Annotated in this window: 53 protein-coding genes and 1 pseudogene (1 of these 54 running past the window's edge); 19 read left to right on the top strand and 35 right to left on the bottom strand. The window is 70.7% G+C overall.

Annotation, left to right across the window (positions count from 1 at the left end):
• The 8 genes from AB0F70_RS11325 to AB0F70_RS11290 form a co-directional block, all read right to left on the bottom strand.
• A protein-coding gene (locus AB0F70_RS11325; RefSeq protein WP_357447757.1) for a branched-chain amino acid ABC transporter permease crosses the window boundary here: on the bottom strand, positions 1–339 show its 5' portion. The gene continues 759 nt to the left of window position 1, outside the view; 339 of the gene's 1098 nt are visible here — the first part of the coding sequence; the start codon lies at positions 337–339; the stop codon falls past the left edge of the window.
• On the bottom strand, positions 336–1214 hold the full coding sequence (locus tag AB0F70_RS11320) for a branched-chain amino acid ABC transporter permease (RefSeq protein ID WP_357447754.1): 879 nt from the start codon (positions 1212–1214) through the stop codon (positions 336–338). Before AB0F70_RS11320 ends, AB0F70_RS11325 begins: the two co-directional genes overlap by 4 nt.
• Positions 1215–1260: 46 nt before the next feature.
• Positions 1261–1992: an ABC transporter ATP-binding protein gene (locus tag AB0F70_RS11315; RefSeq protein ID WP_357447751.1), complete on the bottom strand. Its 732-nt coding sequence runs from the start codon at positions 1990–1992 to the stop codon at positions 1261–1263.
• Positions 1989–2783 (bottom strand): ABC transporter ATP-binding protein, encoded by a 795-nt coding sequence (locus AB0F70_RS11310; protein WP_357447748.1) that lies wholly within the window; start codon positions 2781–2783, stop codon positions 1989–1991. Before AB0F70_RS11310 ends, AB0F70_RS11315 begins: the two co-directional genes overlap by 4 nt.
• A gap of 107 nt (positions 2784–2890) precedes the next feature.
• Positions 2891–3649: a glucose 1-dehydrogenase gene (locus AB0F70_RS11305; protein WP_357447745.1), complete on the bottom strand. Its 759-nt coding sequence runs from the start codon at positions 3647–3649 to the stop codon at positions 2891–2893.
• A complete protein-coding gene (locus AB0F70_RS11300; RefSeq protein ID WP_357447742.1) occupies positions 3646–4665 on the bottom strand; it encodes an NADPH:quinone oxidoreductase family protein in 1020 nt (339 codons plus the stop codon). Before AB0F70_RS11300 ends, AB0F70_RS11305 begins: the two co-directional genes overlap by 4 nt.
• A 3-nt stretch (positions 4666–4668) precedes the next feature.
• Entirely contained in the window at positions 4669–5283 is a 615-nt protein-coding gene (locus AB0F70_RS11295) for a TetR/AcrR family transcriptional regulator (RefSeq protein ID WP_357447739.1), read from the bottom strand.
• Positions 5284–5324: 41 nt separating this feature from the next.
• Positions 5325–6122, bottom strand: a complete 798-nt coding sequence (locus tag AB0F70_RS11290; protein ID WP_357447736.1) for an SDR family oxidoreductase — start codon at positions 6120–6122, stop codon at positions 5325–5327.
• A gap of 150 nt (positions 6123–6272) precedes the next feature.
• Between AB0F70_RS11290 and AB0F70_RS11285 the strand changes: the two genes are divergently transcribed.
• Complete coding sequence (locus AB0F70_RS11285; protein WP_357447733.1) at positions 6273–6896, top strand: QsdR family transcriptional regulator; 624 nt, start codon at positions 6273–6275, stop codon at positions 6894–6896.
• 176 nt (positions 6897–7072) lie between these two features.
• Here the strand turns inward: AB0F70_RS11285 and AB0F70_RS11280 are convergent, their stop codons facing one another.
• Positions 7073–7819 carry a GNAT family N-acetyltransferase gene (locus tag AB0F70_RS11280; RefSeq protein WP_357447730.1) on the bottom strand — a complete coding sequence of 249 codons (747 nt, stop codon included), beginning with the start codon at positions 7817–7819 and terminating at the stop codon, positions 7073–7075.
• A 97-nt stretch (positions 7820–7916) separates the two neighbouring features.
• On the opposite strand from AB0F70_RS11280, the gene AB0F70_RS11275 reads away from it, so the two are divergent.
• Positions 7917–8453: a YbhB/YbcL family Raf kinase inhibitor-like protein gene (locus tag AB0F70_RS11275; RefSeq protein ID WP_357447727.1), complete on the top strand. Its 537-nt coding sequence runs from the start codon at positions 7917–7919 to the stop codon at positions 8451–8453.
• 11 nt (positions 8454–8464) lie between these two features.
• Entirely contained in the window at positions 8465–9043 is a 579-nt protein-coding gene (locus AB0F70_RS11270) for a YbaK/EbsC family protein (protein WP_357447724.1), read from the top strand.
• Positions 9044–9063: 20 nt separating this feature from the next.
• On the opposite strand, the gene AB0F70_RS11265 is transcribed toward AB0F70_RS11270, so the two are convergent.
• From AB0F70_RS11265 to AB0F70_RS11255, 3 genes are all read right to left on the bottom strand, one after another.
• The gene (locus tag AB0F70_RS11265; protein ID WP_357447721.1) at positions 9064–10587 is read right to left on the bottom strand and encodes an extracellular solute-binding protein; all 1524 of its coding nucleotides are present in this window, start codon (positions 10585–10587) and stop codon (positions 9064–9066) included.
• Position 10588: 1 nt separating this feature from the next.
• Positions 10589–12571 (bottom strand): VWA domain-containing protein, encoded by a 1983-nt coding sequence (locus AB0F70_RS11260; protein ID WP_357447718.1) that lies wholly within the window; start codon positions 12569–12571, stop codon positions 10589–10591.
• 97 nt (positions 12572–12668) lie between these two features.
• A complete protein-coding gene (locus AB0F70_RS11255; protein WP_357447715.1) occupies positions 12669–13646 on the bottom strand; it encodes a siderophore-interacting protein in 978 nt (325 codons plus the stop codon).
• Between the two features lie 307 nt (positions 13647–13953).
• On the opposite strand from AB0F70_RS11255, the gene AB0F70_RS11250 reads away from it, so the two are divergent.
• Together AB0F70_RS11250 and AB0F70_RS11245 are read left to right on the top strand one after the other, a co-directional pair.
• Positions 13954–14775, top strand: coding sequence for an MHYT domain-containing protein (locus AB0F70_RS11250; protein ID WP_357447712.1), 822 nt, complete (start codon positions 13954–13956; stop codon positions 14773–14775).
• A gap of 58 nt (positions 14776–14833) precedes the next feature.
• Positions 14834–15361: a DUF2199 domain-containing protein gene (locus AB0F70_RS11245; RefSeq protein ID WP_357447709.1), complete on the top strand. Its 528-nt coding sequence runs from the start codon at positions 14834–14836 to the stop codon at positions 15359–15361.
• Positions 15362–15411: 50 nt separating this feature from the next.
• Here AB0F70_RS11245 and AB0F70_RS11240 read toward each other — a convergent pair whose 3' ends face one another.
• On the bottom strand, positions 15412–15942 hold the full coding sequence (locus AB0F70_RS11240; protein ID WP_357447706.1) for an AAA family ATPase: 531 nt from the start codon (positions 15940–15942) through the stop codon (positions 15412–15414).
• Between the two features lie 13 nt (positions 15943–15955).
• Here AB0F70_RS11240 and AB0F70_RS11235 point away from each other — a divergent pair, with 13 nt between their 5' ends.
• Both AB0F70_RS11235 and AB0F70_RS11230 read left to right on the top strand, forming a co-directional pair.
• On the top strand, positions 15956–19150 hold the full coding sequence (locus AB0F70_RS11235; protein WP_357447702.1) for an orotidine 5'-phosphate decarboxylase / HUMPS family protein: 3195 nt from the start codon (positions 15956–15958) through the stop codon (positions 19148–19150).
• The gene (locus AB0F70_RS11230; RefSeq protein ID WP_357447699.1) at positions 19147–19629 is read left to right on the top strand and encodes a GNAT family N-acetyltransferase; all 483 of its coding nucleotides are present in this window, start codon (positions 19147–19149) and stop codon (positions 19627–19629) included. The genes AB0F70_RS11235 and AB0F70_RS11230 overlap by 4 nt, the downstream gene beginning before the upstream one ends.
• On the opposite strand, the gene AB0F70_RS11225 is transcribed toward AB0F70_RS11230, so the two are convergent.
• The 7 genes from AB0F70_RS11225 to fxlM form a co-directional block, all read right to left on the bottom strand.
• Positions 19608–20183, bottom strand: a complete 576-nt coding sequence (locus AB0F70_RS11225) for a hypothetical protein (RefSeq protein ID WP_357447696.1) — start codon at positions 20181–20183, stop codon at positions 19608–19610. The genes AB0F70_RS11230 and AB0F70_RS11225 overlap by 22 nt on opposite strands.
• Before the next feature lie 52 nt (positions 20184–20235).
• Positions 20236–21096 (bottom strand): phosphotransferase, encoded by an 861-nt coding sequence (locus AB0F70_RS11220; RefSeq protein ID WP_357447693.1) that lies wholly within the window; start codon positions 21094–21096, stop codon positions 20236–20238.
• A complete protein-coding gene (locus AB0F70_RS11215; protein WP_357447690.1) occupies positions 21093–22037 on the bottom strand; it encodes a thiopeptide-type bacteriocin biosynthesis protein in 945 nt (314 codons plus the stop codon). The genes AB0F70_RS11220 and AB0F70_RS11215 overlap by 4 nt, the downstream gene beginning before the upstream one ends.
• Before the next feature lie 12 nt (positions 22038–22049).
• Complete coding sequence (locus tag AB0F70_RS11210) at positions 22050–23159, bottom strand: lanthionine synthetase C family protein (protein WP_357447687.1); 1110 nt, start codon at positions 23157–23159, stop codon at positions 22050–22052.
• A complete protein-coding gene (locus tag AB0F70_RS11205; protein ID WP_357447684.1) occupies positions 23156–26104 on the bottom strand; it encodes a lantibiotic dehydratase in 2949 nt (982 codons plus the stop codon). Before AB0F70_RS11205 ends, AB0F70_RS11210 begins: the two co-directional genes overlap by 4 nt.
• 83 nt (positions 26105–26187) lie before the next feature.
• The gene (locus AB0F70_RS11200; RefSeq protein WP_357447681.1) at positions 26188–26346 is read right to left on the bottom strand and encodes an FxLD family lanthipeptide; all 159 of its coding nucleotides are present in this window, start codon (positions 26344–26346) and stop codon (positions 26188–26190) included.
• A gap of 52 nt (positions 26347–26398) precedes the next feature.
• Positions 26399–27712 (bottom strand): methyltransferase, FxLD system, encoded by a 1314-nt coding sequence (gene fxlM, locus AB0F70_RS11195; protein WP_357447677.1) that lies wholly within the window; start codon positions 27710–27712, stop codon positions 26399–26401.
• A 478-nt stretch (positions 27713–28190) separates the two neighbouring features.
• Here fxlM and AB0F70_RS11190 point away from each other — a divergent pair, with 478 nt between their 5' ends.
• Both AB0F70_RS11190 and AB0F70_RS11185 read left to right on the top strand, forming a co-directional pair.
• A complete protein-coding gene (locus AB0F70_RS11190; RefSeq protein ID WP_357447674.1) occupies positions 28191–29060 on the top strand; it encodes a hypothetical protein in 870 nt (289 codons plus the stop codon).
• A gap of 9 nt (positions 29061–29069) precedes the next feature.
• A complete protein-coding gene (locus AB0F70_RS11185; protein ID WP_357447671.1) occupies positions 29070–29972 on the top strand; it encodes an S-4TM family putative pore-forming effector in 903 nt (300 codons plus the stop codon).
• Positions 29973–30124: 152 nt separating this feature from the next.
• Here the strand turns inward: AB0F70_RS11185 and AB0F70_RS11180 are convergent, their stop codons facing one another.
• From AB0F70_RS11180 to AB0F70_RS11170, 3 genes are all read right to left on the bottom strand, one after another.
• Positions 30125–30526, bottom strand: a complete 402-nt coding sequence (locus AB0F70_RS11180) for an NUDIX hydrolase (protein ID WP_357447668.1) — start codon at positions 30524–30526, stop codon at positions 30125–30127.
• Positions 30527–30749: 223 nt separating this feature from the next.
• Positions 30750–31592 carry an RNA methyltransferase gene (locus tag AB0F70_RS11175; protein WP_357447665.1) on the bottom strand — a complete coding sequence of 281 codons (843 nt, stop codon included), beginning with the start codon at positions 31590–31592 and terminating at the stop codon, positions 30750–30752.
• Between the two features lie 67 nt (positions 31593–31659).
• Complete coding sequence (locus tag AB0F70_RS11170) at positions 31660–32742, bottom strand: DNA polymerase IV (protein WP_357447662.1); 1083 nt, start codon at positions 32740–32742, stop codon at positions 31660–31662.
• Between the two features lie 337 nt (positions 32743–33079).
• Here AB0F70_RS11170 and AB0F70_RS11165 point away from each other — a divergent pair, with 337 nt between their 5' ends.
• The gene (locus AB0F70_RS11165) at positions 33080–33709 is read left to right on the top strand and encodes a sigma-70 family RNA polymerase sigma factor (protein WP_357447659.1); all 630 of its coding nucleotides are present in this window, start codon (positions 33080–33082) and stop codon (positions 33707–33709) included.
• Here AB0F70_RS11165 and AB0F70_RS11160 read toward each other — a convergent pair.
• Positions 33684–36587, bottom strand: a complete 2904-nt coding sequence (locus tag AB0F70_RS11160) for a hypothetical protein (RefSeq protein ID WP_357447656.1) — start codon at positions 36585–36587, stop codon at positions 33684–33686. The two genes, AB0F70_RS11165 and AB0F70_RS11160, sit on opposite strands and share 26 nt — an antisense overlap.
• 290 nt (positions 36588–36877) lie before the next feature.
• Here AB0F70_RS11160 and AB0F70_RS11155 point away from each other — a divergent pair, with 290 nt between their 5' ends.
• Entirely contained in the window at positions 36878–38320 is a 1443-nt protein-coding gene (locus tag AB0F70_RS11155; protein ID WP_357447653.1) for an RICIN domain-containing protein, read from the top strand.
• Positions 38321–38411: 91 nt separating this feature from the next.
• On the opposite strand, the gene AB0F70_RS11150 is transcribed toward AB0F70_RS11155, so the two are convergent.
• Positions 38412–39275, bottom strand: coding sequence for a hypothetical protein (locus AB0F70_RS11150; RefSeq protein WP_357447651.1), 864 nt, complete (start codon positions 39273–39275; stop codon positions 38412–38414).
• A gap of 187 nt (positions 39276–39462) precedes the next feature.
• Between AB0F70_RS11150 and AB0F70_RS11145 the strand changes: the two genes are divergently transcribed.
• Both AB0F70_RS11145 and AB0F70_RS11140 read left to right on the top strand, forming a co-directional pair.
• The gene (locus AB0F70_RS11145) at positions 39463–40686 is read left to right on the top strand and encodes a histidine kinase (protein ID WP_357447648.1); all 1224 of its coding nucleotides are present in this window, start codon (positions 39463–39465) and stop codon (positions 40684–40686) included.
• Complete coding sequence (locus AB0F70_RS11140; protein ID WP_357447645.1) at positions 40683–41294, top strand: response regulator transcription factor; 612 nt, start codon at positions 40683–40685, stop codon at positions 41292–41294. The genes AB0F70_RS11145 and AB0F70_RS11140 overlap by 4 nt, the downstream gene beginning before the upstream one ends.
• A gap of 49 nt (positions 41295–41343) precedes the next feature.
• On the opposite strand, the gene AB0F70_RS11135 is transcribed toward AB0F70_RS11140, so the two are convergent.
• Positions 41344–41781, bottom strand: a complete 438-nt coding sequence (locus AB0F70_RS11135; protein ID WP_357447642.1) for a YchJ family protein — start codon at positions 41779–41781, stop codon at positions 41344–41346.
• A gap of 44 nt (positions 41782–41825) precedes the next feature.
• On the opposite strand from AB0F70_RS11135, the gene AB0F70_RS11130 reads away from it, so the two are divergent.
• Together AB0F70_RS11130 and AB0F70_RS11125 are read left to right on the top strand one after the other, a co-directional pair.
• Complete coding sequence (locus AB0F70_RS11130) at positions 41826–42311, top strand: MarR family transcriptional regulator (protein WP_357447639.1); 486 nt, start codon at positions 41826–41828, stop codon at positions 42309–42311.
• Positions 42304–43167, top strand: a complete 864-nt coding sequence (locus AB0F70_RS11125) for a haloalkane dehalogenase (RefSeq protein ID WP_357447636.1) — start codon at positions 42304–42306, stop codon at positions 43165–43167. The genes AB0F70_RS11130 and AB0F70_RS11125 overlap by 8 nt, the downstream gene beginning before the upstream one ends.
• A 7-nt stretch (positions 43168–43174) precedes the next feature.
• Here AB0F70_RS11125 and AB0F70_RS11120 read toward each other — a convergent pair whose 3' ends face one another.
• On the bottom strand, positions 43175–44008 hold the full coding sequence (locus AB0F70_RS11120) for a helix-turn-helix transcriptional regulator (RefSeq protein WP_357447633.1): 834 nt from the start codon (positions 44006–44008) through the stop codon (positions 43175–43177).
• A gap of 101 nt (positions 44009–44109) precedes the next feature.
• Here AB0F70_RS11120 and AB0F70_RS11115 point away from each other — a divergent pair, with 101 nt between their 5' ends.
• Complete coding sequence (locus tag AB0F70_RS11115; protein ID WP_357447630.1) at positions 44110–44940, top strand: SDR family NAD(P)-dependent oxidoreductase; 831 nt, start codon at positions 44110–44112, stop codon at positions 44938–44940.
• Between the two features lie 95 nt (positions 44941–45035).
• On the opposite strand, the pseudogene AB0F70_RS11110 reads toward AB0F70_RS11115, so the two are convergent.
• From AB0F70_RS11110 to AB0F70_RS11080, 7 genes and pseudogenes are all read right to left on the bottom strand, one after another.
• A pseudogene (locus tag AB0F70_RS11110) lies at positions 45036–45265 on the bottom strand (helix-turn-helix domain-containing protein).
• Positions 45266–45571: 306 nt separating this feature from the next.
• Entirely contained in the window at positions 45572–47482 is a 1911-nt protein-coding gene (locus AB0F70_RS11105) for an ABC transporter ATP-binding protein (protein ID WP_357448043.1), read from the bottom strand.
• A 125-nt stretch (positions 47483–47607) separates the two neighbouring features.
• Positions 47608–49404 carry an ABC transporter ATP-binding protein gene (locus AB0F70_RS11100; protein ID WP_357447626.1) on the bottom strand — a complete coding sequence of 599 codons (1797 nt, stop codon included), beginning with the start codon at positions 49402–49404 and terminating at the stop codon, positions 47608–47610.
• Positions 49404–50168, bottom strand: a complete 765-nt coding sequence (locus AB0F70_RS11095; RefSeq protein WP_357447623.1) for a TetR/AcrR family transcriptional regulator — start codon at positions 50166–50168, stop codon at positions 49404–49406. Before AB0F70_RS11095 ends, AB0F70_RS11100 begins: the two co-directional genes overlap by 1 nt.
• A 149-nt stretch (positions 50169–50317) precedes the next feature.
• Positions 50318–51472, bottom strand: a complete 1155-nt coding sequence (locus AB0F70_RS11090) for an SPFH domain-containing protein (RefSeq protein ID WP_357447620.1) — start codon at positions 51470–51472, stop codon at positions 50318–50320.
• A 112-nt stretch (positions 51473–51584) separates the two neighbouring features.
• On the bottom strand, positions 51585–51959 hold the full coding sequence (locus AB0F70_RS11085; RefSeq protein ID WP_357447617.1) for an NfeD family protein: 375 nt from the start codon (positions 51957–51959) through the stop codon (positions 51585–51587).
• Positions 51960–52284: 325 nt separating this feature from the next.
• Positions 52285–53070: an ABC transporter ATP-binding protein gene (locus tag AB0F70_RS11080; RefSeq protein WP_357447615.1), complete on the bottom strand. Its 786-nt coding sequence runs from the start codon at positions 53068–53070 to the stop codon at positions 52285–52287.
• 43 nt (positions 53071–53113) lie between these two features.
• Between AB0F70_RS11080 and AB0F70_RS11075 the strand changes: the two genes are divergently transcribed.
• Positions 53114–53875 carry a hypothetical protein gene (locus AB0F70_RS11075; RefSeq protein ID WP_357447612.1) on the top strand — a complete coding sequence of 254 codons (762 nt, stop codon included), beginning with the start codon at positions 53114–53116 and terminating at the stop codon, positions 53873–53875.
• Positions 53876–53887: 12 nt separating this feature from the next.
• Here AB0F70_RS11075 and glgA read toward each other — a convergent pair whose 3' ends face one another.
• Complete coding sequence (glgA, locus tag AB0F70_RS11070; RefSeq protein WP_357447609.1) at positions 53888–55198, bottom strand: glycogen synthase; 1311 nt, start codon at positions 55196–55198, stop codon at positions 53888–53890.
• Positions 55199–55273: 75 nt separating this feature from the next.
• Between glgA and glgC the strand changes: the two genes are divergently transcribed.
• Complete coding sequence (glgC, locus tag AB0F70_RS11065) at positions 55274–56515, top strand: glucose-1-phosphate adenylyltransferase (RefSeq protein ID WP_357447606.1); 1242 nt, start codon at positions 55274–55276, stop codon at positions 56513–56515.
• 186 nt (positions 56516–56701) lie between these two features.
• On the top strand, positions 56702–57322 hold the full coding sequence (gene serB, locus AB0F70_RS11060; RefSeq protein WP_357447604.1) for a phosphoserine phosphatase SerB: 621 nt from the start codon (positions 56702–56704) through the stop codon (positions 57320–57322).
• Positions 57323–57443: the final 121 nt, after the last annotated feature.

Genomic DNA, 57443 nt, shown 5'->3' with positions numbered 1-57443 from the left:
CGCGCCGACCACCCCGGCGAGCAGGGGCAGCAGCCAGCCGACGACGCCGTCGGCCACCTCTCCCCCGGCCCCGGCCAGCGCGTCCGCCACCCAGGTCGCGGTCAGGGCGTACCCGTACCCGCCGGCGGCCATCAGCACCGCGTGCCCGAGGGAGAGCTGGCCGGTCAGTCCGACCAGGAGAGTGAGGCCGGCGACGGCCGCGAACACCCCGGCGGAGGTCGCGAGCTGGTAGTTGCGGTAGGGGTCGAGCAGGAAGGTGGCGCCAAGGGCCAGCAGGGTGAGCAGGCCGGCGCGCAGCAGGAGCTTCGCGCCCCCGGACCTCAGGTCAAGGGTCCTCATGCCGTCCGCGCCTCCCTCGCGGCGAAGAGTCCGTGCGGTCGCACGAGCAGCACGACCGTGAGCAGGGCGAGCACCGCCAGCGGCGCCGTCGCGGCCGACGCGTACCCGGTCACGAGGCTCGCGAGCACGCCCACCACCAGCCCCGCGACCAGCGCCCCGACCGGCGAGTCCAGCCCGCCGATGACGGCGGCGGCGAAGGCGTTGACGAACAGCACGTCGGCGGCGTGCGGGTCGAGGCCGAGCCCCGTGGGCACCAGCAGGAGGGCCGCGAGCGCCGCGGTGGCGATGGAGAGCATCCAGCCGAGGGTGACCATGCGGGGCACGCGGACTCCGAGCAGCCGGGAGGTCTCGGGGGCGAACGCGGCGGCGCGCAGCTGGAGGCCGATGGAGGTGCGGTTGAACAGGATCGCGAACCCGCCCATGACGACGGCGGCCACGATCAGCACGAACAGGTCGTAGGGGCTGAGCACGCTGACCCCGCCGACGTCGAAGGGCCGCTGCGAGAAGGGTGCGTGCACCGGCCGGTGGTCGGGTCCGAAGGCGATGGCGAGCCCGGCCTGGAGCACCATGACCAAGCCGATGGCCACGATGATGCCGGGCAGCGGGTTGTCCTGGGGCACCAGGCGCAGGAGCCATCGTTCGACGACTGCGCCGAGCAGCGCGCCGACGACCAGCGCGGAGGCCAGGCCGAGCCAGTAGGAGCCGCTCGCCGACGTCACGGCGAACGCCACGTACACGGGCACTATCGCCATGGCGGCCTGGGCGAAGTTCACCGCCCGCGCGGCCCGGTAGACGATCACGAGCGACAGCGCGAAGAGCGCGAGGACGGCGCCGCGCGCCAGCCCGGTCGACATCAGGAACACGAGTCTTTCCACGGCGGGATCCATCTCAGTCATGTCGGAAGCCAGCTCAAGAGCCATGTCAGAAGCCCAGGTAGGCGTGGCGGAGGGCGGGGTCGGCGGCCAGCTCGGCGGCCGGACGGTCGGCGACGACCTCGCCGAGGGAGAGGACGACGCCGCGGTCGGCGACCGACAGCGCGCCCGTGACGTTCTGCTCGGCCAGGAGCACGGTGAGGCCGGTGGCCTCCGCCTGGTCGCGGAGCACGCCGAGCAGCTGGGCGACCACGAGCGGCGCCAGCCCGAGGGACGGCTCGTCGAGCAGGAGCACGTCCGGCTCACCGACCAGGGCCCGCGCGAGCGCGAGCATCTGCCGCTCGCCGCCGGACAGGGTGTGGCCGGCCGCGTCGCGGCGCCGCGCCAATGGCTCGAACAGCTCGTACATCTGCCCGACGGCGGCCTCCCGTGCCGGGCCGCTGTGCTTCCGCCCCGCGTACCGCCACAGTGCGCCGAGCCGCAGGTTCTCCGCGACGGTCAGCTCGACCACCACGCTGCGTCCCTCGGGGACCAGGGCCAGGCCGCGCCGCACCCGGTCCTCGGTACTCAGGCGCGTCAGGTCCGCGCCGTTGAGCAGCACGCGCCCGCTGCGCGCGGGCACCAGTCCCAGCAGGGCGCGTAGCAGCGTCGTCTTGCCGGCGCCGTTGGCCCCGAGCAGCGCGACGACGCCGCCGTCGGGCACCTCGAGCTCCAGGCCGTCCAGCACGGGGGCGCCGTCGCCGTAGCCGACGGTGAGCTTCTCGATCGTCAGGGTGCTCACGCGCTCTGCTCCGGCCCGGTCTCGACAGGCGCGACCCGCGCGCTGCCCACCGGCACTCCCAGGTACGCCACCTCGACCGCAGAGTCCCGCCGTACCTCGTCCGGCGTCCCGCACGCGATGACGTGCCCGAAGTCGAGCACCACCACGCGGTCGGCCACGTCCATCACGAAGTCGACGTGGTGCTCCACGAGCAGCACGGCGCACCCACCGTCCGACACCGTGCGCACGGTCCGCGCGAGCTGGTCGATGTCGGCGGCCCCGAGCCCGCCCGCGGGCTCGTCCAGCAGCAGGAGCCGCGGCCGGGTGACCAGAGCGCGGGCCAGGGCCACGCGCTTGCGTTCGGGGTAGGGCAGTGTGCCGGCGGGAACGGCGACCAGGCCTGCCAGGCCGAGGGCGCCCAGCACCTCCTGGACTGCGTCCGCGCTCGTGCCGCCGTCCGGCCGGACGCTCGTGAGCGGCACGCGCAGGTTCTCCAGCACGGTGAGGTGGTCGAACAGTCCAAGGCCCTGCAGGGTCCGGGAGACCCCGGCCCCCAGCAGCCCGGTCGCCGACGACGGCGCGGGCGCGCCACCCACGCGGATCTTGCCGCGCCGGGGGCGCACCAGGCCGCACACCGCGTTGAACACGGTGGTCTTGCCTGCGCCGTTGGGGCCGATCAGGGCGACGGTCTCGCCGTCGGCCACCGTGAAGGACACGTCGTCCAGCGCGATGAGGCCGCCGAACGTCACGGTGAGCCCCGAGACCTCCAGCCGGGGCGGGCTGTCTTCTGTGCTGCTCGACGTCGTTGTCATCGGCACCTCCTCGTCTCGTCATCGCTGATAAACCGACCAGCCGGTATGTCACCGGCGTGGATCACCCGGGCCCCCGGCCCCGTGCCTACCTGTCGCTCATCCGCCCGTCACCGGTGCGGGATCCCGCTCGTCATACCGCCGTCCACCACGATCTCCTGGCCGGAGATCCACGCCGACGCGTCGCTCGCGAGGAACAGGATCGTCCCGGTGAGGTCGTCGGGCACGCCCGGCCGGCCGAGCGGGATCACCAGGGCGTCGGGGTCGATCCTCGCGCTCATCTCGGTGAGGATCAGGCCGGGATGCACCGAGTTCACGCGGATCCCGTCCTTGCCGAGCTCGACGGCGAGCGACTTGGTCAGCCCGCGCACCGCAAACTTGGAGGCCGTGTACCCATGCAGGCTCCAGCTCCCGCGCAGCCCCTCGACCGAGGAGATGTTGATGATCGAGCCGCGGCCGGCGGCCTTCATCGTGGGCACCACCGCCCGGCAGCCCAGGAACACGCCGGTCGCGTTGACCGCCATCACGGCGTTCCACTTGGCGAGCGTGAAGTGCTCGATCGGCGCGGCGTTCGCGATGCCCGCGTTGTTGATCAGCACGTCCACCCCGCCGAGCTCGTCGACCACCTGGCCGACCACCCGGTCCCACGCCTCCTCGTCGGTCACGTCCAGGTGCACGAACCGCACCCGCTCCCCCAGCGCGTCGGCCAGCGCCTGCCCCTCGGCGTCCAGGATGTCGGTAATCACGACGCTCGCCCCGGCGTCGTGCAGGATGCGCACGTACGCCTCGCCGATACCGCGAGCGCCGCCCGTCACGAGCGCCACCCGCCCGGTCAGGTCGTGCATCGCGGCGACGCTCGGCCCGGTCATGCGGCCACCTCCCCGGTCACCGCGTCGTCCGCCACCCGGACCACGAGCCGGCCCGTCGTCGCGCCGCCGGCCAGCCGCGCCACCGCTGCGGGCGCCTGGTCGAACCCGACGACGTCACTGAGCACCGGGCGCACCACGCCGGAGGCGGCGAGCTTGTCCAGCTCGGCGTGCGCGGCGTCCACGAGGTCGGGGCAGCGCTGCTGGTACAGCGCCCAGTGCAGGCCGAGCACGCCGTAGTTCTTTACGAGCGCGAGGTCGGCCCGGACCTTCGGCGTCTGCCCGCTCGCGAACCCGACCACGACGATCCGGCCCTCGAAGGCGATACAGCGGGTCGAGCGCTCGAACGAGTCGCCGCCCACCGGGTCGAACACCACGTCGACGCCGGGCTTGCGCAGCTCGGCGACCCAGTCGTCGCCGCGCAGGAACACCTGGTCGGCGCCCGCGGCGCGGGCCGCCGCCACCTTGGCCGCGCTGCCCACCACGCCGACCACGCGCGCCCCTGCCGCCTTGCCGAGCTGGCACGCGGCGGTGCCGACGCCGCCCGCGGCGGCATGCACGAGCAGCGTCTGGCCGGCCTGCAGCCCGCCCCGCTGGTGCAGCCCGAACCACGCGGTCTGGTACGCGATCGTCAGCGCGGCGGCCTGCGCGTCGTCCAGGGCCGACGGCGCGGCGTGGACCGCCTGAACCGGCACCGTCGCGTACTGCGCGAGCACCCCGATCTTCGAGCCGACGACGCGGTCGCCGACCCGCACCCGCTCGCCCTCGGTCACGCCGGGACCCAGCGCGACGACGTCGCCGCACAGCTCGATCCCCGGCACGAACGGCAGCTCCGGCCGCTCCTGGTACTCGCCGCGCGCCAGCAGGACGTCGGGGAAGTTCACCGCGACGGCCCGCACACGCAGCAGCACCTCGCCAGGCCCCGGCTCGGGGACCGGGACGTCGTGCAGCTCCATGACCTGCTCGGGCTCCCCGTGGGAGACCACCCGCCACGCCTTCATCGCCGTGGGTACGCTCACGTGTCAGCCCTTTCCTGTTGCTCTGATGCCTGTCGCTCTGAGGCCGCGCAGGAACAGCTCGGTGAGCTGCTCCGCCACCTGGCTCGCCGTCAGCGGCCCCGCGGGCGAGTACCACTGGGAGAGGTAGTGCACGTCGGAGAAGAAGTGCGCGATGAGCATCGCCGTGGGCACGTCGTCGCGGAACGCCCCCTTCTGGATGCCGCGCAGGAGCAGCGCCTCGAACTCCTCGTGGTACTCGCGACGGCGCCGCTTGACCTCCGCCTGGCGGTCCGGCATGAGCATGTGCTGGCTGCGCGTGAAGACCGTGCCCTCGGGCAGGAACTCGATGGACGTCGAGATCACGTCCACGCAGACCGCCCGCAGCACGTCCTCGACGCCGTCGCCCCGCTCGGCGCCCGCCGCGACGATCTCGTCGAGGCGTGCCTTCTGCAGCGACAGCAGCCGGTCGTAGATCGCGAACAGCAGGTCGTCCTTGGAGGCGAAGTAGTGGTACATCGCCCCCTTGGTGACGCCGGCCGCCGCGACGATCTCCTGGACGCTCGTGGTCGCGTAGCCCCGCGTGGAGAAGAGGTCGAGAGCCGCTCGCAGGACCTGGTCCTGGACGTTCATGGTGCGCATGGGCTCATCCTTCACCGTCCCCACCACATCCACCGGCCGGCTCACAGGGCGGTCCGCACGCTCGCGCCGCCGTCGACCAGGAGCGTCTGGCCGGTGACCCATGCGGCGTCGTCGGACAGGAGGAAGGCGGCCGGACCGGCGACGTCGTCCGGGACGCCGAGCCGGCGCAGCGGGTAGGCGGCTGCCGCCTCCTCCTCGCGGCCCTCGTAGAGGGCGCGGGCCAGCCGCGTCTTGACCACCGCGGGCGCGAGCGCGTTGACGCGGGTGGTCGGGGCGAGCTCGTCGGCGAGCTGGATCGTCAGGTTGATGAGGGCCGCCTTGGAGACTCCGTAGAAGGCGATGTTGGGGCCCGACGCCGTTCCTGCTACCGACGCCATGTTGACTATCGAGCGGAGGGGGCCGTCGATGGCCGCGGCCGCGGCGACCGCCTCCCTGATCCACTCCAGGGCCGCGATCACGTTCACCTCGAGGATCTTGCGGGCCACGCCCGTGTCGAGCTCCGCGAGCGGCCCGTAGGCGGGGTTGATCCCGGCGTTGTTCACGAGATGGTCGAGGCGCCCGAAGCGTTCGATCGTCCGGCCGATGGCGTCCGCCCGGTGCCCGGCGTCGTCCGCCTTGCCCGCGACGCCCAGGGCGCGGTCCGGGCCGAGCTCGGCGACCGCCTCCTGGAGGGTCTCGGCGCGGCGGCCGGTGATCACCACCCGGCCACCCTCGGCCACGATGCGGTGGGCGATCGCGAGACCTATGCCCCGGCTGCCACCCGTGACCAGGGCGACCCTGCCCTCGAACCTTTGCCCCGGGCCGTTCTCTGCCCCACCGGCGACGACGTTGTCAGCCACACATTCCTCCGTACCGTCTGGTCGGTTTGCGAACTGCACCGTAGCACGCCCTCGCTCAGCGGGATAGAGTGCGTGTTTTCCACCAATGTCCCGTATGCATCGTTCTGCATATTGTTGCAACGGCGCCTCGGTAGCGGTTGGATAGCCGCCATGACAACGACGTCGATCGCGACGGTCGGACTGGAAGCAGCGCCGAGCACCCTCTCCGCTCGGCTGGCCACGCGCCCCGAGGCGCAGCGGGTGCTGGACCTCGCGCGCGACACCTTCATCGAGGGCTACCGCATCGACATGGGTCCGCTGGCCGCGCAGCTCGGCGTCGACCGCACGTCGGTGTTCCGCTGGGTAGGCAACCGGGACGCGCTGCTCAGCGAGGTGCTGTGGTCGCTCGCCGTGCCGACGCTGGTGCAGGCCGAGCGCGCGAACGAGCACCTGACGGGCGCCGAACGCCTGGCGGGGATGCTGACCACCTTCGCGCACGACCTCATCGTCGCCGACTACTTCCGCGCGTTCCTGCGCAGGGAGCCTGCCCGCTCGCTGCGGCTGCTCACGACTGCCGACAGCCCCATCCAGCAGCGGTTCGTCGCGACCGTCGAGTGGCTGGTGGTGCGCGACCTCGGCGAGAAGCCGTTCGGCGGCACCATCACCCCCGAGGAGCTGGCCTACCTGCTGGTGCGGGTCTCGGAGTCGCTCACGTACGCGGACCTGATCACGGGCGACGAGCCGAGCCCGGTGCGTGCGCGGACGGCGTTCCGGCACCTGCTGCGGGTGGACTGACCGGGCCCGGACGGCTGCGGGGCCGCAGGCCCGGTGAGATCGGTCCGTTGCTCTGGCCGCTCGCTGACTTCGGTCATTTGCTCTGAGATCGGTCGGTTGATTGACCGATCTCAGAGCAACTGACCGAAGTCAGTGAGTTCGGTCAATTGCCCGGCCGGACCTACCGGCCGACGCCGTCACTCGCCCAGCAGACGCTTCACGTAGCGGCGCACTGGAACCGGCACCGGGCCCGCCGCGGTCTCCGCCTGGTAGTCGAGCGGTCCGGCGTCCGACCAGCCCTGGCGTTCGTAGAACCGGCGCGCCCGCCCGTTGCCCGCCACGACCGCGAGCCAGGCCTCTGCGTGCCCCGCTGCGGCGACCCGGTCCTCGCCGTCGGACAGGAGGTGCACGGCGAGGCCGGAGCCACGGTGCGTCGCCGAGACGAACACCTGCTCGACCTCGTCGTCGTGGACCGTGACGAACCCGGCGACACCGCCGTCGGCCACGGCCACCGTCGTGCGTGGCACCCGGCTCGCCGCCCGGGGCCCGAACGACTCGCGCGTGCGGACCGCCTCGAGCGCCGGCGGAACGAGGCCGCGGTGCCCGTCGCCCCAGGCGGCGTGCCAGACGTCGGCGATGCCGGGAGTGTCGTCCGGCACGGCCTGCCGGAGCTCGACGTGCCGTACGCGCAGCGGCGCGACCAGGTAACGGTCCTCGTCCTCCAGCACCACCGGCTCGGTACGCCAGCCCGGGCCGGCGTACCCGACGAGCGCCGCGGCGTCCCGCCACCGGCTCACGTAGGTCAGGGTGTCCGGTCCGACGACGATCTCGTCGCCCAGAAAACCGTCGAGCGTGGTGAACTCCGCGATCCCGGCCTCGATGAAGGCGCGGAACTCGTCGAGCATGCCCGGCCGGACCAGCGCGGTGGAGGATCTGATGATCATGCGCCCGATCATGCTGCATCGATCCTGGCCCGGGCCAGGATCACCGGCTCGGCCGCAGTCGCTGGCAACCGGCTCGGCGATTCGGCAGAGTGGGGGCATGGACTTCACTCGCCCCTACCCGCCGGACCCCTACACGCTGCTGCCCGCTCCCGCGGCCTTCTCGCTGACGAGCAGCAACCTGACCGACGGCGAGCGCATGCCGGACGCGCACGCAGCGCACGACCAGAACATCTCCCCCGCACTCGAGTGGAGCGGTTTTCCGGAGGGCACCAAGTCGTTCGTCGTGACCTGCTACGACCCCGACGCGCCGACGCCGATGGGCTACCACCACTGGACCGTCGTGGACCTCCCGGCCTCCGTGACGTCCCTCGACACGGGAGCCGGTACTCCCGACGGCTCGGGCCTGCCCGCCGGGGCGTTCCATACGTACAGCGACGGCCACACCCCGGGCTTCGAGGGCGCGGGCCCGCCGCCCGGCGACCACCCGCACCGGTACATCTTCGCCGTGCACGCGCTGGACGTCGAGCCGGGCGAGCTGGGGCTGGGCCCGGACAACAGCAACGCGCAGGTGGCGTTCAACGTGTACTTCCACCTGCTGGGGCGCGCCACGCTCACGGCGACGTACAGCCGGTGAGGGGGCGACCGATGAGCGAGAACGCCACCCTGCCCACCCTGGGCGACCTCGTCTGGGCGCCCGCGCTGGAGCACCCCGAGCTGCTCGCCGAGCCGGTGCTCGCAGCCCTGACCGCCTGGGCCGACGCCGACCCCCGGGTCGCGAGCCTGGTCGCCGTCACCGAGATCGATCCAGAGCACGCCGAGACGGCGACGCTCAACGAGCTGCACGACCTGCCGCCCGAGGCGTCCGCCAACTGCGTGCTCGTGGCCGGCAAGCGGGGCGAGGACGAGCGCGTCGCCGCCTGCGTCGTCCCCGCCAGCACCTTCGCCGACGTCAACAAGCGGGTGCGCAAGCTGCTCGACGTGCGCAAGGCGTCGTTCCTGCCGATGGACCGCGCGGTGGCCGACTCCGGCATGGAGTACGGCGGCATCACGCCCGTCGGGCTGCCCGCGGGCTACCGCGTGCTGGTCGACTCCCGGTTCACCGAGGAGGGCACCATGGCGCTCATGGGCTCCGGCGTCCGCCGGTCCAAGCTGCTCATGCCGGGCGCCCTCCTGTGCGCGATGCCGGGCATCGAGGTGATCGAGGACCTCGGCATCACCCGCTGACCGGACTTTGGCCGTGGACATCAGGCCGGCGTGATCTTGCCGTCCATCGCGGCGTCCATCCGCTCGGCGAACTCGGCGCCGTTGAACGGGGCGCCACCGCCCGGCGCCAGGGCCGCCCGGACGTACCGGCGGAACTCCTCGCTGAGCTCGACGTAGTGCTGCAGGCGCGGCCGGGGCGACGCCCCCTCGAGCGCCAGCCGCAGCGCGTCGTTGGCCTTGCGCTCCGGGTCGTTCGTGCCCTCGACGCCCTTCCCGGTCGCGTAGTCCACGAGGGAGGCGGCGAGCCCGTCCGTCGTCGGCTCGCGCGCCCACGGCGCCTCAGGGTCGCGGTACGGCGCCTCGCGGCTCGCGGCGAACCCGCCGCGCTCGAAGATGAGCTGATGGCTGCGCTCGTCGGTGAGGAACTCGACGAGGCGCCGGGCCGCCACCGGATATCGCGACGCCGCCGCGACGGCGAGGCTCTGCCCGCCGAGCACGCCGCCGCCGGGCACGGGCATGAACCCGACCCGGAACGGCGCCGCGTCGCTGCCGCGCAGCAGGCGCAGCGCCCGTGGCCAGTGCCGCAGGAAGACCGCGCGGCCAGCGGCGAACGCGGCCAGCGAGCCCTGCTCGTCGAACGTGAGCGAAGCCGCCGTGCCGCTCGGTCCGTCCGTGGACGTGCGCAGCCGCTGCGCCAGGGCGTCGACGGCCTGACCGATCCTGTCGACGTCCTCGAAGACCGGTCGCCCGGTCGTGTCCACCGAGACGGCGCCCGACCCCAGCAGGATCTCCCACAGGTTGACCGTGAACCCCTCGTAGTCGGCGAGCTGCAGGGCGATCGCCGTGTCGACGGGCGGCCGGCTCAGCCCGGCGGCGGCGTCGCCGCCGACCTTGTCGAAGACATCGTGCGCGAACGTGTCCAGGCTCGCCCAGCCCTCGTGCACCGGGATCGGGTCGGTCGCGGGCACCTCGCCGTCGTAGTACTCCGTGATCAGGTCCAGGTTGCAGTACAACAGGCCGACGTCGGAGTTGAACGGCAGCGCGTAGGCCGCGCCGTCCCAGGTGCCGGCCGCCCACGGCTCACCGAGGAACCCGTCGCCCGTCGCGCCGTCGAGCTCCCGGAGGTAGCCGCTCTGCGCGAACTGCGGCACCCACGGGACGTCCAGGTTGTAGATGTCGTAGCCCGGCTCACGGGCCTGCGCGGCGGACAGCATGGTGCTGTAGGCGAGGTCGGCATTGCTCGACACCTCGACGATCTGCGCCGGGTGCTTCTCGTGCACCCGGTTCCAGAGGTCCACGAGCAGCCGGCGCTGCCCGCCGTCGGTCTCGTCGCGGCCGCTGAGGATCCTGAGCTGGCCGCCCGAGGAGAACGTCTCCATGTCGGCGGCACCACCGAACAGCCGCTCCAGGCCCAGCGGAAGCAGCGCCCCGGCCACGAGCCCCACCGCTCCGCCCACCACGAAGCCCCTGCGGGTGATCACGCCGTGGGTCCCGTTACCGGCCCCGTTGCCCATCCCGTTGCCCATCCCGTTACCCATCCCGTTGCCCTTCGCGCCACCGGTCACGTCACCGACCTCCCAGCTGCCCGAACAGGCCGGCCAGCGTGCCCTCCAGCTCGCCGAACGAGCTGTCCCAACACTCGCCGTCCCATTCCGCCGCGATCCGTCGCAGGTCGCTCACCTGGCACGACGCCTCCCCCACCGCGACGACGTAGACCCGCACGCCCGCGGCGGCCCCCGCCCGGGCGGAGCGCACCAGGTCGGACGCCGACAGCTCGGCACCCTGCCCGCCGCCCGGAAGGTTCTCCCCGTCGGTCAGGACGACCAACGCGGTCAGATGCCTGCGGGACGCGCCGTCCGGGTCCATCAGCTCGGACGTCGTGGCGTCGATCGCGTCGTAGAGGGGTGTGTGGCCGTCGGGCAGCAGCTCGTCGCGCAGCAGCTCCGGCGCCTCACGCTTCGCCACCTCGCTCCCGGTCACTTCCAGGACGGGCCGCGGGCTCGACCCGGCGTCCCCGGAGAACGACCAGATGCCCACCTCGTCGGACCCGCTGAGGTGGTCGAGCGCGCCCAGCACACCACGCTCGGCGACGTTGATGCGCAGCCGGTCGCCGTCCGCGGGCCGGCCCATGGAGGCCGACGAGTCCACCAGCACCAGGACCCGCGCCGGGCGCCGCGCCTCGCGGTACTGGTCCTCCGTCGACGTCACGCGCGTGTGCGCGACGATCCCCTTGTCGGGTCGGAGCGGCACGTCCAGCAGGCCGGGCAACGGCCCGTCGTCGCCCGACGGCGGCCTTCCGCCGACGTCCCGCACACCCACCAGCCGGTCGAGCGCCGCCTGTCCGTCGCTCGTCCCGAGCCACTCGGCGAAGGCCGTCGCAGCCTCGGCCCTGCGCCCGGACGGCTCGGCATCGGACCAGGTCAGGCGTACCGCCCGGTAGTCGAGGCTGATGGCGGAGTCCGGGTAGAACGGCACCAGGGCGGCGTCGCTGCCCGCGGCCGAGGCCGGGCAGGCGGTGCCGCGGTCGACCATCGCACGTTCGCTGGTCAGCACGGCTACCCGGGGCGGCTCGGCCGCGGACAGCTCGTCGAGCCGGCACAGCAGCGCGCCGTCGGTCCCGACCGGCAGACCCACCCGTTCGAGGGCATGCCCCAGGTCGAGCTCCAGCGCCTGCCGCGCCCCGGTCTCGGACCCGGCATAGAGGCGCTCGGTGTGCAGCGCAGCGGCGAACGACGCGTCCGGGTTGGCCCGCACGACGTCGAGCCCCGCCGCCCCGGCCGCCGCCATCAGCTCCTGGACCGTGTCGCCGGGCCCCGTCGTGGCGCGCAGGTCCTGGGCGTGCGGCTCCGGCACCGCGAGCACGAGCGGCGAGCCGGCCACCAGCGTCGGGCCGGAGACCGTGAAGCCGTTGCCCGCCCCCTGCGGGGCGACGATGTCCGCCTGCGCCCCGGACTCGGCCAGCCACACGTCCGGCCGGGGGCCGAGGTCCAGCGAGGCGGCGCCGTCCTGGCCAGCGGCCGCTCCCCAGCCCGACTCGAAGGCGGCGCGGAGCGCTGGCCACCCCATGTCGAACGTGGTCACGTGGTAACGGGGGCAGGAGAAGGGCGTGATCGAGTCCCGCTCGAAGGCGTCCGCCACCGCGGCGAAGCCCGCGGCGCCGTCCTCCGGGACCATGACCGCCATCTCTGTCGGGTCCTCGCAGGACCGGGCGGACTGGTACGCCACCACCACACCCGTCGTGCCGACCACCAGGACCACCGTCGCCACCGAGACGAGGATGCGGTGAGCCTTCGCCCAGCTCCACGCCGTGGCGAACCAGCGCGCGTAGGTCTGCACCCGGACGAGGCCGGCGAGCCCGGCCAGGAAGAGCCCGACGGAGACGAACAGGAGGACGATCTGCGTGCCACGGTCGACGACGCCCATCGCGGCGGTGCAGATGCCTGCCACCGTCCCGAACACGGCGAACACCGTCGTCCGGTGGTCCCCCCACCACGGCCGGGAACCCGCCCGGCGTTCGGTCTTCTTTGCGGGCTGCTCCGTCGCACCCATACGTCCTCCCGAACGTCAGGGTCCGATATTTACCACATTGACCTCGGCTTTTGCGGGTTCAACGCAATATCGGGACCTGCGCCCGGGAGGAGACGGCTCAGTTCTCCGCGCGGCCCTTGCGCCAGTAGCCCATGAAGGCAACGGACTTTCGGTCCACCTGGCACTCGCTCACGAGGTAGCGGCGCAGCGTCTTGATGACGCCGGCCTCGCCCGCGAGCCACGCGTACAGCACGGTGTCCTGCGCCAGGGGGCGGCCCGCCTCGTCGACCGGCACCTCCCAGAGGATCCCGGTGTCGATGTCGACGTCCTCCACCTCGGCGGACAGGTCCACCCCGGCGGCGGTCAGCGCGGGCGCGGTGTCCGACGACGGGCGGACACCCATCGCGAGCAGCCGGTCGGCGGCGTCCTGCACCGCGGGGATCAGCACCTCGCCGTGCTCGCGCCCGTCGCGCGCCAGCCAGTGCACGCGCACGCCCTCGGGGGCGCCGAGCGTCCAGCCGTCCTCGGGGTGCGGCACCTCGAGGAAGACCTCGCCGACGGCGTCGGCGGGCAGCGACTCGCAGATCGCGGCGATGGCGGGCACGGCGGTCTCGTCACCGGCCAGCAGCAGCGCGTGGCTGGACGACGGCGGGGCGAACTCGACACCACCGTGGATGCCGTCGTACTCGGCGTTGGGGCCCATGATGACCAGCGGGTCGCCCGCGGCAGCATTGAGCGCCCAGCGCGAAGCCGGCCCGGTGTCACCGTGCATGACGACGTCGACGTCGACCTCGCGCAGGTCCTGGCGCACTGTGCGGACCGTGTAGGTACGCATCGGGTTGCGGTGCTCGTCCGGGAGCGAGCGCCAGGCGGCGTACCAGTCGGGGTCGTCGCGGCGCAGGCCGTCCCAGCCGCCACGAGGGGACGGGAGGAGGAGCTTGATGCGCTGGTCGCGGCCGTTGTCCGCGAACTTGTCCAGGTCCGGCCCGCGGAACGTGAAGCGGACGAAGGACGGGCACAGGCGCGTCACGCGCGCTACCTCGACGTCGAACATTCGCGAGGGCTTGGCTTCGAGCCCCTCGGTCTGGGTGGTCACGACGGTGAGCCTAACCTAACTTTGTCTGCCCTGTGCCACCCCTTCCGGGCGGCGGACAGCACCTCGTGCAGGCCATCTCGGCCCCGTTTACCACGAACGATTCATGAGTGTGAAACAGGATTGCCAGGTTCCAGGAAGATCACCCCTGTCAGTAGAAAATTAACCCTGTACAAAGGGTGCATCTTGCCCCCCTGACCTCTTTACTTGGTACCGATCGGCCTGGACGACGATCTGGCCGCCGCACTGTCGGCCGCCCATCGTCACGGCAGGCCGCACGCTTCCCTCGTACTCGCTGGAGAGCCTCACCATGATCGACCACTTCGCGCTGGGCTGGGTCACGCCCATCCTCTCGTTCCTGCTCTCGTGCGCCGGGTGCGCGGTGGGCCTGACCTGCACGGCGCGGGCACGGGTCTCCCACGGCATCTCGAGCATCGGCTGGCTCGCCCTCGGCGCCATCTCCATCGGGGGCACCGGCATCTGGGTGATGCACTTCGTCGCCATGCTCGGTTTCCACATCCGGGGCACCGAGACCCGCTTCGACGTCCCCCTGACGATCGCCAGCGGCCTGCTCGCCATCGCGGTGGTGGGACTCGGCCTCTTCATCATCCGGACGGCGGGCGTCGGGCCGTTCACGCTCGTCGCCGGCGGCACCGTCACCGGGCTGGGCATCTCCGCGATGCACTACCTCGGCATGCGTGCCCTGCACGTGGGCGTCGAGGTCACCTACGACATCCCCACCGTCTTCATGTCGGTGCTCGTGGGCATCGTCGCCGCCACCGCGGGCCTCTGGCTCTCGGCGAAGGTGCACAACTTCGCCGCGGGCGTCGGCGCCACGATCATCATGGGTGTCGCCGTCTCCGGCATGCACTACACGGGTATGGCCGCCATGCGTGCGGAGGTGGTCACCGGCACCGTCATCGTGCCCGACGGCGGCGTCTCCGTCGCCGCGCTGCTCGGCCCGCTGATCATCGGCGTCACCATCAGCACCATCCTGCTGCTCCTGGTGGTCGGCCTGGCGCCGAGCGCCGCCGAGCTCGAGGCGCAGGAGAAGTTCAGGGGCTGGCAGGGGCGGCAGGAAGAGATCCAGCGCGAGGCGGCGGAGCCGCGGCGCAGGTCCCAGCTGCTCTGAGGGCCGGCGAAGAAGGCTATGCCGTACCGGAATGAGTCCTGATCGGAGGAAGGGCCCCGTGGCGACGAGTTCACACAGTTGGACCTGTGCCGCGTGCAGCACACCGCATTCCGGCCTCGCCATGGTGTTCGGGCCCAACGCGCCCGGCCCGTGGATGTCGGCTACCGACGCCGAACGCGCTGGCGGTGAGCTCGATGCCGACACGTGCGTCCTACCCGACGGCGACGGCTCGATGAACTACTTCGTGCGCGGTCACATCGAGATCCCTGTTCTGGACTCGCCTGATGGACCGTTCTGCTGGTCGGTCTGGGTCTCCCTGAGCGAGGACAGCATGCTCAAGCTCGCAGCCGTCTGGGAAGACCCGGCACGTGCCGATCTGGAACCGATGTTTGCCTGGCTCTGTACCCACCTCCCGTACGAGCCGACGACAGTGGCCTTGCCCGCGCGGCTCCATAACCGGGAACCGGGCCGTGTGCCTTGGGTCGAGCTGGACCCTGGGGTCGACCACCCACTCGTGCACGAGTACCGCACCGGCGTCACCATGCACCGTATCGCCGAGATCAATCAGCAACTCATCAATGACTGACGTCCGGGCGGGCTGCTAACTGGGCCCGGAGCCCGGTCCAGGCGGTGTGGCTACACCAGGGCACCGAGGAGTCGGTCGATCGCTTCCTGGGCGGTGGCGTCCGGTCCGAGGACGATCTCGTGGTCGAGGCCGAGGCGGTCGTCCGGTGCCCACCACTGGGCCATCTCCTCGGGCGTGAAGTGCGTGGCCTGGGGCCGTCCGACATGCCGGCGCACGGTCTCCTCGAACGGCACGTCGAGGTAGACGACCGCGCTCGCTCCTGCGTGGTCGGCGACGAGGCCACGGAGCATGTCGCCGTACCGGGCCTCGTGCATGATCCCTTCGACGACGACGCTGTACCCCGCGTCGAGGGCATGGCGGGCCGCGCCGTCGATGAGCGAGATGTTGAGTGCTCCCGGGGTGTCTTTCTCCCACAGCAACGTGCGGCGCACGTAGTCCTGCTCGATGAGAGCGGTGCCGCGTCCCATCCGCTCGCGCAGCTTTCGGGCGATGGTGCTCTTGCCTGAACCGGAAGGGCCGCGCACGATCACCAGCCGGGTCCGGGGGATGCCGGTCGGGGCTCGCGAAATCGGCGTGGGCACGCGGTCAGCGTAGTTGGGCGACCGGCGCCGAGCGGGCCGTGGACGCCGCCTTTTCAGTGATCGCCAGCCGGCACCCGCGTCTCAATGCAGCGCTATCCAACGCGAGGACGGGTTATGCGCGCCGCACGGCTGCCATAGCTGGCAGCCTCGGTATGGTGTGAGTGCCAGTTCCGGAGGGGGTCCGATGGTCGCGGTGGTCGGGCAGTGGACCGGCAGGGAGATGAAGGCGCTGCGCCTTGCGCGGCGGTTGAGCCAGCGGCAGTACGCCGCGCATCTCGGGTTGAGCGATGTCGCCCTGTCGAGCGCTGAGCGCAAGGGCACCTCCGTGGTGCTGCGGATGGAAACGCAGCAAATCCTCGACACCGACTTCGAGCAAGCGCCCGAGTCTGTTCGCGAGCGGTTCTGGCTACTGCTGGACGAGGCGGCCACCACTGACCTCGCGGCGGCGTCCGCCGCACGGACCGCGGCGGCAACCGCCGTGCCCGACTGGCACCTTCCGGACGACGTCGGGACGGCGCGACTGCGGGAGTTCATCGAGTCCGACTCCCGCGTGTTCGTGCTGTGCGGGGCGGCAGGTACGGGCAAGTCGACCCTGGTGCGGGCCGCGGCGAGTGCGCTGGCTGACGTCGCATCCGTCCAGATCCATCTGGCAAGCACTGCAGGCCCGGAGGCGATCGCTGCCGACATCTTGAGATATGGATCCGCTCCCGCAGGGCCTGATGCGCTTCTCACGCTGGAGCAGGCGGCCAGCACCGTGACCCGCCCGCTGATCGTCGTGCTGGACGGCATCAACACCGCGGAGACGATGCGCGGGGCCGGGCACGCCGTCGATGCGATCTTGCGGCAGACGCCGACGGCGGCACTGCGTTTCATCCTGGCGATCCGCACTCCTCCGACTCCTGACCTGTCGGGATATCCGTTGCTGGCGGCGGCATTGTTCGGGCAGGACTCGGGTAGCTCGTACACGACGTCGCTGTGGACTTCCGCTGCAGCCGCTCTCGCCTGGGACGAGGAGCGCCAGGCCGCCCTTCCTGCCTTCGCGGAACTGCCCCCGCAGGTCAAGGACCTGGTGCGGCTGCCAATGTTCATGAGCATGGCCCGCGACGGTGCCGTCGACGTCACCGTGCAAGACACGAACCCGTACCTCCTGGTCCGCCAGTTCGTACGGGCCACCGTGGCGCGCTCGGGGCATGATGTCGACGAGGTCATCCGCGTCCTAGGCGACGCCGCCGTGCGTGACCTGTCCAAACACCTTCCCCGGGTCGCTACCTGGCACTCTCCGACGCCGGCCCCGGACGGTTTCGTGCCTCCAGCAGGACTGGCCCAGCACACAGCGGCCGGGACAGTTCAGTTCTCGCATGACCTGGTCCGGGAGTACTTCGCAGCCGCCGGGCTGGAGCGGGCGACGTCAGCGCATGGCCGTTCGCGCCTGGTCGAGATGATCCGCGAGCTCTCACTGGCGGCAGACGGCAGCGCGGTCGCCGTAGGGCTGCACCGGTTCTTCGTGATGGCGGTTGACGAGGCCACCCCGGGAGAGCTCTCGGCGGTTGCTCTGGCTCCGGGCCTTGCGGGGACCTCCGCGCTGGCTCGGTTGTTGGACGTCGCAGCCGCCGGCATGCGATTCGCCACGCTCGACGTTCTTCGCGCGTGCGCCCGGACCTGCGCCGGGCGGCCAGACTCGCTACCGACGGCACGGGCACTGCTGCGGAATGCCTCCCTTCCCGATGCCCTTGCCGACGGATGGCATCAGTGGCTGTTCACGGTGCTGCACGACCACGGCTCGCATGTCTGGGGCGACCTTGCCGAGCATGTCGCGGCGCTGTTCGACGGTGACGAGGCCGCACAGTTCGTCCAGGCCGCCGATCTCGATGCGCCCGAGGTAGCCGCGTTCCTGGCACGCCACGTCAGTTTTTTCATCACGCCCGACGACCGCAGCCGACTGGTCGATCGGCTGCTCGCCCATCGCGACTGGCGGGTCCGTGCGGCTGTCGCGGCCGGACTCGCCCAGGTGCCATCGTCGGCGCCCGCCGTCGCGCGCGGTCTGGGACATCTGCTCAGTGACCGTGATTACAAAGTGCGAGCGGCCGGGGTCGCTCTCCTGCGGCCCGCGCCGGAGGACGCCGTCACGAGTGCACTGCCAGCCCTCCTCGACGACGACGTCTGGTACGTGCGGTCCCGAGCCCTCGAGGAGCTCGCGCGGCGCGATTACCCCGAAGCCCTCGTCAGGTCCGCTCTAGCGCGGTGTCGGTCCCAGGACTCATGGCGCCGCGCGCCACGGTACGTGCGGGACCTGATCGACCGCCTGTCTTTGCTGTGCGACGACCCAGAGCGTCTGGAGCTGACCACGGTGCCGCGGGCGGTCGTCCCCTTGCTGCGTGAAGTCCGCACCGGGGCTTTGGCGGTGCTGCCAGAGCGAGCGGCAATGCTCGCTGGCCTCGCTGCTCGTTCGGGTACGTGGCTGTCCGCTCGGGAGGGCAAGGCCGCGGCTGCGCAGATCGCTTCCGGGGACCGACAGCCGGGGCTGATGACCAGCGAGGCGTATCGGAGGCTTCGCGGCGGGAGGAACCTCCAGGTCGCTCTGGACGTCGCCGACCTGGATCTCGCCGTCGCCGTCGCCCAGGCTGCAGCCGGTGCAGGTGCCCGGTTCATCGAGGTCGGTGACCCATTGATCAAGGCGAACGGCGTCTTCGCGATCGAGACTGTCAAGCGCGCCGTTCCCGACGCCCAGGTGGTCGCCGAGATGATGTCGTCCGACTGGGGCCGCGACCAGGTTGAGAACGCCGTCGAGTGCGGCGCCGACGTCGTGCTCCTCATCGGACCGGCCACCCACGCGAGTGTCGCTGCCGCGTGCGCGGCCGCGAGGCGCCTGGGTACGTCGATCCTCCTGGACGCACCCGCCGAGCGTCACTCTCCGGAGTGGGTCCGCGAGATGGCCCGGGCCGGTGTCGACGGGCTCGTCGTCACCACAAATATCGACCTCGGGCCTGGTGGGCGGGAGCCCTTGTTGCGGGCACGGCAGATCCGCGCATGGACACAGCTCCCGGTGGCCGTCTCTGGCGGGTTCACCGCTGCGGACCCGTCGGTGGTGACCAGTCCGGACTGGGACATCCTCATCGCCGGCCGCGCTGTGACCGAGTCCGCCGATCCCCACCGCGCCACGGCGGCCCTCACCAGCCTCATCTCCCAGACGACCGAAAGGAACACATGAGTGTCGTAGTCACTCCCCTGATCGCCCCGATGATCAACGACGTCATCAGCCTGATGGACCAGGGCGAGCCGTTCATCAGGGCGCGGACCGCGTCGGACTACTGGGCCTACGCCACGCTTTTCTCGTCCACGTGCCCGGTGGCATTCGTCGACGGTGTCCTCGCTGGCGCCATAGTGGCGTTCCGCAGCCAGGACGACCCCGGCGAGATGTACGTCCAGGACGTAATGGTTCACCCGGACCATCGCCGTCAGGGCGTGACCACGGCACTGCTCAACTCCGTCATCGCGCAGGCACGCACGTGGGGCTGCACGCGGCTGTGGCTCACCTCAGAGCCGGACAACCGGACCGCGGACGTCTCGTGGCGAGCACTTGGGTGGACAAACGTGCCCGGCGACCAGGAGGTCGACGGCGTTCAGGTCATCTCAGATTTCAAGGGACCAGGCAAGGACCGCGCTGTCTACGAGCTGCTGCTCACCTGACGCCTCTGCCAACGGCGCCGCGGCGGTCGAGTCCGCTCGATGATTCCAAGACGTTCATGCGCCGCAGTGAGGAAGGTGGCCATGACGCCAGCGCGTTCACGTTCGGTCACCGAGTCGGGGCCTTCCTTGGCGGAGTGGTGCTCGATTGTCAGTAGGGGCATCGCCTTCTCATACAGTGCCGAGCCGTAGAGCTGAAGACGCCCGAGAGCGTCTTCCATCTCGTATGTGGCGTCAGTCCGATCGTTCTTCCCTTCGACGAACCGTTCCCACGGGTCGCGCACCATGAACTTCTCCATATCGGAGTAGACGATCTCATCGATCGCATCGCGCACCTCGCGGTCGTACCGAAACCGCCGTAATTCGGCCGCAAGTAGATCGACCACGGCATCGCGCAGTTGTTCGTCGTGACTCGCTGCTTTCCGGTCGCGCGCTTCGACGTGGAGGCGATGCCATGCCGTAACGCCGTTGACGACGGCAGCTGCGATAGCGGCAACCACGCCCGATGCAAGAACGGTCGACACGTTCATGCCCGTCAAGAACTGGGTCCATGTCACAACGCGACGGTATCCCGGATGACCTGCACCGATGTCGAAACCACCGTGGCCCTCATCGGAGCGTGATGGCGTACTCGTGCAGCGCAGGCACGAGCGGATCGTTCGGCGTGTCTCGACGGCGCCAGAACTGCTCGGCTGCGACGACCTGCTGGGCGTACCTTCCGCATTCACCGTCGAGAACGTCGGCGAACCGGTCGCGGACCTGCGCTGTGAGGTCCGGCTGGAGCAGGCTGTGAATGAGTAGGCATGCGGCGTCGTAACCCTCCGGGCCACTCCCCCATCCTTCCCAGTCGAAGATCACGAGGTCGGGGCTCGCAAGGTTCGACCAGTGCAGGTCGCCGTGGCACGTCCTCCAGGAACCGGCCGCGGCTCGGTGAGGACCGAAGCAGTCGGTCAGCAGTTGCTCGGCCCAGACCGGGCCGATCGTGAAGCGCGGCGTGCTTACGGTGGCGAGAATATCGAGTGAGGTGCGTAGCGCCGACCACCACGCGTCCGGGAGCGCCCCGACCGTTACGAGGGCGGGCGGAGCAGGGACACCGCTGATTGGTCGCACGACGACGTGTTCGAACATCTCGGCGGCGTAGCGCCAGGGACGCGTCTCCCACTCGTCTCTCGCCCAGAGCCGAGGACGGGGTACGGCGGAGGGAAGATGTTCTTCGGCGGTGACGTTCCCGCGCCAGAAGGTCCGGCTGATCTCGCCTATACGTCCGCTGACCAGGCGTAGCCAGTAGGTGGTGGAGCCGATCTCGACAGACCCGGAGAGGGTGCGTCCTCGCCAGCCCCAGACCCGGTCCATCGGAGGGCCTGGGAGTCCACTCATCCGGCGGGCGGCGAGTTCGAAGGCGGTGAGCATCCGGTGCCAGGTCGCCTCGTCAGGCGCATTGAGTGGGCTGGCGGCGGTGTCGTGTGTCATCGGGTCATCCCCAGGACTGCTCGGCGGGCGGCGAGGGACCAGACGGATTGCTGGTCTGTGGTGAACCCGGCGCGGTTCCAGCAGAACAAGACGGTGCGGGCCAGGACGGTCCGAAGTCCGGTCTGGAGCGCACCGTCTGCGGCTACGGCGGCGAGGCGTCGTCCTGCGTCGTGCATCACGGTGGCCCAGGTGCTGAGCGCGGCGAAGCTCGGGTCGTCACGGATGAGTGGGGTGAGGTCAACGGTCAGCGCGCTGCGCGCCTTGAGGGCGAGCTGCCCGACCCTCTGGTCGGTGATTGGAGCCTCCGGTCGCTGCTCCATAACGCGCGCCCAGACGTCGCCCTGTTCCTCCCACTCGAGTCCGGTCGAACGCATCAGATGAGCGAGCACCATCAGGGACGTGACGGGTAGGCGGGGCGCGATCTTGTCGTTGGTGCCGCGCGCGTCGAGAAAGGTGAGTAGGCCGGTGCTGTCGGCGGCGTGGATGTCGTTCACGGCCTGCAGCCCGGCGGGTCCTCCGAAAGCGGCGGTCTCCGGTTCGTAGACTGCCGGGCGCCAATGTTGGAGCGTGCCGCGAGCGGTCATCGAGTCCAGGGCGGATCGCAGATCGTCGGGGAAGTCGGTGGGCCCGGAGTCGAAATAGCGCAGGCGCCAGTGGGGGTTCTTGCGGACGAACCACCATCGCTTCGTTTGGAGCGTGGGCCACAGCTCGTCACGGAATGCTCGCTCGGCGTCGGCGTAGTCGCCGAACTCGACGTCGACCTGCGCCCAGCCTTGCGGGTCGAGATCGATGGTGCTGCGGCCTGCAGCCCGGTACCTCTCGGCGATCGATGCGAGATGGGCGGGGCTCATGTCGGCTGCTCGGGCGGCGACGGCGAGGTCTTCCCCGAACAGATAGGTCAGGACCGCTCTTTCGGTGGTCTCATGCTCGGTGCGGATCATGTCGACTTCCCGTCAGACGATGCCGAGGCAGGTGTCCCAGCCGGGCGTGTGCGGGGCTGGCGGGTGGTCCAGGACCAGCCGGACTCCGGGCAAGCCCTCCAGGAGTCCTGGCTGACGTGGTTCGGGGGCGCTGCGCAGGCGGTTGGTCAGCTCGGTCAGGTGCGGATCGAAGGTGTGGGGATCACCGGCGTCCGCCGCCGCTCGGCGCACGACCTGAAGCGTTCCGGCCGGTCCATGACAGAGACCCGAGCCGGTCAGGGCGTCGAGCCGTGCGCGGTCGGTCAGGCAGGCAGCCAGTGCCATCTCCGCGGCCTGCTTGCGTCGTGTGTCGCCGGTGACGATCGCGGCAAGCTGCTGTGCCCGCGCCACGCCGGGGGTTCCGTAGCACCACGATGGTGCCCGGGGGCCGGCTTCCCGGTCGCCTGTCCAGCGTGCCCATCCGCCGTCGAGGTGACGGTTGTCGTCGAACCAGGCGAGGATCCTGCCGATCGCGTCCAGATCGCCGGGCACTCGGATGTTGCGGCGTATCGCGAGAGCGAGGACGGCCAGAGGGCCGGTGATGCCGTGGGCCAGTCCGGCGTTGGCGTGGGGTCCGGGTTGGTCGGGCGCCGAATGCTGGTGCCAGACCCACCAGCCGGGGCGTGCGCCCGCGAGGGAAGTGCGGACGAGTTCGGTGAGGCGCACAAGGTAGGCCAGTAGCGCCTTGGTGGTGTCCAGGTCGGTGCGGCGGGCCAGGAGCAGCGTGCCGACGCCTGCCAGCCCATGCATCAGGTCGTACTCGGCGAACGCAGCGGGCCTTCCAGCATCGATGCGGTCGTGGGCGACAGCCAGGCGAGCCCGGACATGGGCGGCCACGATCGCGTCCAACCGGTCCATGGCTGGGCCCTTCCAGCCGGCCACGTGGAGCACAAAGGTCAGGGCTGGGGCGCCGAGGAAGATCCCCGCGCGTTGCCCGCTGAGCAGCGGCATCGTGGATCGTGCGGCGAGTTCAAGGGTCTGTCCTTCGTTGTCCGTGCGCACCGCCGACAGGAGCGCCGCACCGAGGTCGCCACGAGACAAGGACTGCCGGGCGAGGGAAGGCATGGCGCGCGCCGGGGGCGGAGTCGCACTGGAGACGGTCATGCGAGCGCTACCTCTCGCGGTGCCGCCTGTGCTGCCCTAGCGGTGACGGAGAGTGCGAGTGAGCGCGTCGCACGCAGAATCGCCGCCTCACCGTCAGGGTCGATGCCGTGTGCGCGATTGTGGTGCATGTGGAGCAGCGCACCGACGACGTCGGCCGGGTCGGTCCCGGAGTCGGTCAGGCGGACGGCGTAGCGGCGGAGTGTGTCCGCCCGGTGTACCCAGGCAGCGAGGATTCGTTGGCCGTGCGGCGTCCCGGCGAGGAGCACGCGTCCGTCCGGCCCTGCGAGGCGGTTGGCCAACGTCTGCATGGCCCGGTCCGGGTGGGCGTTCGTATCGCGGCGGAGACGCTCGACGAGCCAGTCGTGGCACTCGTGCTCGCCGAGGAACCCGGAAGCAAGGTCCACCATGCTCGCGACGGTCATTGCCGTGCGCCAGGTTCCCGTAGAGATGCCATCCGCGTCATCGTCGAGCGGGGCGAAGGTCATCTGGACCAGGGCTGCGCGGGAGTCTGCGGCAAAGAACGTCTCGGCGGCGTCCAGGACGTTCCCCGCGCCGTAACGGCCGAGCTCGGGGAGGTCGTCGTCCCAGCGGATACGACTGACCAGACCGTCGTGACGGGCGCGGGCTGCCCACCCGGCAACATGCCGGGCGACAGCGCCGAAGTCGTCCGCGGTGCGCAACCGGAGCCGGATGCGCAGGTGGTCGGCGGGGTCGGTATAGCGGGTGAACCACCAGTCCTCGATCCCGGCATCGCGCACAAAATCGGGGCGGAGGTCTCCGTCCAGGATCGCCGCGGCAAGTTCGTCGGGCGCATATACCTTCAGCAGGCAGGTGCGGGAGGAGCCGGGGTGGCGGACGTTCTCACGGCGGGCTACGACGGGTCGCGCGTGCGCGTCGGGTCGCGCCGCGGGCTTCTGGGTCGAGGTCAGTTCAATGGTGAGCTGGTGGGCGTGCCCGATCCAGCCTAGGTCGTCCTTGCTAGGCGCTTCGGTAAGTGTGACGCGGCCCTGCCGGGTGACCTCATGTAGGAGCAGCGCACGGTGGCCCGGCTCGGTCAGATCCAAGCGCAGGCGCTGGTCGTAGGCACCGAGGAAGACGTCGTCGGGCACACCCCAGCGGTCCAGCCACACGTTCAGTGCGTAGTCCGGCACGACGCCGGGTCTCTCGACTTCCAGGCGATCCAGCCGCCACAGAGCTTCGGACAGGACCACGCGGCCGGTGCGCACGGCAGGCAGGAAGGGCAGGCCGGCCGCACCACCCCACGAGAACGGAGCCATGACGGCGGTGTGTGCCCGGGGCAGCTCGCACACGAACCGGACCATCGGGTGCGTCGCGGAGACGGGTTCGAGCGCGTTCAACACGAACGGTTCAATCCGACGGCCGGTGGGCACATGGACGAGGAACATGCGGGTGGTGGTGGCTCCGACGGCAAGGTCGGCCAGCCGGATCGTGGCCTCCGGGTTGTGCTCGCCGACGGCGATCAGATCAGGCATGACCTTGACCGAGCGCGCCACATTCTGAGTCCGGGTGCGCAGCGCGGGGCTGGAAACCTGGACCCGGACTGCCTGATCGTCCAGTGGCGGCAGGCCGGCCAGTGCCGTGACGCGCCGAGTCAGGTCGGCGGGCTCCAGCAGCGATAGGAAGCGTCCGAGGGTCACACCAGAGGCGACCGACAGGCCGCCGCACACTACGCGGAAGTCCCCGTCGTCGATCGCTACGCACGACTGGGCGTACAGAGAGACGTTCATCGCCGTGCTGGACGGGACGTGCGCCGGGGGCGCGATGCTCAATGCCTCAATATCGTGACCTGTCAGGACGACTTCGCGGTGACGAGCGGCGGTGGCCCGCTGGACCAGTGCCAGCAGGTACTCGTCGCGGCCGGTCGTCGGCGCGCCAGCTTGCGCCGACGCAGTTCCGCGGTAACCGCTCGGGAAGCCGAGTCCTAGGACCGGGTCGACGAGCTCGGTGACAGGGACGAGTGCGCCGAGACTGTAGGTATCCAGGAACCGTGTGCGGTAGTCGCGCCAGGCCGGGGTGCCGTGCGGGTGTGGAGAGATGCGGGCCATCACGGCCAACGCCTGCTCCAGCTCGCGGCCAACCCTGGTCGAGACCGTGGCCCGGGTGCCCGTGATCAGGTCGGTCATCACCGCTGCGCCGGGGTCGGCGGTCGCCAGGGCGCGGACCTGCGGGCTGCTATGCACCGCGAGGTGCCTGAGCGTGTCGACAGTAGTGGTCGGTGGACGCACATCGGTGTGGAGGAATCCCTCGCGGACCAACCCGACCACAGCCTTCAGCACAACGTCGCGCTCCACGTCTGGGTACTGCTCAGCAACCGCATCGAGGAGCGCCGTCGTGGCGACGGGGGTACGGGCCTTGTCCAAGATCATCGCCAGTGCCCCGGTGACACGCAGGCGAGACTCCGCAGGACCGTCGTGGCCGGGCCGGTGCGGCAGGACGACGTCGTTTCCGTGACGGCGGATCGTCTCGTCAGCGACCACGACCGACCGCTCGACCACCTGCGGGTCCCTCTCCAAACGGGTGACCTGGCCGTCGAGCCACAGCGCGTCGGGGCGGCTGCGGGATTCGGGGGCGACGCGCTCCAGCGTGCTGGTCGCTTCGAAGCGAGCAGGGCCGACGCCCGCCAGGAGGCCGAAGGGCGTCGACCGCGTCGTCGCACGCAGGTGGTAACGGGCAAACGAGAGCGCGGTACGACGCACCGCGCGCGGCTCGGGCTCGTGTCCCGCTGTCAGGAGCGCGTCCACGGCGTCGGCGAGGTCAGGGCTGGCGTTCGCGACACCACGGCACAGCGCAGTGTTCTCCCACGCCGACGCCATCCATGCGAGCGTCTGCGGCACGCTGGCGTCTGGGCCGGGATAGACGGGTGTCTGGTCGGAGACGGGCAGGACGGCTGTGCGAATCAGGGTGTCGGGCAGGTGACGGTACACGGGGTGGCTCCTTTCCGCTCCGGTGGAAGCCCGGTGCCGTGACGGTCTGATCGGCAGCGTCACGGCACCGGGAGTCGGTTACGTCAGTTGCAAGTCGAGTTCGAGCAGGCCGACTCGCACGTGGACGTGCAGCCGTCGGTGGTGCCGCGCAGCAGGTTGCCGACGACGGACGCTGACTGGACGGTGGTCACGTCGAGGTCGAACTCGCCGAATCCCTGACGGGCGGTGCTGATTCCGGGCATAGCAGTGCCTCCTGATTGGTGAATCGGGTTGGGTTCCTTGCTCCCTGGCCGATCAGGGCCAGGTGATCGTGAGGCGGCTGTGCCGCCGGTCGACGGTCCGTGAGGACGGCGAATCCTCAGCCACCTGGGAACCGGCCGGGGCGACGGTCAGCCGTGGCCGGTCGCTGCGGTGCTCGGCGTCCCACGTGACGATCTGCTCCGCATAGCGCGCGGCGACCTGCTCGGCGTGCGGACCGTGGGCGATCACACCGAGCTCGAAGCGGTCGGCCTCTTCGGTGGGCCGCGCCTTGCGATAGGCGAAGGAGTCGCCGTCGACCAAGGCTGGGATCCCCAGCGGTGACGCAGCCGCGACCAGGCCGGCCACCTTCGCGCCGGGCTCGGCGGCCAGCAGCGGCATCGGGTCAAGCGCGGTCGTCAACCATAGGTCGAGGTACTCCAACGACTCCGTGCCGCCGACCATCACACCACTCCACTGCTCGGCGCGCCAGTCGTGCAACGCCTCGCGAAGCGCCTGGTCGTCGAACACCTCGGGCCCGTCGATCCGAAGCCCGACTCCTTGGCCGGCGTCGTCGTGCAGCACGACGACGTCGACCGCACTGGCCCCTTCTCCACGCATGGGCACAAACCCGCACACGTCCATCGAACGACTAACCAGTGACTCTCCGTCGCGGACGAGCGCGACTGTGCGAGTGAGCCCTCGTACCCGTATGGGCGCCACGATCACGCCGTCCGGAGTTAGTTGCTCGCGCCACGCGGGCGGGATGTCGGAGGTCTCGACCGTAACGACGATCCGGTCGTAGGGCGCGTGCGCAGGCACACCATGCTCGGCGTCGCCTGTCACGACCACGACATCCTCGTAGCCCGCCGCGCTCAGGAACTGGTGGGCCCGGTCGGTCACGTCCTCATCGATGTCGACCGTGACGACCTTCCCGGACGGACCGACCAACTCAGCGATATAGGCAGCGTTCACGCCGCCGGAGCCGACCTCCAGCACCCGCATCCCCGCGAGCAGGTCCGCCTGCTCCAGCTGCATCGCCTGGACCCTAGCCGCTGAGACCGAGCTCAGCCCTACCCCGTCGGCCGACCGCTTCGTCACCAGCGCCTTCTCCGGGGAGTACGCCCGCTCCGGGTCAGCGCCGGCAACCAGATGACGAGGCACCTTCCGCAAAGCTGCAACGACCGACGGCGTCCGCGCGTCACCATGCTCGACCAGGTACTGCACCATCTGTTCGCGCAGGCCGGCGGCCTTCTCCTCGGCGGTCATGCTGGATTGCTCGGTCACGGTGGCTCCCTCGGGATCAGCGTCCTGCCTTGTGCTCACAATCCTGCCGGGAAGAGGCCCTTCGAGGGAGGCGGCAGCGCCCAAGCCGTGCCCAAGTCGTGCGAACCCCTGCGGTGTCATGCCGTAGGCGCGCCCTCTGGCCCCGCTCGGAGGGGCCCGGGCCCGCACGGTACTGCCGCCGTGTTTACCACTATCGCCGCCGACGACTCGGCTTTAGCAAGTCGAGACCCTTCAGCATCGCAAGCAGGGCGAGTCGATCCGCGTCACCGCACGGAGGCGGTGCACAACGTCCTCATCAAGAAGGAATACAGACCGCGGGATTCGTGGACGACAGAGCTTGCCTCGTCCGATGACGATGAGCCGCAGGCTATTGCGAGAGCGGGTGGTACCCGAGCCTCGGTCTCGACCCGATGGCACCCCGCAGACATCACCCGACGACTTGCCCCATGCGCTCCACCACCCTCGGTACCGTGGCCTCTCGACCGGGATGGCCAGACAGCTTATCCGCATGGGCCGCCCATTGACCGCGGACACAAAACAACGAGATAGCGCAGGTATGGGAGTGACCTCACTCGGGGAAGGCTTTGACCAGTACCTCGCCGCGCGGAATCCCACCGAGTCACACAAGGCGGAGGTCCGACGCTACCGAGAGCGAGTGAAAGTTCTCATCGCCGCCAATCACCGCCTCATGGGCTTCTTCCAGAGCGGATCATTTCAGCATGGCACTGCCGTCATGCCCCACAGCGACGTCGACTACATCGCACGGATCCACTTCGAGGACCGGCCGGGGTCGTCCACCACGATCCTGAACAACATCCGGGATCTTCTCAAGCGTGAGTTGTGGGAAGCCACCGTGACCGTCAGCCGTCCAACCGTGACCCTCGATTTCAGCGGCCTTCTCTCGCAGTACGAGATCACGCCTGCCTACCTGGAGCGAGGCGCGACCGACAACAATGAAGTTCTGCTCATCCCCGCGTCTGGCGGCGGCTGGCGAGAGTCCGCACCGAAGGCTCACAACAAATTCGTCGCTGACATGGATCATAATCACAACGGCGCTGTCCGTAAGGTCGCTCGTGTCCTGAAAGCATGGAGGTACGAGCAATCCGTCTCCATCTCGTCATTCTACCTGGAGATGCGCGCCGCTGAATACGGCAAGAACAACCGGAGCGTCTTCCCGCTTACAGCGGTCAAATCCATTGTCACGACGTTGCTCAACCAGGGCCTTCCAGCTATGAATGACCCCACGGGATTGGTGTCACGGATCGGAGCCTGCTCCAACGAGACCGCCCGCTTGTCGGCGATCACCGATCTGCGGAAGTGCAAGAAGCACATCGATGCCGCCTGCGATGCCTGGCTCGACGACGAGCGATACGACATGAACCAAGCCCTCCAGGCGATCTGGGGAACCACCTTCCCCTATTGCGACACGTAGCCCGATCCGATGCCCGATCACACGCACAGGACCATCCAGACAGCGCAGAACACCGTGCGCGCCCAGAGGTTCCTCGCCGCGCAATCACGGCTCTACACCGACGCCAAGCATCTGCACGACGCGCGCGTGCTCACCGTAGTGGCTCTGGCCATCGCCACCGTCATCGTTGCACTAGCGAATCCAGACGCCCGAACCATTGTCGGCACTGTCGGCGGCGCGGTCACGTTCTTCTGGTCCGTCCTCGGAAGCAGTCGCGAGAAACGATGCCGCAAACAGGCGGTCTCTATACAAGAGGAGTTCGACACCCACGTCTTCGGTATCCCGTGGAACAGCATGGCCGCCGAGCATCCCTCACCTACGGTCATCGCTGAAACCGCCACACGTTATCGAGGCAAACGCACCAAGGACTGGTACCCCGACACGGGCCCCGTCGCGCGACCGCTCGACATCCTTATCTGCCAGCGCAGCAACCTCGGATGGGGCGCACCGGTTCACCAACTCTACGCCGCCATCATCGCCAGCCTTCTCGTCGCGCTAACCCTGGCGGCGATCGCCCTTGCGGTCATCTGCAAACTCACCGCTACCGACGCACTCACCATGCTGTTAGTGCCACTGCTGGGGCCTGCACGAGAGCTCATCGAGATGATCCGCAACAACAGGGAGAGCGCGGAGGCGAAGTCGAAGGCTGAAAGCAAGGTCAACGGGCTGTGGGAACGCGCACTCCAACATGGAGGTCAACTCACGATCGACGACTGCCGCGCAGTCCAGGATCAAATCCTCACCATCCGGCTGACTAACGCCCATGTCCCCGACTGGCTCGATAACCTCCGCCGTGATCGCAACGAGAATCTCATGCAGCAAAGCGCAGTGCACCTCATCGAAGAAGCTGTAAATCACGGTAAGACTCGCTGATAGGTGGCGATCCTCGGATTATGGACGATGATCGCCATCTGTGATCAGAGTGGCCTCCATGGCAGCATCGGCGCCTCCACGACATCCGCCCGAGGATGATCGGAGGCTGGGCCCCGACGCCACCTATCGGGCGCCAATTTGCGCGAGAGTAACTACTCGACCAGCTTCGCGCCGACCGGGTGGCCGTTCTCCAGTTCCACCACACCACCGTCAATGACCGCACCGAGCGCGGCCTCGATACGACGGGCCACCATAGGGCGCATCCGCTCGTGCACCCGATCGACTGTGCACCACGCCCAGGACCGCAGCTCCCCGTCGGCAAGCTGGATCGCCGCGGCCTGCTCGTCGGTCAAACGCCCGCTGTCGTAGACGAAGATCAGGCCCTCCGTGCGACCCTCGATCGGAGGGACGTAGTCCACCGCCACCAAGCGACCCGGTTCGACCACCAAGCCCAACTCCTCATGCACCTCCCGCACGGCGGCGTTACGGGGAGACTCATCGGCCTCGACCGCGCCGCCGGGGCCTCCCAGACCTGCTTGTACGTCGGCTCGCACAGCAACACCCGCCCCGCACCGTCGGTGAACACCACCGTCGCCGCCGACCGCTTCCGCGGGATCGAGCGCGTGTGCTCCGCCGAACCGATGTCCTTGCCCGGAGTCACTTCGAGAGCGATCGTCACGCAGACGAACCTAACCACGTGGTCGACGTCGCGCTGGCGCAGTCGCGAGCCCACCAGGCGTCGCTACGTCACCTCTACCCAGTGCCAGGACTCGCCGTTCACCTGTCGCCCGCCGGCACCCGCGTCGCCCAGGCAGCGACCGCCACGGCCGAGGCCACGTTCAGCGAGTCCACTCCCCCGGACATCGGGATCCGCACCGTCATGTCGCACTCGGCAATGGTCCGGGCCTTGAGCCCGTCGCCCTCGGTGCCGAGAACCAGCGCGAGCTTCTCGGGCGGATCGGCCACCAGGTCGTCCAGCGAGACCGAATCGTCCTCCAGCGCGAGCGCCGCCACCTTGAAGCCGTGCTCGTGCAGGGCCTGGATGCCGCTGGGCCAGGGGTCGATCCGCGTCCACGGGATCTGGAAGACCGTCCCCATGGAGACCCGGACGGCCCGCCGGTACAGCGGGTCCGCGCAGCTCGGGGTGAACAGCACGACGTCGACCCCGAGGGCCGCGCAGGCCCGCATCCCCGCACCGACGTTCGTGTGGTCGACGATGTCCTCGAAGATCACGACGCGCCGCGCCCCCGCGCCCCCACGCGCGCCCGCGAGCAGCTCGTGCACGCCGGGCAGCGGCGGCCGGTGCATGGCTGCCATCGCGCCGCGGTGCAGGTTGAAGCCGGTGATCTCCTTCAGCAGCGGTTCCTCGGCGACGTAGACGGGCGCCCCGGTCTCCCCGATCAGGTCGCTCATCGAGTCCAGCCACTTCGGCGCCATGAGGAACGACCGCGGCCGGTGCCCGGCAGCGAGCGCCCGCCGGATCACCGTCGAGCTCTCGGCGATGTACAGACCCTTGGCCGGCTCGTGCTTGGAGCGCAGGACGACGTCCGTGAGGTTGTTGTAGTCGGCGAGGCGCTCGTCGGCGGGGTCGTCGATGCGGACGACGTCGAGGGTGGTCACCCGTGCATTCTCCCTGACCGGTGAGCCCTTGTCGGGCGGGGTCCGGTCCGCCCGGCGGATCCGCCCGTCAGATCCGTCCGCGGACGGGCGTGCGCTCGACCGGGTCACCGCCGTCGGGCATCACCATCTCGGCGCGCACGCCGAGCAGGCGCACCTCGCGTCCCGGCTCCATGCCCGCCGCGAGGTCGAGGACGGCTGCGGTGAGCTCGTCGAGCGACCGCGTCGGCGCCTGGAGCTTCTTGGAGTAGTTCTGGGTGAAGAAGGGGGCGTAGCGCACCTTGAGGCCCATCCGGAAGACAGGCCGGTCCTCGGCCTCTGTGTCGGCGTGCACCTGTGTGACCAGGTCACGCAGGGCTGCGTCCACCTGCTCGGGCGTGGTGAGATTGCGCTGGTAGGTGGTCTCGCGGCTGTGCCCGCGCGCCACCCAGGGTGCGTCGTCGACGACGGCGGAGCCGTGCCCGCGACCCAGGTCGCCGTACCAGGCGCCCATGCGGGGCCCGAACTCGCCGACCAGCATGTCGCCGTCGGCCGCGGCGAGCTGTGCGACGGTCTTGACGCCGTGTGCGGCGAGGCGTTTGGACACCTTGGAGCCGACGCCCCACAGGTCGATGGTGGGCCGCTCCCCCATCACCTCGAACCAGTTCTGCGCGGTGAGGCGGAAGACGCCCGCGGGCTTGCCGAACCCGGTGGCGATCTTCGCGCGGATCTTGTTGTCGCCGATGCCTACCGAGCAGTGCAGCTCGGTGGCGGCGAGGACCGCTTCCTGCACCCGGTGGGCAACCGCCTCCGGGTCGTCGGCGTCGCAGCCGAGGAACGCCTCGTCCCAGCCGAGCACCTCCACCACCAGGCCGAGCCCACGCAGCGTGTCCATCACGTGCCCGGACGCCTCGAGGTAGGCCTCCTGGTCGACGGGCAGGATGATCGCGTCCGGGACCTTGCGGGCGGCGATGCGCAGCGGCATTCCGGACCCGACGCCGAACTCCCGCGCCTCGTACGACGCGGTGGAGACCACGGCCCGCTCGGTCGGGTCGCCGCGCCCGCCCACGATCACCGGCTTTCCGGCGAGCTCCGGGCGCCGCAGCAGCTCGACCGCGACCAGGAACTGGTCGAGGTCGACGTGCAAAACCCAGCGGAAGGCGTGCGCGCCCATGGCACGAGTCTCCCGGGACCTCCCCGTGCTGTCACCCGGTTCCGTCACATGGTTCCGTCACCCGGTCGGAACGCGGTGGGAACACGCTTGAAACACGGCTGGAACGCCGGTTGCACGCGGGACGACTTCGGCATGCCGTTATCGTCCCGTTATCTCTCACAGCGAAATCCTCCCCGCTTCCCCCGAGCCCCAAGACTCCATATGCTCCGGGCAAGGAAAGTTCGTCCCGCTCGTGAGGAGAGTTGCGATGAGAACTACCCGAACTGCCCGGTCATCCCGTGCACGCCGCAGCAAGGAACACAGTCCGCACCCCGCGTTGCCCCAGTCCTACGCTGCGATGATCGAGCGGACGCCGTCGCTGGACGACGCGCAGCTCGAGTCTCTCCTCGAGCGAGCAGTCGCCGGAGCAGACGCCGCACGCACCCTCGACTCCACAGCGGTCTCCCCCAGCTTCCGCATACAGCTCGAAGCGCGGGTCAAGGACGGGCAATACGCGAAGGAGCGTCTCGTCCTCGCCCACCTCCGCCTCGTGCCGTCCGTCGCGGGCACCTATTCGGGCCGCCTGCCGTTCATGGACCTCGTGCAGGAGGGCAACGTCGGCCTCGTTCGCGCCGCCGACTCGTACGACCCCGCGCACGGCACGTTCGCCGCCTACGCGACCCGCTGGGTACGCCGCTCGATAGTGCGCGCGGTCGCCGCCGCCGAGCACGCCGAGTCGCCGAGCGAGAACGACCCCACCCCCGAGCAGACGATGCTGCGCCGGCGTGTCCGGCAGGCCCTGCGGCACCTCGACGCCGTGGAGGCACGGGTCCTGGAGATGCGGTTCGGCCTCCTCGACGGCACCACACGGACCCTCGACGAGATCGGCCGCCGCCTCGGCGTGACCAAGGAGCGCGTGGCGCAGATCCTCGAGAGCGCACTGGCCAGGCTGCGCGACGTCGTCAGCCCGACTCCCCTCGCCGCGTGACCGCCGGCTGGGCACCCGAGGGCCCAGCCGGCGTCAGCCGAGAGACAACTTCGTCCAGTGCCACGTGGTACGCCCACGACGACTGGTAGCCCGAGTGGGCGGCCACGGCGAAGAGATAGGCCGACCGGTCCATCTCCTCCGCCCCGCGGTCCACCTCGTTCGACCCGTAACCCACCACGGGGAAGCCCATGAAGTCGGTGCGCCGCCACAGGTTCACCCACGCAGGCTTCGCACCGCAGGTCAGCAGTGACAACAGCGTGACCTGTTCCCCCGAGCCGGGCTCGGGGCGCTCCGGCGTCAACGGCGCCGCCGGAACCGCCCCGGGTCCGGAACCCACCGCCGCCCGCGCGGCTCGCACCTGCCCGCCCCACGGGTCCGCCGACCAGGCAGGCCCGGTGCACGGCGGCGTGCCCGTCGTCGTCGGGCCCAGAAGGTCCGGGAAGAACCGGCCAAGGAACGGGCGCAGCTGCGTGCCGTACGACAGGAGGCCGAGCCGGCCGTCGACGGTGTCGGGCAGCGGGTTGCCCGCACGGATCAGGATCACTGCCGCGGCCAGCACGGCGCCGATCGAGTGTGCGGAGAGCACCACGCGCCGGGTCGGGGCCACGCGTTCGCGCTCGGCGTCGTCGGCGATGTCGGCGCCGGTGAGCCAGGCATCCACGCGCGAGCGCACCTCGGGCACCGCGCGCTCGGCGTAGCTCGGCGGGCCGAACGGGTGGGCGCTGCGCGGCAGGAAGCACAACAGGTCCCACACCAGGCCCCACGGGCGCGACGGTCCGCCGCCCGTGGTGCCAGCCAGGGCGCTGGCCACCAGGGTCGCCGCGAGCACGCCAAGGGCCGGCACCGCCAGGCCGGACAGCCACAGCGGCGTCTGGTAGGTGCCGGTGTCGCTGTGCTGGGAGATCAGCGGGACGTGCGCGAGCAGGGCCGCGACGTAGGACGCCGCGGCGAGCGCGCCCCCGGCCAGCTCCGCCCGGTGCGACATCGCGGCGACCTTCCTGCCGCGCAGCACGCGCTCCAGCACGGGGTTCGGCCCGCCTTCGGCGTCCGGGCCGTCGGCGACCGCGCGCCAGGCCGGGACCGCGGGACCGTAGGGCGGGCCCACGGTGCGGGGCGCCCTCGGGATCCACAGGTCCCTGGAGCGGAGGGCGTCCATCACGTACGGGCCGGCCAGCGCCACGCCCAACAGAACCACGAACACCAGCACGATCACCACCGACGCCGTGCCGAACTCGGTGTAGACCGGCGGGACCCGCACGAGATCGATCTCGGGCACGTCGCGGGGCAGGCCGACCAGCCCGTCGCCGAGCGGCTTCGGCGCCGCCGTCTCGCCGCTGCGCAGGAACCACTGCACACCGAGCACCAGCAGGCTCGAGTACACGGCCGCCGCCGCGGCGGAGACCAGCAGGAACACGCCAGGTCCCGCGCCGTTCCAGCCCTCGTACCGACGACGCCGCAGCAGGACGGCCGCCAGCACCACCGCTACCGGGCTCAGGATGGCGAGCACCGCCACTGCCACGAGCAGGTGGCGCAGCGGGGCGTCCGGCTCGGTCACCAGCACGAACGCGACGCACGCCGTGGCGACCACCGGAACGATGCTCCACGCGGCGACGCCCCGGACGCTGCGCGTGGTGCGCCAGGCCAGGCCGGTCGCGGCGATACCGCACAGCCCGACGCCGAGCAGGGCGGGCACCAGGTCCAGGCCGATGAGGGCGGGCATCCTCGTGGGCTGCGGGCCGGCGAAGCACGCCCAGCAGGCCAGCAGCCAGACGAGCAGCCCGACCGCGAACACCACGAGCCCGGCCCGGCCCTTCGCGCGGGGTGCCGCGGCCTGGACGCCGTCGTCGTCCGTGCGCAGGGCGACGAACACGCACGCGCCGAGGATCACCACCAGGCCGGCAATCGGCAGGCCGGGCATCGGGAGCCCGGCGTCGGCGTACCGCGTCCAGGTGAGGTACTGCCCGGTCAGGGCGAGGGACGCGCCGAGGTGCGCCCACAGCAGGCCCGAGCCGGTGCGCTGGGACCAGAAGCCCGCGCGGTGCAGCGGCGGGCCCGACGGCGGCACCGTGCGCCCGGCGCGCATCACCGAGAACTTCGACTCGAACCGGACCTGGCCGCTGTGCGCCACGAGGACCAGCACCGTGACCAGGAGTACCGGCACGAGCGACAGGAGGGCGAGCCGGTCACCGACGTCCATCCGCGCCAGACCGTACAGCGCGCTCGGGATGCGCGCGCAGACGGGGACCACGGAGTCGGGCGCCGCCGTCGCCAGGCCGATGCACCGCGTGCCGATCACGGACAGCGCGACCGTCGCCACCGCGGACACGAACAGGAGCGTCAGGCCGAGCGCGAAAACCCGGGTCAGCGCGGCCGTCGCCTCGGGACGCAAGGTGCCGGACGCCGGACGGCGGGTGCGGGGCTCGTGCGTGCTGCTCCCGGAGGCGCCGGGCGCGGTCGTGCCGGACTCGTGCGCACCGACCTCCGGGGCCGGGATGCGGCGCGCCCAGTACGCGGCGTTCGCCAGACCGAACGGGATCATCGCCGCCCACAGGAGCCGCACCGCCACCGTCCCGATGACGCCGAGCACGCCCCCGAACGGGAGGCCACCGAGCCGCGCCATCGCGCTCCAGGAGTAGGCCTCGCGGCGCACGTCGGGCCGGATGGCGCGGACGTGGCCTGGCGGGAGCGCCTTGTCCCGCGCCTCGGCGTCCGGCGTCGGGGTCCAGAAGCTGCCCAGGGCGTCGCCGTCGGACTGGACCACCTCGCTCTGCGGCAGGTCGAGCGACCCGTACGGCAGCGCGTTCGCGATGCCGTGGATCCGTAGCTCGAGGATGTGGGGTTGCGGGCTGGTCGGGGTGCCGGACGGCGGGCTCTCCATAGCGCCCAAAACTAGCGCCCAGAGGTAGCGGCACCCTGCGGCGACGCGCGCGCCGCCACGCGCGGTGCCCGCACATCGTGCGCTCACATCCTGCGCTGGCCCACAGGTCCGCGCACCCGGATCCGGCGGAGGTCTTTCGCCGCAATTCTCCCGATGTTAACGTTAATATCCACTGCGTATTTCATCCGCAGCCCTGCTACGTGCAACGAAGCACGAGATAGGTCAACACCATGGACTCACGTCATCGTCATGGCACCACTCCGCCCGCTCGACGGCCCTTCCGGATACTGGTGAGCCTGCTGGCCGCCCTCGCCCTGCTGCCGGTCACCGCACTGTCCACCGCCGCACCCGCGACCGCCGCCACCAGCCAGTTCCGCGGCATGAACTGGGCGGTGCTGGGCGACAACTTCAGCACCGGGCCGCTCGTCCTCGACGGCCTCAGCAGCTCCGACAGCTACGCCATGGTGCAGGCCAAGGCCAACGCCGTGTACGACGACATGGAGTCGAGCCTCGGCATCAACACGGTGCGCCTGCCGATCAACACGCACACGGTGGGCACCGCCTGGTGGAACAACTACCGGGGCGCGATCGACGCCGCGACCGCCCGGGGCTTCAAGGTCATCCTGGCGTACTGGGAGGACGGCGCCGCCTCCGGCGGGCGGATCTCCAACATGTCCGCCTTCAACACCATGTGGTCCACCGTGACCAGCCAGTACGGCTCCAACACCCGGGTGTACTTCGAGCCCATGAACGAGCCGCACGGCTACAGCTCGGCGGAGTGGCGCGACGTCGCCGCGAACTGGCTCAGCTACCACTACTCAGCGGTGCCGGCCCGCGTCCTGATCGGCGGCACCGGCTACAGCCAGGACCTGCGGGACATCTGCAACGACAGCCGCTTCAACGCGACGCTGCTGTCCTTCCACCACTACGCGTTCTTCTACGGCGACAACACCTACGACGGCTGGCGCAGCCACGTCACCACCCGCCTCGGCAACTGCGCCTCCCGGACCGTCGTCACGGAGTTCGGCGCCGCGATGAACGAGGGCCTGAACTACGGCGACGCCAACAGCACCAACAACTTCGTGCGCCACATCCGTGCCGTCACGCAGGTCATGCGCGACACCGGGATGGGCGGGACGTACTGGCCGGGGATCGGCGGCAAGACCGGCAACATCGGGTACGACGGGTACTCGATGTACATCAAGAGCGGCAGCGGCACCAACCTCTCGCTCGCCATCCGCAGCGTGTCCGGCGCGAACCGGCTGCGCTGGGCGTGGGGCGACAACGTCGACCCGAACGCGGGCAACGGCGGCGCCGCGGCCACGGTCACCGACATCGTCAACCAGGCCTCGGGCAAGTGCGTGGACGTGGTGAGCGCGTCGACCGCTGACGCCGCCGAGATCGCCCAGTACACCTGCGGTGGGGCGTCGAACCAGCAGTGGGCACTGCGCGACCTCGGCAACGGGTACCACAACGTCGTCGCGCAGCACTCGGGCAAGTGCCTGGACGTGAACAACGCCGCGACGACCGACGGCGCCGCGATCATCCAGTACGCCTGCGGCAGCGCCACCAATCAGCAGTGGCAGCTGCGCAGCGTGAGCGGCGGCTACGTCGAGCTCGTGGCGCGGCACTCGGGCAAGTGCCTCGACGTCCCCGCCTCGTCGACGGCGAACAGCACCAGGCTGAAGCAGTACCCCTGCAACGGCGGCACGAACCAGCGCTGGACCCTGTAGTCGGCGAAGTAGAGCGCCTGTCCCGCTTCCGCACAGGTTCCCCTGTGCGGAAGCGGGACAGGCGCTCTACTTCGCCGACTACAGGCGCGGATCAGGACCCGAGCGTCGACGCGAGCACCGCCGACGCCAGCAGCACGTCGAAGACCAGGCAGGCCTCGGCGTACCAGCGCCACACGACCGCGTTCGCCCGGTGGTGGAACGCGTCCCAGATGCCGTGCCCCACGAGGCCGGCGGCGAGCACGTAGGCCCCCGTGTCCTGCCCCACGAGCACACCGGCCAGCAGGCTGATGCCCGCGAACACCGCGAGCCCGGCGGCCTGCAGCAGCACCATCGACCGTCCCCTGATGCTGTTCCGGACGATGCCCACCACCGGGTACACCAGAGCCATCGCGAGGATCGACCAGGTAGGCACGCCACCCACGCCGCCCGCGATCGTGCCGGCGAGCAGGAGCAGCCCCAGCAGCACCGGCCACCGGTTCCGCAGCCAGGCCAGGTCGAACCCGTGGACGTGCTCCGTGTACTCCGCCGGCCGCAGCAGCATCGCGCCCGCCATCGCCGGAACCATCAGCACGTGACCCCAGAGCATCATGTCGCCGGCGCTCATGACGCCCATCCAGAACAGCACCAGCAGCACCGCGAACGGCGCCGCCATCGCCGCGTTCATCTCCCAGATCGCGGGCCAGCCGTGCCGCCGCACCCGCATCCACACGGTCATCGCGGCCACCATGTCCAGGACCATCACCACCGCGCCGGCGTCCGGCCGGGCCAGCAGCGCCTCGATCCCCACTGCCGCGCCCACCCAGTCCCACACCGGCGCCAGCAGCATCATCCCGAGCACCATCACGACGACCATCTCGACCAGGTGCGCGTGGAACCGCAGCACCTTCCGCCACCGTGTCGTGGGCACGGTGTGGTGGATCGCGGCGTGGGTTCCTGCGTGGATCGTCTCCGCCATGTCTCCGTCTCCTTCGCTCCGGACGGCGTTCCTCGCCGCACCGGTATCCACGCTGTCCGACGGCGACCGCGGCCAGTAGTGCCGGACCGCACCCGGGCACGAGCACATGTCACTACCTCGTATGACAGATGTCATCAGCGCCCGGCAGCCCGCCCCGCCGCGGCTTCGGCGCTGGCAGGATGGCGCCATGAGCAGCACCCCGACCGTCGTGGACGACGGCAGCGGCCTCGCGAGCTTCCGCCGCAACATCTGGTGGGGCCTCGCGGGGACCGTGGCATGCGTGCTGGGCTTCGCCGTCGGCGACTGGCTGCTCGACCCGGATGTCCCCGCCGGGCTGCGCGCCCTGACGGGCCTGTCGACGGCGGCGACCATCGTGGCGTGCGGCGTCCTGCTGGCGCGGCGGGTCCGGGACCAGGCACCGTCCGTCGGCTGGCTCGTGACCGCAGGGGGCGCCGCGACGGTCGCCGCCGCGGTCCCGCTCGCGCTCGGCGAGTTCGGGATCTGGCCGATCGCGCCCGCCGCCACGATCTCGGTGCTCGTCATGTTCCTGCCCTCCCGCCGAGCCTGGCCGGTGCTCGGCGTCACGCTCGTGCTGCTGCCGGCGGTGGGTCTGCTCACGGCCCTCGGCATGGACGAACCGCACCTCGGCCACGCCGCGTGGATGCCCGCCCTGATGGTCGTGGCGTTCGGCCCTGCGATGCTGGGCATGCTGCGCGGCTGGCAGGTAGCGGCCCATCTCGACGACGCCCGGCGGCTTGCCGGACAGCTCGCCGTGGCCGACGAGCGCCTCCGGTTCTCCGCCGACCTGCACGACATCCAGGGGCACCACCTCCAGGTGATCGCCCTGAAGAGCGAGCTCGCGGCGCGGCTCGCGGAGGCGGACCCCGCCCGGGCCGCCGCTACGATGCGCGAGGTCCAGCAGCTCGCCGGTGACGCCCTGCGCGAGACCCGCGCCCTGGTCCAGGGCTACCGGCGCACCACTCTCGACGCCGAGATCGCCAACGCGTCCAAGGTCCTGGCGGCGGCGGGCGTGGAGGTCCTGGCGGACGTCGACGGCGACCTCGCCGTGGCCCTTCCGCAAGGGCCACGCAGCCTCCTCGGCCTGGTCGTGCGCGAGGCCACCACCAACCTGCTGCGGCACAGCCGGGCCACGCGCGCGGCGATAGTCCTGGTGCCGGACGGCGCAGGCGCCCGCCTCGTCATCGACAACGACGGCGTGCGGCCGTCCGAGGTGGACAGCAGGCCGTCCGTGCTGGGCGGCGGGTCCGCAGTGCTGGGCGGCGGGTCCGCAGGAGGCGGTGACGGCACGGGCCTGGTGTCCCTCGCGGAACGGCTCGACGCCGTCGGCGGGCACCTCTCGTGGACCGCCGAGGGCGACCGGTTCGTGGTCACGGCTACGGTGACCGGATGATCCGCCTGCTGCTGGCCGACGACGAGGAGCTGCTGCGCGGAGCCCTCTGCTCCCTCCTCGACCTCGAGGACGACCTCCAGGTGGTGGCCCAGGCCGCCACCACCACGCACGCCGTGCGGCTCGCCGAGCAGCACCGGCCCGACGTCGCCGTGCTCGACCTCGAGATGCCGCCCACCGACGGGCTGCACGCCGCCGCGCAGATCCTGGCCCGGACCGACGGCACGCCACCCCGCGTCATCATCGTCACGCGGCACGCCCGGCCAGCGATCCTGCGCCGGGCCCTCGCCGCGGGCGTGAGCGGGTTCGTGCCCAAGTCGACGCCGGCGGCGCGGCTGGCGCAGATCGTGCGCGACGTCGCCGTCGGGCGCCGGTACGTGGATCCGGAGATCGCCGCGTCGGCGCTCACGGAGAACGAGTGCCCGCTCACGGACCGCGAGCTGGAGGTGCTGCGCGAGGCGCGCACCGGCGCCCAGGTCGCCGAGATCGCGACAGCCGTGCACCTCGCGCCCGGGACGGTACGCAACTACCTGTCGTCGGCGATGGCCAAGCTCGGCGTCGCCACCCGCCACGCCGCGGCGCACCGCGCCTGGGAAGAGGGCTGGATCTAGGGCTCGCGGGGACCGGGCGCGGGCGACTCGCCGTCCGTGAACCTCCGGGCTAGCGGTCGCCGGCTTCCCGGTCGCCGTCGACGTAGTACCAGCGGCCGCCCTCGCGGACGAAGCGGCTGGTCTCGTGCAGGCTGCCGCGAGCGCCGGTGGCCGGGTACCGGTAGAAGGCGGTGAACTCGACGACGCCGGTGGTGTCGAACGGGCCGCCCCGCTCCGTGCGGTGGACGTCCAGGCGGCGCCACTGCTCGTCGCCCAGCCCGGCGGTGTCCGGCCGGGTTCGGGGCGCCCACGTGGCGAGCAGGTAGGCGTCGTCGCCGACCGCGAACGCCGAGTACCGCGAGCGCATCAGTGCCTCGGCGGTCGGGGCGGTGGCGGTGCCGGAGTGGTAGCGCCCGCAGCAGGCGCCGTAGGTGTCGCCGGAGAGGCAGGGGCAGCGTTCGTCGTCGTGCACCAGGCGATCCTGCCATCCCCCGAGGGCGAGGCACATTCAAATAGTTGTCATAGCTATTATCGCCATGTATGGTAACGGCCATGCAGACCCCATCCGGCGCCATGGCCGGTGCCCTCGTCTGGCGCCTCGCCAACCGGTGGCGCACCGCCGTCGACCGCGCTGTGCGCGTGCACGACCTCACGCACGCCACCTACGTGGTGCTCACCACGCTCTACTCGCTGCGCGCGAGCGCCGACCCAGCCGACGGCGCTCACGCACCCAGCCAGCGCGCCCTCGCCGATGCGTCAGGCCTGGAGCCGATGTACGTCTCTCGCCTGATCCGCTCGCTGGAGTCCGACGGGCTGGTCGTCCGCACCCGCGACGAACGCGATACGCGCGTCGTCCGCCTGGAGATCACCGAGGCCGGCCTGGCCGTCGTCCGCCCGGCGATGCGCACGGTGCAGGCCCTCCTGGACCAGCTGCTCGCACCGCTCGGCGGGCGCGGCAGCGAGCGCACCGCCGAGTTCGCCGCCACCCTCACCGAACTGCTCGACGCCCCACTCGATCCTGGAGCAACCGATGCCTGATGTGACAGTTCTCGACTCGACCATGCACTTCGACGAGACCGGGGACGGAGCCCCCGGCACGACCCCGATCGTGTTCCTGCACGGCAACCCATCCTCGTCGCACTCGTGGCGCAACGTGCTCCCCGCCGTCGGACAGGGCCGCCTGCTGACGCCCGACCTGATCGGCATGGGCCGGTCCGGCAAGCCGGACCTCGCTTACACGTTCGCCGACCATACCCGCTACCTCGACGCCTGGTTCGACGCGGTGCTCGGGGACGAACCGGCAGTCCTCGTGGGGCACGACTGGGGCGGCGCGCTGGCGATCGACCGAGCGGCCAGGTTCCCCGACCGGGTGCTGGGCACTGCCCTGTTCGAGGCCGTGCTCCGGCCGGTGCGACGCGAGCACCTGTCTCCACAGGCCCGCGCCCGGAGCGAGCTGATCGCCTCTCCGGAGGGTGAGGTGATGTTCCTGGACCAGGACACCGCGATCCGGCAGGCGTACACGCGCGGCGTGCTGAACCCGGTGGCCGAGGAGGAGCTCGCTCCCTACCTGGCGCCCTACCCCTCCCGGGAGAGCCGTCGCCCACTGCTCGCCTGGGCTCGCCAGCTCGCCGAGCCGCCCACCGAGCTCGTCGAGCGTCTCGAACAGGCGGGATCCTGGCTGGCGGCGTCAGCGGACGTGCCGAAGCTGCTGCTGACGTTCACTGGCTCGCCGACCCTGCTGATCGACGAGCGAGCGGTCACCTGGGCGCGCGAGCAGCTGGCCGCGGTCGAGATCGAGCCGCTCGGGTCGGCCGGCCATCATGCGACCGAGGACCGGCCCGCCGAGATCGGCCGGGCGGTCGGGGCCTGGCTGGACCGGCACGCGCTGCGCTGAGCCGCGGTTAGGCGAACGTCTCGTGCCCCAGCACGGCCAGCAGGCGGATCTTCTCCTCGGCCTCGCTGCCCGGCTCGGGCGTCAGCACCAGGAGCGCCTGTGACTGGTCCTCGGTGAACAGCGCCTGACAGGCGACGTCGATGCGGCCGAGCTCCGGATGCACCAGCGTCTTGTGGTCCTCGAAGCGCCGCGACACCTCGTGCAGCTCCCACATCCGGACGAACTCCGGGCTCTCCCGCAGCAGGACGCGCAGCATCTCGTCGGCGGGCGAGCCCGGCCCGGCCGCGCCGTGGGCGGCCCGCAGCGAGGCGACCTGACTGCGGCCCTGCCGCTCGTGGTCCTCCGGCGGGTACACGTTCCTGGAGTCGGGCTCCATGAACCAGCGGTAGACGGAGCTGCGGGCCAGGCCCGTCTCAGGGGGCGTGCCGAAGATCGCCTCGGCGAGCCGGTTCTGCACGAGCGGCTCCCCCAGCCCTGACAGGATCAGAGCCGGGGTGTCCTCGAGCCGGTCCAGCACCCGCAGCAGGGCGGGCGCCACGTGGGACTCGAGCGGCATGCGGCGCGGCACCCCGTGACCGGCGAGCCGGAACATGTAGTCCCGCTCCTCGACGGTCAGGCGCAGGGCGCGGGAGAGCGCCGCGAGCATCTGCTCGGACGGCTGCGGCCCACGCTGCTGCTCCAGCCGCGCGTAGTAGTCCACGGACATCCCGGTCAGGGCCGCCACCTCCTCACGGCGCAGTCCCGGTGCCCGACGACGCGGCCCCGGCACCAGCCCGACGTCGGACGGGCGCAGGGCTTCCCGGCGTCGGCGCAGGAAGTCGGCGAGGGCTGCACGGTTCATCTGCCCATCGTGCGCCACGCCGCGCACGGGAGCCAGGGATCGCGGATCCCTGGTTCACCGGGTCTCTCCCGCCGTCGGCCCGGACGCTGCACGGTGGAGCCATGAACACAGAAGGAAACACCATCTTCATTCCTGGCGGGACCCGCGGTATCGGCCTCGCCCTCGCGCTGCGGCTCCAGGCCAGGGGCAACACCGTGATCGTCGGCGGGCGCAGCACCGAGGCACTGGACGCCCTCGCCGCCGACCACGGCCTCGCCGGCGTCCGCATCGACACGGACGACGCCGAGTCGATCCGGACGGCCTCCGCCGAGGTGATCGAGCGGTTCCCCGACGTCAACGTGCTCGTGCCGATGGCCGGGATCATGCGGGCCGAGAACTGGCGCACCCCGGACTTCCTCGCGGACGCCGAGGCCGTCGTGACCACCAACGTGCTCGGCCCGATCCGGCTGATCGCGGCCTTCATCAACCACCTGCAGAGCCGGCCGGACGCGACGATCCTCACCGTGTCCTCTGGCCTGGCCCACGCCCCGCTGCGGGTCACTCCGACGTACAACGCGAGCAAGGCGGCGATCCACATGCTGTCGGAGTCGATCCGCCTGCAGTTCGCGGGCACCAGCGTGTCCGTGACGGAGCTGGTGCCGCCGTCCGTGCGGACCACGCTCATGCCCGGCCACGACGAGGACCCGCACGCCATGCCGCTCGACGAGTACGCCGACGAGACCATGAGCCTCCTTCAGGCCCAGCCCGACGCGCACGAGATCCTGGTCGAGCGGGTCAAGTTCCTCCGCTACGGCGAGGCCCGGGGCGACTACGGCCAGGTGGTCGACGCCCTGAACGCGTCGGAACCGATCGCGGCGGCCACGCCGACGGCGCCCGACGCGTCCAGCGTCACCTCGGCCACACCGCCGCCGTCGGCCGCCTCGATGCGATAGTCCCCGAGGAAGCCGCCGAACCGCACCCGGCGCGTGCGTCCTTCGTCGGGCGCGGTGAAGGAAGAGAGGTCACGCGCCGACCCTTGCGGCGGCGCTCACTCTCGTGGGGTCACGACGAGCAGGTCACCCACCTCGCACCGCAGCACGTCGCAGACCGCCGTCAGGGTGGAGAACCGGATCGCCCGGGCGCGATCGTTCTTGAGCACCGACAGGTTCACCACCGTGACTCCGACCAGCTCCGCGAGCTTGGCCAGCGTCATACCGCGCTCGTCGAGCAGCTCGTCGAGGCGCAGTGGACGCGGGCCTCCTCGTCGTCGACGGGCATCAGACGAGGCCCTCGGTGTCGCGCTTCAGGCGCGCGCCGCGCTGGAACGCGTAGCCGACGGCGCCAAGGAGCAAGCCGACCAGCAGCATGTCGGCGAGATCCACGGTCACCGGGACGTCACGTTGGGCACGACCCGTCAACAAAACAGGCGCGGCCCGCCCAGCAGCAGCCGGCGCCACCACCCACGGCGGGGAGAACCTACGACTGCGGGGTGTGTTGCGCTGCGTAGATCTTGTCTACCCAGAGCAACACACCCCGCCGACTGACATTCACCCCGGAGCGCGCCGCGCCCACCCGGGCGGCCGGTTACGTCGCCGCCGGTTCCTCCACCGCCGGGGCCGCGAACTGGCTCGCGTACAGCCGCGCGTACGCGCCGTCGGCCGCGAGCAGGTCCTCGTGCGAGCCCTGCTCCACGATGTCGCCGTGCTCCATCACGAGGATCACGTCGGCGTCGCGGATCGTGGACAGGCGGTGCGCGATGACGAACGACGTCCGGTCCTTGCGCAGCCGGTTCATGGCCTCCTGCACCAGCACCTCGGTGCGCGTGTCCACGGACGACGTCGCCTCGTCGAGCACCAGGATCGCCGGGTCGGCGAGGAACGCCCGCGCGAGCGTCAGGAGCTGCTTCTCCCCCGCGCTCACGCTAGAGCCCTCCTCGTCCACGACGGTGTCGTAACCGTCGGGCAGGGTCCGCACGAACGGGTCCACGTGGGTCGCCCGGGTGGCGGCGAGGAACTCCTCCTCGTCCACCGAATCGCCGTCGGACACCCCGTACCGCAGGTTCTCCTCGATGGTGCCCTTGAAGAGCCAGGTGTCCTGCAGCACCATCCCGACGGACGAGCGCAGGTCGTCGCGCGACATGTCGCGCGTGTCGACGCCGTCCAGCGTGATGCGACCGCCGTCCACCTCGTAGAACCGCATGAGGAGGTTGACCAGGGTTGTCTTGCCGGCGCCCGTGGGACCGACGATGGCGATGGTCTGTCCCGGTTCCGCGACCAGGTTGAGGCCGGTGATGAGCTGCTGGTCGGGCGTGTACGAGAACGAGACGTCCTCGAACGCGACCCGGCCGCGCACCGGCTCCACCTTCTGCGACTCGGCAGGGTCGGCAGTCTGCTCCGGCGCGTCCAGGAGGTCGAACACCCGCTCCGCGGAGGCGACGCCGGACTGCAGCAGGTTCATCATGGAGGCGACCTGCGTGAGCGGCTGCGTGAACTGGCGCGAGTACTGGATGAACGCCTGCACGTCACCCAGCGAGAGCGTGCCCGACGCCACGCGGAGCCCACCGATGACCGCGACGATCACGTAGTTCAGGTTCGCGAGGAACCCCATCGCGGGCTGGATGGTGCCCGAGATGAACTGCGCCTTGAAGCTCGACGAGTACAGCGAGGCGTTCTCCTTGGAGAAGGCCTCGGCGGTGGACTCCTGGTGCCCGTAGACCTTCACGAGCGCGTGGCCCGTGAACGACTCCTCGATGTGCGCGTTGAGGCGCCCCGTGGCCGCCCACTGCTCCACGAACTGCGGCTGGCTGCGCTTGGCGATCTGCATGGTCATGACCACGGACAGCGGCACCGTCACCAGCGCGACGAGCGCAAGGAGCGGCGAGATCCAGAACATCATGAAGAGCACGCCGACAACGGTCAGCGCCGCCGTGACGAGCTGCGCGAGGGTCTGCGTGGTCGTCTGGGCCACGTTGTCGATGTCGTTGGTGACGCGCGACAGGATCTCGCCGCGCTGCTTGGCGTCCACGTAGGACAGCGGGATGCGGTGCAGCTTCGCCTCCACCTGGTCCCGCAGGTCCCGCATGGTGCGCTGCACGACGCCGGTGGTGATGCGCGCCTGCAGCCAGCCGAACAGGAACGCCCCGAGGTACGCCGCGACGACCCAGCCGAGCGTCTGCGCCAGCAGCGCGAAGTCGATGCCCTGACCGGGCACCACTCCCGGAACGCCGGAGAGCAGGTCGGCTTGTCGGTCCTGGCCCTGGGCCCGGAGCGCCGCGATCGCCTGCTCGGTGGTCCCGCCCGCGGGCAGCTGTGCCCCCACGAAGCCCGCGAAGATCACGTTCGTCGCGTCGCCGAGCAGCTTGGGCCCCAGCACGGTGAGCGCCACCGAGCCGATCCCGAACACCATCAGGACCACGACGTTCAGCCGTTCGGGCCGCAGCCAGCCGGCGAACCGGCGCAGCGACCCCTTGAAGTCCATGGGCTTCTGCACGGGCATGCCCATGTTGCCCATCGGCCCGGGTCCCGAGCGCGGGTTGGGCGGGCCGGGTGGCGCCGACGGCGCGGCCTTGGTCGCCGCTCCCGCTGCCTCACCCTGAGGCTTGTCTTCCCCGCTCACGCCGCTCACGCTGCCTCCTCCAGGCTCATCTGGGACGTCACGATCTCCTGGTACGTCAGGTTGTCGGCCAGCAGCTCCGCATGCGTGCCCCTGCCGACGATGCGGCCGTGGTCGAGCACCAGGATCTGCTCGGCATCGCGGATGGTCGCCACCCGCTGGGCCACGATGATCGTCGTCGCATCGCGGGTCTGTGGCCGCAGGGCCGCCCGCAGCCGCGCGTCGGTCGCGTAGTCGAGCGCGGAGAAGCTGTCGTCGAAGAGGTAGATCCGTGGGCGCCGGATCACCGCCCGCGCGATCGCCAGCCGCTGCCGCTGCCCGCCGGAGAACGTGGCACCGCCTTGCGCCACCACCGCCTCGAGGCCGCTGCCGTTCTCGTCGTTGCCCAGCGCCTCGACGAAGTCACGGGCCTGCGCCACCTCGAGCGCCGCCCACATCTCCTCCTCGGTGGCGTCGGGCTTGCCGTACCGGAGGTTGTCCGCGACGGTCCCGGTGAACAGGAACGCCTTCTGCGGCACCAGCCCCATGAGCGAGCCCAGGTCGCGCTGCGTGACGTCGCGGACGTCGATCCCGTCGACCCGTACTGTCCCGCCCGTCGCGTCGAACAGGCGCGGCACCAGGTTGAGCAGCGTCGACTTGCCCGCGCCGGTCGAGCCGATGATCGCGGTGATCTGGCCCGGCTCGGCGGCGAACGTCAGGTCGTGCAGCACGGGTGCCTCGGCGCCCGGGTAGCGGAACTCGACGTCCTCGAAGGTGACGCGACCGCGCGGTCCTCCGTCCCCGCTGGTCGAGCCCTCCTCGCTGGTCGAGCTCGTCGAGACCCCCAGCCGCACCGGGTTCTCCGGGTCGACGACCGACGACCTTGTGTCGAGAACCTCACCGATCCGCTCCGCGGCGACTGCCGCACGCGGGATCATCATGAAGATCATCGTGGACATCATCACGGCCATGAGGATGTACATGAGGTAGCTCAGGAACGCCGTCAGGGAGCCGATCTCCAGGCTCCCGGCCTCGATCTCGTGCGCGCCGAACCAGAGCACCGCCACTGAGGACATGTTCATGATGAGCATGACCACAGGGAACGTGAGCGCCATCAGGCGGCCGGCGCGCAGCGAGGTGTCGTACAGCTCCTCGTTCACCACGCCGAAGCGTTCCTTCTCGCGGCCCTCACGCACGAACGCGCGCACCACCCGCAGGCCGGTGATCTGCTCGCGCAGCACGCTGTTGATGGCGTCGATGCGCTTCTGCATACGCCGGAAGTGCGGCACCATCCGCCACACGATGACGCCCGCCGTCGCGGCCAGCACCGGCACGATGACCAGCAGGAGGCCGGACATCGAGACGTCCTCGGACAGCGCCAGGATGACGCCGCCGACCAGCATGATCGGCGCCATCACCATGATGGTGAAGGTCATGAGCACGGTCATCTGGACCTGCTGCACGTCGTTGGTGCCGCGCGTGATGAGCGTCGGCGCGCCGAACTGCGCCATCTCCCGCGCGGAGAACGTCTGCACGGTCTGGAACAGGTCGCGTCGCATGTCCCGGCCGAACGCCGTGGCGACCTGCGCGCCGAAGTAGACGGCGACGACGGAGGCCACGACCTGGCCCAGCGACACGACGAGCATCCAGCCGCCGGTGCGCCAGATGTGGCCGATGTCGCCGACCACCACGCCGTCGTCGATGATGTCTGCGTTCAAGCTGGGCAGATAGAGCGCCGCGAGCGTCTGCACCAGCTGCAGGACGAGCACCGCTACCACCGCCCAGCGGTACGGGCCCAAGTACTTTCGGGCAAGCGTGACAAGCATTAAAGAGAGTTCCCTTCGAGGCTGGGGGCTGGAGAACCAGGGTTTGGGGCGCCCGGTGCCGCAGTACTGGAGGCTGCTGCGTCCGGGCGTTCGGGGCCAGACTTTTTCGCCGGCTCGTTCTTGGGACCGGCGAGACCGTTGACGAGAGCGTCGGCCAGTACGTCGGCGGGCACCGTCGGGAGCAGGTCGTCGAGCCGGTGGTGCGTGCCCGCTATCGCCGACTCGACGAGCGAGATCGCCACCTCGACGGGGACGCGCAGGCGGTGCAGGTCAGGCGCCAGGACGGCGGTGATGCCCTCGACGGTCGCCGCGTGCTGGCTCGCGCGCTGGGCCATGAGCCCGTTGCGGAACTCGGCCATCCGGCGGCGCGTCGCGTCGTCGTCGGCCGGGGGCAGGGTTGCCCGCAGGTGCCGGAGCACCGACATCCACCGCATGACCTCCGCCATCCGGTCGCGGCCCGTCTCGATCACGAGCGCGAGCCGCCGCTCCAGCGGAAGTGCCGAGTCGATCGCCGTGAGCTCGGCGAGGGTCTGCTCGGGCCCGGCAGCACGGTGCAGGCCTTCGACCGCTACCGCCCCGACCAGCGCCGTCTTGTCGCCGAATGCCCGGAACAGGGTGCCCTCCGCGACGCCGGCGGCCTGCGCCAGCTCCCGCGAGGTGACGTCGACTCCCCGCTCCCCGACCAGGGGGAGCACCGAGTCCACGATGGCCGCCTTGCGGTCCTCGGGCGCCATCGGCGCTGCCCGCCGTCGTGCGTTGTCCATGCCCAGACGCTAAATGAGTGAGCACTCACTCCGCAACTCGTTATCCGGGGAGCGTAAGAGCGACGAAGTAGAGCGCCTGTCCGGCTCTCCCCCGTGACACCAGGGAGAGCCGGACAGGCGCTCTACTTCGTCGCTCTTACCGCTCTGGGTCAGCCGACCGGGGGTGCCGGGGGCGCCGGCGGAGGCGGCGTCGTGCCACCGGCCGGTCGCTGCCCGCGCTCGTGGCTCGGGTCGAACGGCTCGCCCGACCGGGTGCCGGCGCTCGTCGCGTCGGCCACGGCGGCCTCAGCCTGGCGCTGTGCCTCGGCGAGAGCCTCGCTCGGGTCCTGGAGCAGCGGCTTGTCGAGCACCGGCGCCGCCGGGCGCGGGCCGTCGGACGGGCTGTCGCCGCCAGGAGGCGTCGGGATGCCCGGCGTGCCCGGCGTGCCGCCGAAGCCCTGGGCGATGCTGCCCAGCGCCGCGGTGAACTCGGTGGGGATGACCCACGTCGTGTTCGACGTGCCCTGCGCGATCTGCGGCAGCATCTGCAGGTACTGGTAGGCCAGCAGCTTGGGGTCCGCGTTACCGCGGTGGATGGCGTCGAAGACCTGGATGATCGCGCGCGACTCACCCTCGGCCCGCAGGATCTGCGACTGCGCGGCACCCTCCGCGGTCAGGATCGCGGACTGCTTCTCACCCTCGGCGGTCAGGATCGCCGACTGCTTGATGCCCTCCGCGGTCAGGATCGCGGCACGGCGGTCGCGCTCGGCGCGCATCTGCTGCTCCATCGCGCCCTGGATCGAGGGCGGCGGCTCGATCGACTTGAGCTCGACACGGTTGACGCGGATACCCCAGCGCCCGGTCGCCTCGTCGAGCACACCACGGAGCTGGCCGTTGATCTGGTCACGGCTGGTGAGCGTCTGCTCAAGGTCCATCGAGCCGATGACGTTACGCAGCGTCGTGACGGTCAGCTGCTCGATCGCCGTGATGTAGTTCGCGATCTCGTAGACCGCGGACTTGGCGTCCGTGACCTGGAAGTAGATGACGGTGTCGATCTCGACGACCAGGTTGTCGCTGGTGATCACCGGCTGGGGCGGGAACGACACGACCTGCTCACGCAGGTCGACGCCGGCGCGGACCCGGTCGACGAACGGCACCAGCACGTGCAGGCCGGGGTCGAGCGTCTTCGAGTACCGACCGAGGCGCTCGACCACGAGCGCCACCGACTGAGGAACGATCCGCACCGCACGGATCACCGCGACGATGCCGACGATCACGACCAGGGCAATGATCAGATAGAGCAGGACTTGCCCGAATGACTCCACGACGTCTCCTTACGCGGGCACCTAGGCCCGCACGGACTGTTTCAAGCTTCTGACTGGGACTGCCTCACGCTGGGACTGCAACAGCCAAGGATCGCGCCCAGGCGCCAGGCGGCTAAGCCGGCTCGACGACGGCGGTCGCGCCGTCGATCTGGACCACACGAACGCTAGTGCCGGCGACCAGCAGAGGCGACCCGGGTACGGCTCGTGCGCTCCACACCTCGCCGCTGAGCTTGATCAGCCCCGACGCGGTGCTGACCTCCTGGACGACCGACGCGGTGCGCCCCACGTTCGCCTCGGCGTTGGTGGGCGCCTTCGGCGTGCTGTTGCGCAGATGACGAATGAGCGTGGGCCGCAGCGTCACGAGCAGCACCACGGATGCCACGACGAAGACGATCGCCTGCACCCACAGCGGAGCACCGGCCGCGTTCGCCACGCCTGCGGCCAGCGCGCCGCCCGCGAACATGATGAAGACGAAATCCAGTGACAAGAGTTCGATCAACGCGAATATCAGCGCTGCGCCTACCCACCACAACCAGGCCATGGGTGCTCCCTCCGAGCTTCCACTTCCGGCTGGTGACCGGTCGTCGGCGGAACCTCTCCGCCGACGGGTCCTCGCGGTGAATCTACCGCCACCTCGGACCTTTGCCCGGACTTTACCAAGGTCCACTGACACAGCGGTAGCGAAAGCGGTGTTTCAACTTGATTTCTTTATTGCGCTGAGTGTTTCAGCGTCGACGACGTCGGCGCGCATTGATCGCGCCGGGTTCCACGCCGGATCACCGGCCGGACGAACGGCCGGATCAGCCGGTGGATCAGCGGGCCGCGCGCGCGAGCCAGCGCCCGCCGCCGTGCGCCACGATGAGCGGGATCCCGAACGCCGCCGACAGGTTGTCGGCCGTGAGGACCTCCTCGATCGGGCCGGCGGCCTGGATGCCCGCCTTCTTCATCAGCAGCACGTGCGTGAAGCCCGGCGGGATCTCCTCGACGTGGTGCGTCACGTGCACGAGGACCGGCGACAGCTCGTCGTTCGCGAGCTCGGAGAGCGCGGCCACCAGCTCCTCGCGCCCGCCCAGGTCGAGCCCGGCGCCGGGCTCGTCGAGCAGCAGCAGCTCCGGGTCGGTCATCAGGGCGCGGGCGATCTGCACGCGCTTGCGCTCGCCCTCCGACAGGGTGCCGTAGGTGCGGTCGGCGAGGTGGTCGACGTCGAACAGCGCCAGCAGATCCTTGGCGCGCTGCTCGTCGAGCTCGTCGTAGGACTCGTGCCAGCGGCCGGTCACGCCGTAGGCGGCGGTCAGCACGACGTCGCGCACCGTCTCCGCCGTCGGGAGGCGCTCGGCGAGCGCCGCGCTCGAGATACCGATGCGCGGGCGGAGCTCGAACACGTCGACCCTGCCGAGGGTCGAGTCGAGGATCTTTGCCGTACCCGACGTCGGGTGGAGGCGCGCCGCGACGATCTGGAGGAGAGTTGTCTTGCCCGCACCGTTCGGGCCGAGCACGATCCACCGTTCTCCTTCGTTCACCTGCCAGTCCACGGAATCGAGGATGGTCGAGGTGCCGCGACGGACGGTGACGCCCGCGAGTTGGAGAACCGAGCTCATGGGTCCCGACCCTACCTGAGGAGCAGTCATTTACAGTTCTGCGGTGGACACCGATCAGGACCTCCCCCGGAGCGTGCTGCTCGCCCTGTGGCTGCAGGGCATAGGCGACACCTCGGACGCCGTGAAGTCCGTGGTGGGCGACGACGAGCCGCACACCGTGGAGGGGCTACCCGGCTTTGCCGACGGCACCAACCTCGACACGCTCTTCACCGCCTGGACGACGGGGCCGCGCGAGGTCTGCGCGCTGCTGCCCGCGCCCGGCGACCCGGCGGGCGTGCCAGCGGTCGCCAACCTCGAGGCCACGGAGGCCGGGGAGTGCGTGGTGATCACGACGCCGGACGGGAGCTGGGCGGCGGTCCCCCGGGTCCAGGCGTTCGGCAGCCATATCGAGCCCGGCCACATGGTGACCTGGCAGGTGCTGGAGGTCCCCGCGTGGACCACCCTGGTGCTCGGCGCCGTCGGCTCGGTCGCCGATGCCGAGCGTGAGCTCCGCACGAGCCTGATGACGGCCACCGACGCCCTCGACCAGCTCGACGTGGCCCGGTGGCGCGACGACGCCGCCGACGCCATCGAGCGGATCCGATCCGCCAGCACGTCGTCGTGGCCCGTGCCGCACCTGGACGGCCGGCGCGCCCGTGTGCTCGACCTGGCCAGCCGCCTGCGCGCCATCGTCGCCCTCGGCACGGTGGACGACGGCGGCGCGGTGAACGTCTTCCAGGTCGACCAGCGGTCCACGGCGCTGCGCGAGGTCGACCGCACGGCCCGCCACGCGATGAGCGCCGCCACCTACGGCGAGGTCCGCTGACCCCTGGCCCGGTCAGGCCCGGCCCAGGACCTGCCGGTAGACCTCCATCGTGCGGTCGCCGATCGCTGCCCAGGTGAAGTGCTCCTCGGCCCGACGGCGCCCGGCCGACCCCATCAGCACCGCTCCCTCGGGGTCGGTCGCTACCCGGGTCAGCGCCGCCGCCAGGTCGGCGACGAAGCGGTCGGGGTCGAGCGGCGTGCCCGTCCCGTCGTCGGACTGCTCGATGGGGACCAGCAGGCCGGTGACGCCGTCGTCGACCACCTCGGGGATGCCGCCGGTGGCCGTGCCGACCACTGGCAGGCCCACGGCCATGGCCTCCAGGTTCACGATGCCGAGCGGCTCGTAGACGCTCGGGCAGACGAAGACGGTGCAGGCGGCCAGGACCGCGATGAGGTCGGGGCGCGGGAGCATCTCCTCGATCCAGACGACGCCGGTCCGGGACTCGCGCAGGCGCTCGACCAGGCGCAGGACCTCGGCCATGATCTCCGGGGTGTCGGGCGCGCCCGCGCACAGCACCAGCTGCACCTCAGGCGGCAGCTCGGCCGCGGCCCGCAGCAGGTACGGCAGACCCTTCTGCCGCGTGATGCGGCCGACGAACACGACGGCCGGGCGGTCGGGGTCGATCCCGTAGCGGCGTGCAGTGGCCTCCGCCCCGGGGTCGCCGATGTCCGGACGGCGCCAGCCCGACAGGTCGATGCCGTTGTGCACCACGTGCACGCGCTCGGGGTCGAGCTCCGGGTAGACGCGCAGGATGTCGGCCCGCATGCCCGCCGAGACCGCGATGACGCCCGCCGCGCCCAGGTACGCGGTGCGCTCGGCCCACGACGAGAGGGCGTAGCCGCCGCCGAGCTGCTCGGCCTTCCAGGGGCGCAGCGGCTCCAGGGAGTGTGCGGTGACCACGTGCGGCACGCCGTGCAGCAGCCCGCCCAGGTGGCCCGCCATGTTGGCGTACCAGGTGTGGGAGTGGACCAGGTCGGCGCCCGCCACGTCGTCGGCCATGACGAGGTCCGTGCCCAGGGTGGCGAGCGCGGGATTCGCGCCCGCGAGCGCCTTCGGGGTCACGTACCCGGTGACGCCGGACGCCTCGGTCGCGGCGTCGCGCGGGCCGTCGAAGCAGCGCACCCGCACGTCGGCATGCTGCGCGAGCACCGCGGCGAGCTCGGCCACGTGGACGCCCGCACCGCCGTAGACGTGCGGCGGGAACTCGCGGGTCAGCAGGTCGACACGGAGGCTGTCGGCGGGCCCCTGCGCGGTGCGGGGCGCGGAGCCCGGGGCGGGAACGGAACGGGGGGCGAAGCCTGGGGCGGCAGCGACGTCGGACATCCTGCAAACCTAGCGTGCGCGAACTCTCAGCGTGCCACCTGACGGACCAGCCCAAAAGGGCTTAATGTCACCCGTATGGCTTCCGCTCCTCGCGTCCTAGCGATCGTCCTCGCCGGCGGCGAGGGAAAGCGGCTGATGCCGCTGACCGCCGCCCGCGCCAAGCCCGCAGTGCCCTTCGGCGGCATCTACCGTCTGGTGGACTTCGCTCTCTCCAACATCGTCAACTCGCGTTACCTGCACGTCGTCGTGCTGACGCAGTACAAGTCCCACTCCCTGGACCGACACATCTCCAAGACGTGGCGCATGTCGCCGCTGCTGGGGAACTTCGTGGCGCCTGTCCCCGCGCAGCAGCGCGTGGGCAAGCACTGGTATCTCGGCAGTGCCGACGCGATCTACCAGTGCCTCAACATCATCGATGACGAGCGGCCCGACATCGTGGTCGTGGTTGGTGCCGACCACGTCTACCGCATGGACTTCTCCCAGATGGTGGACGCGCACATCGAGTCGGGTGCGCGGGCGTCGGTCGCCGCGATCCGGCAGCCGATCGGCATGGCCGACCAGTTCGGCGTCATCGACGTCGACCCTGCCGACCCGACGAAGATCCGCGAGTTCCTGGAGAAGCCGACCAACCCGACGGGGTTGCCCGACTCCCCCGGCGAGATCCTCGCCTCGATGGGCAACTACGTGTTCGACGCCGACGCCCTGGTCGAGGCCGTCACGAAGGACGCGGCGAACCCGGACTCGCGGCACGACATGGGCGGCGACATCATCCCGGCGTTCGTCGCGCAGGGTGAGGCCGGCGTGTACGACTTCATCCGCAACGACGTGCCAGGGTCCACCGACCGGGACCGCGGCTACTGGCGCGACGTCGGGACCATCGACTCCTACTACGACGCGCACGTCGACCTCATCGCCGTGCACCCGATCTTCAACCTCTACAACTACGACTGGCCGCTGTACACGGGTTACACCGGCCTGCCGCCGGCGAAGTTCGTGCATGCCGGTCCTGGGCGCATGGGGCATGCGGCGGACTCGATAGTGTCGCCGGGCGTGCTGATCTCGGGTGCGCAGGCCGCGGGGTCGGTGCTCTCGCCGGGTGTGCACCTGCACTCGTACTCGAACGTGTCGAACTCCGTGCTGATGGACGACGTCCAGGTGCACCGGTACGCGCACGTGCACCGGGCGATCGTCGACAAGAACGTCATAGTCAACGAGCGAGCCCGGATCGGCGTGGACCACGACGAGGACCGGGCGCGGGGCTTCACGGTCACGGAGTCGGGCCTGACGGTGGTCCCGAAGGGCACGGTCGTCGACTGACGAACGCCGTCCGGCGTCGCCGGCGCGTGAGGCGTTGAACGTAGGGGTGGTCGCTGTCTGAAGGCTCAGGCGGCGACCACCCCTACGTTCGACGACGGGACGGCGACCAGGCCTACGTTCGGTGTGCGCAGCAGCAGCACGTGGACCGTTCGGCGGAGCTGTGAGGTGCTCCGGCACACTGGTCCCGTGAAGCGACTCATCGTGACCGACGTGGACTCGACCTTCTTCCGCCAGGAGGTCATCGAGCTCATCGCCGAACATGCCGGCACCCGCGACGAGGTCGCGGCCGTGACCGAGCGGGCGATGCGCGGCGAGCTGGACTTCGCGGCGTCCCTGCGGGAGCGCGTCGCGACCCTGGCCGGCGTGCCCGTCGCGGCGCTGGACAAGGTGCGCGCCGCCGTCGAGCTGATGCCGGGCGCGCGCGAGCTCGTGGCCGAGTGCCAGGCACGCGGCTGGGCGTTCGGGCTGGTGTCCGGCGGTTTCGCGGAGATCGTCGAGCCGATCGCGCAGGAGCTGGGGATCACGCTGCTCCGCGCCAACCGCCTGGAGGTCGCGGACGGCGTGCTGACCGGCCGTACCGTCGGCCCCGTCATCGACCGCGAGGCGAAGGCCGCGACGCTGCGTGAGTGGGCCGCCGACCTGGGCATCCCGCTGGAGCACACGGTCGCCGTCGGCGACGGCGCGAACGACCTCGGCATGATCGAGATAGCCGGCGTAGGCGTGGCCTTCAACGCCAAGCCCGTCGTTCGAGAACAGGCCCCCCACTCGATCGAGAACCGGCTGGACGCCGTCCTGGACCTCCTCTGAGCCCACCTGTCAGACGCCGACGGACGTGTCTCTTCGTGTCGCCGTGCGTCAGACCTTGACGACGGCCGCTTTTGCCTCCGCGCGCGCGGCACGTGCCTGCTGGACCCGCCAGGACAGCCCC

It is taken from the genome of Promicromonospora sp. NPDC023805, assembly GCF_040639635.1.
GTDB lineage: Bacteria > Actinomycetota > Actinomycetes > Actinomycetales > Cellulomonadaceae > Promicromonospora.
The sequence above is the reverse complement of the archived record's forward strand: the minus strand, read 5'-3'. Positions and strand labels throughout refer to the sequence as shown.

Coding starts and splice junctions, on each gene's coding strand:
- AB0F70_RS11120 (WP_357447633.1), bottom strand. CDS start 44,008: ATGAACCGTGCAGCCCTCGCCGACTTCCTGCGCCGACGCCGGGAAGCC.
- AB0F70_RS11135 (WP_357447642.1), bottom strand. CDS start 41,781: ATGTGCCTCGCCCTCGGGGGATGGCAGGATCGCCTGGTGCACGACGAC.
- AB0F70_RS11080 (WP_357447615.1), bottom strand. CDS start 53,070: ATGAGCTCGGTTCTCCAACTCGCGGGCGTCACCGTCCGTCGCGGCACC.
- AB0F70_RS11160 (WP_357447656.1), bottom strand. CDS start 36,587: ATGGAGAGCCCGCCGTCCGGCACCCCGACCAGCCCGCAACCCCACATC.
- AB0F70_RS11260 (WP_357447718.1), bottom strand. CDS start 12,571: ATGGGTGCGACGGAGCAGCCCGCAAAGAAGACCGAACGCCGGGCGGGT.
- AB0F70_RS11100 (WP_357447626.1), bottom strand. CDS start 49,404: ATGCTTGTCACGCTTGCCCGAAAGTACTTGGGCCCGTACCGCTGGGCG.
- glgC (WP_357447606.1), top strand. CDS start 55,274: ATGGCTTCCGCTCCTCGCGTCCTAGCGATCGTCCTCGCCGGCGGCGAG.
- AB0F70_RS11305 (WP_357447745.1), bottom strand. CDS start 3,649: ATGACCGGGCCGAGCGTCGCCGCGATGCACGACCTGACCGGGCGGGTG.
- AB0F70_RS11150 (WP_357447651.1), bottom strand. CDS start 39,275: ATGGCGGAGACGATCCACGCAGGAACCCACGCCGCGATCCACCACACC.
- AB0F70_RS11140 (WP_357447645.1), top strand. CDS start 40,683: ATGATCCGCCTGCTGCTGGCCGACGACGAGGAGCTGCTGCGCGGAGCC.
- AB0F70_RS11285 (WP_357447733.1), top strand. CDS start 6,273: ATGACAACGACGTCGATCGCGACGGTCGGACTGGAAGCAGCGCCGAGC.
- AB0F70_RS11145 (WP_357447648.1), top strand. CDS start 39,463: ATGAGCAGCACCCCGACCGTCGTGGACGACGGCAGCGGCCTCGCGAGC.
- AB0F70_RS11310 (WP_357447748.1), bottom strand. CDS start 2,783: ATGACAACGACGTCGAGCAGCACAGAAGACAGCCCGCCCCGGCTGGAG.
- AB0F70_RS11250 (WP_357447712.1), top strand. CDS start 13,954: ATGATCGACCACTTCGCGCTGGGCTGGGTCACGCCCATCCTCTCGTTC.
- AB0F70_RS11130 (WP_357447639.1), top strand. CDS start 41,826: ATGCAGACCCCATCCGGCGCCATGGCCGGTGCCCTCGTCTGGCGCCTC.
- AB0F70_RS11170 (WP_357447662.1), bottom strand. CDS start 32,742: ATGGGCGCGCACGCCTTCCGCTGGGTTTTGCACGTCGACCTCGACCAG.
- AB0F70_RS11095 (WP_357447623.1), bottom strand. CDS start 50,168: ATGGACAACGCACGACGGCGGGCAGCGCCGATGGCGCCCGAGGACCGC.
- AB0F70_RS11270 (WP_357447724.1), top strand. CDS start 8,465: ATGAGCGAGAACGCCACCCTGCCCACCCTGGGCGACCTCGTCTGGGCG.
- glgA (WP_357447609.1), bottom strand. CDS start 55,198: ATGTCCGACGTCGCTGCCGCCCCAGGCTTCGCCCCCCGTTCCGTTCCC.
- AB0F70_RS11230 (WP_357447699.1), top strand. CDS start 19,147: ATGAGTGTCGTAGTCACTCCCCTGATCGCCCCGATGATCAACGACGTC.
- AB0F70_RS11275 (WP_357447727.1), top strand. CDS start 7,917: ATGGACTTCACTCGCCCCTACCCGCCGGACCCCTACACGCTGCTGCCC.
- AB0F70_RS11215 (WP_357447690.1), bottom strand. CDS start 22,037: ATGATCCGCACCGAGCATGAGACCACCGAAAGAGCGGTCCTGACCTAT.
- AB0F70_RS11105 (WP_357448043.1), bottom strand. CDS start 47,482: ATGCCCGTGCAGAAGCCCATGGACTTCAAGGGGTCGCTGCGCCGGTTC.
- AB0F70_RS11200 (WP_357447681.1), bottom strand. CDS start 26,346: ATGCCCGGAATCAGCACCGCCCGTCAGGGATTCGGCGAGTTCGACCTC.
- AB0F70_RS11185 (WP_357447671.1), top strand. CDS start 29,070: ATGCCCGATCACACGCACAGGACCATCCAGACAGCGCAGAACACCGTG.
- AB0F70_RS11115 (WP_357447630.1), top strand. CDS start 44,110: ATGAACACAGAAGGAAACACCATCTTCATTCCTGGCGGGACCCGCGGT.
- AB0F70_RS11165 (WP_357447659.1), top strand. CDS start 33,080: ATGATCGAGCGGACGCCGTCGCTGGACGACGCGCAGCTCGAGTCTCTC.
- AB0F70_RS11295 (WP_357447739.1), bottom strand. CDS start 5,283: ATGCGCACCATGAACGTCCAGGACCAGGTCCTGCGAGCGGCTCTCGAC.
- AB0F70_RS11280 (WP_357447730.1), bottom strand. CDS start 7,819: ATGATCATCAGATCCTCCACCGCGCTGGTCCGGCCGGGCATGCTCGAC.
- AB0F70_RS11220 (WP_357447693.1), bottom strand. CDS start 21,096: ATGACACACGACACCGCCGCCAGCCCACTCAATGCGCCTGACGAGGCG.
- AB0F70_RS11210 (WP_357447687.1), bottom strand. CDS start 23,159: ATGACCGTCTCCAGTGCGACTCCGCCCCCGGCGCGCGCCATGCCTTCC.
- AB0F70_RS11125 (WP_357447636.1), top strand. CDS start 42,304: ATGCCTGATGTGACAGTTCTCGACTCGACCATGCACTTCGACGAGACC.